Annotated in this window: 53 protein-coding genes, 2 tRNA genes, 4 pseudogenes and 1 riboswitch (2 of these 60 cut by a window edge); of the genes and pseudogenes, 46 read left to right on the top strand and 13 right to left on the bottom strand. The window is 35.7% G+C overall.

Annotation, left to right across the window (positions count from 1 at the left end):
- The 17 genes from IGK81_RS07145 to clpB all read left to right on the top strand — a co-directional run.
- Positions 1-302: the 3' portion of a MaoC/PaaZ C-terminal domain-containing protein gene (locus IGK81_RS07145; protein WP_010737681.1), read on the top strand. The gene continues 184 nt to the left of window position 1, outside the view; 302 of the gene's 486 nt are visible here — the last part of the coding sequence; its start codon lies beyond the left edge, outside the window; its stop codon occupies positions 300-302.
- Positions 295-978, top strand: coding sequence for a Bax inhibitor-1/YccA family protein (locus IGK81_RS07140; protein ID WP_034698179.1), 684 nt, complete (start codon positions 295-297; stop codon positions 976-978). The genes IGK81_RS07145 and IGK81_RS07140 overlap by 8 nt, the downstream gene beginning before the upstream one ends.
- A gap of 166 nt (positions 979-1144) precedes the next feature.
- Positions 1145-3790 carry a DNA polymerase I gene (gene polA, locus IGK81_RS07135; RefSeq protein ID WP_010737679.1) on the top strand — a complete coding sequence of 882 codons (2646 nt, stop codon included), beginning with the start codon at positions 1145-1147 and terminating at the stop codon, positions 3788-3790.
- Between the two features lie 69 nt (positions 3791-3859).
- Entirely contained in the window at positions 3860-4696 is an 837-nt protein-coding gene (gene mutM, locus IGK81_RS07130; RefSeq protein ID WP_010737678.1) for a DNA-formamidopyrimidine glycosylase, read from the top strand.
- A complete protein-coding gene (coaE, locus tag IGK81_RS07125; protein WP_010719037.1) occupies positions 4660-5295 on the top strand; it encodes a dephospho-CoA kinase in 636 nt (211 codons plus the stop codon). Before mutM ends, coaE begins: the two co-directional genes overlap by 37 nt.
- Before the next feature lie 52 nt (positions 5296-5347).
- Positions 5348-5680 (top strand): hypothetical protein, encoded by a 333-nt coding sequence (locus IGK81_RS07120; RefSeq protein ID WP_010737677.1) that lies wholly within the window; start codon positions 5348-5350, stop codon positions 5678-5680.
- 445 nt (positions 5681-6125) lie between these two features.
- Positions 6126-6620: a transcriptional regulator NrdR gene (nrdR, locus tag IGK81_RS07115; protein ID WP_010719039.1), complete on the top strand. Its 495-nt coding sequence runs from the start codon at positions 6126-6128 to the stop codon at positions 6618-6620.
- A 40-nt stretch (positions 6621-6660) separates the two neighbouring features.
- Positions 6661-8049 carry a replication initiation and membrane attachment family protein gene (locus IGK81_RS07110; RefSeq protein ID WP_010737676.1) on the top strand — a complete coding sequence of 463 codons (1389 nt, stop codon included), beginning with the start codon at positions 6661-6663 and terminating at the stop codon, positions 8047-8049.
- A complete protein-coding gene (dnaI, locus tag IGK81_RS07105) occupies positions 8049-8975 on the top strand; it encodes a primosomal protein DnaI (RefSeq protein ID WP_034698177.1) in 927 nt (308 codons plus the stop codon). Before IGK81_RS07110 ends, dnaI begins: the two co-directional genes overlap by 1 nt.
- A 507-nt stretch (positions 8976-9482) precedes the next feature.
- The gene (locus tag IGK81_RS07100) at positions 9483-9917 is read left to right on the top strand and encodes an LptM family lipoprotein (protein WP_010737674.1); all 435 of its coding nucleotides are present in this window, start codon (positions 9483-9485) and stop codon (positions 9915-9917) included.
- Between the two features lie 116 nt (positions 9918-10033).
- Positions 10034-10732: a tRNA (adenine(22)-N(1))-methyltransferase gene (locus IGK81_RS07095; RefSeq protein WP_034698175.1), complete on the top strand. Its 699-nt coding sequence runs from the start codon at positions 10034-10036 to the stop codon at positions 10730-10732.
- Complete coding sequence (locus IGK81_RS07090; protein ID WP_412003851.1) at positions 10732-11853, top strand: Nif3-like dinuclear metal center hexameric protein; 1122 nt, start codon at positions 10732-10734, stop codon at positions 11851-11853. Before IGK81_RS07095 ends, IGK81_RS07090 begins: the two co-directional genes overlap by 1 nt.
- Before the next feature lie 14 nt (positions 11854-11867).
- Positions 11868-13100, top strand: coding sequence for a peptidase T (pepT, locus tag IGK81_RS07085; protein ID WP_010719045.1), 1233 nt, complete (start codon positions 11868-11870; stop codon positions 13098-13100).
- A gap of 132 nt (positions 13101-13232) precedes the next feature.
- The gene (locus IGK81_RS07080) at positions 13233-14138 is read left to right on the top strand and encodes a diacylglycerol/lipid kinase family protein (RefSeq protein ID WP_025480176.1); all 906 of its coding nucleotides are present in this window, start codon (positions 13233-13235) and stop codon (positions 14136-14138) included.
- A 26-nt stretch (positions 14139-14164) separates the two neighbouring features.
- Positions 14165-14437 (top strand): DUF1294 domain-containing protein, encoded by a 273-nt coding sequence (locus tag IGK81_RS07075; RefSeq protein WP_010719047.1) that lies wholly within the window; start codon positions 14165-14167, stop codon positions 14435-14437.
- Positions 14438-14447: 10 nt separating this feature from the next.
- Positions 14448-15482: a lysylphosphatidylglycerol synthase transmembrane domain-containing protein gene (locus IGK81_RS07070; RefSeq protein ID WP_034698169.1), complete on the top strand. Its 1035-nt coding sequence runs from the start codon at positions 14448-14450 to the stop codon at positions 15480-15482.
- A 222-nt stretch (positions 15483-15704) separates the two neighbouring features.
- Entirely contained in the window at positions 15705-18317 is a 2613-nt protein-coding gene (gene clpB, locus IGK81_RS07065) for an ATP-dependent chaperone ClpB (RefSeq protein WP_010737669.1), read from the top strand.
- A 474-nt stretch (positions 18318-18791) separates the two neighbouring features.
- On the opposite strand, the gene IGK81_RS07060 is transcribed toward clpB, so the two are convergent.
- Genes IGK81_RS07060 through IGK81_RS07050 form a run of 3 tightly spaced genes read right to left on the bottom strand, consistent with a single transcriptional unit; the run spans position 18792 to position 21181 of the window.
- Entirely contained in the window at positions 18792-19457 is a 666-nt protein-coding gene (locus IGK81_RS07060; protein WP_034698166.1) for a hypothetical protein, read from the bottom strand.
- Positions 19450-19944, bottom strand: coding sequence for a nucleoside 2-deoxyribosyltransferase (locus IGK81_RS07055; RefSeq protein ID WP_010719051.1), 495 nt, complete (start codon positions 19942-19944; stop codon positions 19450-19452). The genes IGK81_RS07060 and IGK81_RS07055 overlap by 8 nt, the downstream gene beginning before the upstream one ends.
- A 16-nt stretch (positions 19945-19960) precedes the next feature.
- Positions 19961-21181, bottom strand: coding sequence for a GNAT family N-acetyltransferase (locus tag IGK81_RS07050; protein ID WP_010719052.1), 1221 nt, complete (start codon positions 21179-21181; stop codon positions 19961-19963).
- Between the two features lie 146 nt (positions 21182-21327).
- On the opposite strand from IGK81_RS07050, the gene lepA reads away from it, so the two are divergent.
- The 6 genes and pseudogenes from lepA to IGK81_RS07020 all read left to right on the top strand — a co-directional run bounded on the left by lepA (position 21328) and on the right by IGK81_RS07020 (position 27341).
- A complete protein-coding gene (gene lepA / locus IGK81_RS07045; RefSeq protein WP_010719053.1) occupies positions 21328-23163 on the top strand; it encodes a translation elongation factor 4 in 1836 nt (611 codons plus the stop codon).
- Positions 23164-23963: 800 nt separating this feature from the next.
- A pseudogene (locus tag IGK81_RS07040) lies at positions 23964-24747 on the top strand (glycerophosphodiester phosphodiesterase).
- A 64-nt stretch (positions 24748-24811) separates the two neighbouring features.
- Positions 24812-25033, top strand: a complete 222-nt coding sequence (locus IGK81_RS07035; protein ID WP_034698163.1) for a hypothetical protein — start codon at positions 24812-24814, stop codon at positions 25031-25033.
- Positions 25033-25235, top strand: a pseudogene (locus IGK81_RS07030) (phage holin). Before IGK81_RS07035 ends, IGK81_RS07030 begins: the two are co-directional and overlap by 1 nt.
- Positions 25236-26090: pseudogene (locus tag IGK81_RS07025) on the top strand (LysM peptidoglycan-binding domain-containing protein).
- A 255-nt stretch (positions 26091-26345) separates the two neighbouring features.
- Positions 26346-27341: a hypothetical protein gene (locus tag IGK81_RS07020; protein WP_438757774.1), complete on the top strand. Its 996-nt coding sequence runs from the start codon at positions 26346-26348 to the stop codon at positions 27339-27341.
- Here IGK81_RS07020 and IGK81_RS07015 read toward each other — a convergent pair.
- A protein-coding gene (locus IGK81_RS07015; protein ID WP_087043335.1) for an IS3 family transposase occupies positions 27325-28487 on the bottom strand; the annotation gives its coding sequence in 2 pieces (ribosomal slippage) (positions 27325-28211 and positions 28211-28487; 1164 coding nt in all). The genes IGK81_RS07020 and IGK81_RS07015 overlap by 17 nt on opposite strands.
- A gap of 206 nt (positions 28488-28693) precedes the next feature.
- On the opposite strand from IGK81_RS07015, the gene IGK81_RS07010 reads away from it, so the two are divergent.
- The 7 genes from IGK81_RS07010 to IGK81_RS06980 all read left to right on the top strand — a co-directional run bounded on the left by IGK81_RS07010 (position 28694) and on the right by IGK81_RS06980 (position 33107).
- Positions 28694-29074, top strand: a complete 381-nt coding sequence (locus IGK81_RS07010) for a hypothetical protein (protein ID WP_141639395.1) — start codon at positions 28694-28696, stop codon at positions 29072-29074.
- Positions 29064-29729, top strand: a complete 666-nt coding sequence (locus tag IGK81_RS07005; RefSeq protein ID WP_051641757.1) for a hypothetical protein — start codon at positions 29064-29066, stop codon at positions 29727-29729. Before IGK81_RS07010 ends, IGK81_RS07005 begins: the two co-directional genes overlap by 11 nt.
- A gap of 315 nt (positions 29730-30044) precedes the next feature.
- A tRNA-Ile gene (locus IGK81_RS07000) sits at positions 30045-30119 on the top strand.
- 33 nt (positions 30120-30152) lie between these two features.
- Complete coding sequence (locus IGK81_RS06995; protein WP_034698154.1) at positions 30153-30485, top strand: putative quinol monooxygenase; 333 nt, start codon at positions 30153-30155, stop codon at positions 30483-30485.
- 303 nt (positions 30486-30788) lie between these two features.
- Positions 30789-31955, top strand: a complete 1167-nt coding sequence (locus tag IGK81_RS06990) for an IS256 family transposase (protein ID WP_000195404.1) — start codon at positions 30789-30791, stop codon at positions 31953-31955.
- Positions 31956-32421: 466 nt separating this feature from the next.
- The gene (locus tag IGK81_RS06985) at positions 32422-32616 is read left to right on the top strand and encodes a hypothetical protein (protein ID WP_010719054.1); all 195 of its coding nucleotides are present in this window, start codon (positions 32422-32424) and stop codon (positions 32614-32616) included.
- A 293-nt stretch (positions 32617-32909) separates the two neighbouring features.
- Complete coding sequence (locus IGK81_RS06980; RefSeq protein WP_010718754.1) at positions 32910-33107, top strand: cold-shock protein; 198 nt, start codon at positions 32910-32912, stop codon at positions 33105-33107.
- A gap of 488 nt (positions 33108-33595) precedes the next feature.
- Here the strand turns inward: IGK81_RS06980 and IGK81_RS06975 are convergent.
- Positions 33596-33801, bottom strand: a pseudogene (locus tag IGK81_RS06975) (tyrosine-type recombinase/integrase); the annotation flags it as partial.
- An 87-nt stretch (positions 33802-33888) separates the two neighbouring features.
- The gene (locus tag IGK81_RS06970) at positions 33889-34938 is read right to left on the bottom strand and encodes a helix-turn-helix domain-containing protein (RefSeq protein WP_412003850.1); all 1050 of its coding nucleotides are present in this window, start codon (positions 34936-34938) and stop codon (positions 33889-33891) included.
- Between the two features lie 153 nt (positions 34939-35091).
- Between IGK81_RS06970 and IGK81_RS06965 the strand changes: the two genes are divergently transcribed.
- The 10 genes from IGK81_RS06965 (at position 35092) to IGK81_RS06920 (ending at position 48162) form a co-directional block, all read left to right on the top strand.
- Positions 35092-36384, top strand: a complete 1293-nt coding sequence (locus IGK81_RS06965) for a PTS sugar transporter subunit IIC (RefSeq protein WP_010737665.1) — start codon at positions 35092-35094, stop codon at positions 36382-36384.
- 18 nt (positions 36385-36402) lie between these two features.
- Positions 36403-37506, top strand: a complete 1104-nt coding sequence (locus tag IGK81_RS06960) for a DUF871 domain-containing protein (protein ID WP_034698148.1) — start codon at positions 36403-36405, stop codon at positions 37504-37506.
- Positions 37499-38416, top strand: a complete 918-nt coding sequence (locus IGK81_RS06955) for an ROK family protein (protein ID WP_034698145.1) — start codon at positions 37499-37501, stop codon at positions 38414-38416. Before IGK81_RS06960 ends, IGK81_RS06955 begins: the two co-directional genes overlap by 8 nt.
- Complete coding sequence (locus IGK81_RS06950; protein WP_034698142.1) at positions 38413-39252, top strand: alpha/beta hydrolase; 840 nt, start codon at positions 38413-38415, stop codon at positions 39250-39252. Before IGK81_RS06955 ends, IGK81_RS06950 begins: the two co-directional genes overlap by 4 nt.
- The gene (locus IGK81_RS06945) at positions 39230-40675 is read left to right on the top strand and encodes a glycoside hydrolase family 1 protein (RefSeq protein ID WP_010737660.1); all 1446 of its coding nucleotides are present in this window, start codon (positions 39230-39232) and stop codon (positions 40673-40675) included. The genes IGK81_RS06950 and IGK81_RS06945 overlap by 23 nt, the downstream gene beginning before the upstream one ends.
- Positions 40676-40677: 2 nt before the next feature.
- Positions 40678-41547 carry an ROK family protein gene (locus IGK81_RS06940; RefSeq protein WP_034698139.1) on the top strand — a complete coding sequence of 290 codons (870 nt, stop codon included), beginning with the start codon at positions 40678-40680 and terminating at the stop codon, positions 41545-41547.
- A gap of 549 nt (positions 41548-42096) precedes the next feature.
- Positions 42097-43566, top strand: coding sequence for a helix-turn-helix domain-containing protein (locus IGK81_RS06935; RefSeq protein WP_034698135.1), 1470 nt, complete (start codon positions 42097-42099; stop codon positions 43564-43566).
- 463 nt (positions 43567-44029) lie between these two features.
- Positions 44030-44716 (top strand): WxL domain-containing protein, encoded by a 687-nt coding sequence (locus tag IGK81_RS06930; RefSeq protein WP_010719065.1) that lies wholly within the window; start codon positions 44030-44032, stop codon positions 44714-44716.
- Positions 44703-45737 (top strand): DUF916 and DUF3324 domain-containing protein, encoded by a 1035-nt coding sequence (locus IGK81_RS06925; protein ID WP_034698131.1) that lies wholly within the window; start codon positions 44703-44705, stop codon positions 45735-45737. The genes IGK81_RS06930 and IGK81_RS06925 overlap by 14 nt, the downstream gene beginning before the upstream one ends.
- 16 nt (positions 45738-45753) lie before the next feature.
- A complete protein-coding gene (locus IGK81_RS06920; RefSeq protein WP_051641756.1) occupies positions 45754-48162 on the top strand; it encodes a MucBP domain-containing protein in 2409 nt (802 codons plus the stop codon).
- 486 nt (positions 48163-48648) lie between these two features.
- Here IGK81_RS06920 and IGK81_RS06915 read toward each other — a convergent pair whose 3' ends face one another.
- Positions 48649-49251, bottom strand: a complete 603-nt coding sequence (locus IGK81_RS06915) for a DUF4352 domain-containing protein (RefSeq protein WP_010719068.1) — start codon at positions 49249-49251, stop codon at positions 48649-48651.
- Between the two features lie 443 nt (positions 49252-49694).
- Here IGK81_RS06915 and IGK81_RS06910 point away from each other — a divergent pair, with 443 nt between their 5' ends.
- On the top strand, positions 49695-50081 hold the full coding sequence (locus tag IGK81_RS06910) for a DUF1093 domain-containing protein (protein ID WP_034698128.1): 387 nt from the start codon (positions 49695-49697) through the stop codon (positions 50079-50081).
- 367 nt (positions 50082-50448) lie between these two features.
- Positions 50449-50617, top strand: a riboswitch (M-box (ykoK) riboswitch).
- Positions 50618-51420: 803 nt separating this feature from the next.
- On the opposite strand, the gene IGK81_RS06905 is transcribed toward IGK81_RS06910, so the two are convergent.
- A complete protein-coding gene (locus IGK81_RS06905) occupies positions 51421-51570 on the bottom strand; it encodes a hypothetical protein (RefSeq protein WP_010719071.1) in 150 nt (49 codons plus the stop codon).
- Between the two features lie 345 nt (positions 51571-51915).
- Here IGK81_RS06905 and IGK81_RS06900 point away from each other — a divergent pair, with 345 nt between their 5' ends.
- Entirely contained in the window at positions 51916-52116 is a 201-nt protein-coding gene (locus IGK81_RS06900) for a cold-shock protein (RefSeq protein WP_010719072.1), read from the top strand.
- A 276-nt stretch (positions 52117-52392) separates the two neighbouring features.
- On the opposite strand, the gene IGK81_RS06895 is transcribed toward IGK81_RS06900, so the two are convergent.
- Genes IGK81_RS06895 through IGK81_RS06885 form a run of 3 tightly spaced genes read right to left on the bottom strand, consistent with a single transcriptional unit; the run spans position 52393 to position 53349 of the window.
- Positions 52393-52779 carry a TIGR02328 family protein gene (locus IGK81_RS06895; protein WP_034698126.1) on the bottom strand — a complete coding sequence of 129 codons (387 nt, stop codon included), beginning with the start codon at positions 52777-52779 and terminating at the stop codon, positions 52393-52395.
- Positions 52780-52811: 32 nt separating this feature from the next.
- Positions 52812-53057: a helix-turn-helix domain-containing protein gene (locus IGK81_RS06890; RefSeq protein WP_034698123.1), complete on the bottom strand. Its 246-nt coding sequence runs from the start codon at positions 53055-53057 to the stop codon at positions 52812-52814.
- Positions 53058-53094: 37 nt separating this feature from the next.
- On the bottom strand, positions 53095-53349 hold the full coding sequence (locus IGK81_RS06885) for a hypothetical protein (RefSeq protein WP_010719075.1): 255 nt from the start codon (positions 53347-53349) through the stop codon (positions 53095-53097).
- Positions 53350-53756: 407 nt separating this feature from the next.
- On the opposite strand from IGK81_RS06885, the gene IGK81_RS06880 reads away from it, so the two are divergent.
- Positions 53757-53830 (top strand) — tRNA-Ile (locus IGK81_RS06880).
- A gap of 317 nt (positions 53831-54147) precedes the next feature.
- Here the strand turns inward: IGK81_RS06880 and IGK81_RS06875 are convergent.
- Positions 54148-54639: an isochorismatase family protein gene (locus tag IGK81_RS06875; RefSeq protein WP_010719076.1), complete on the bottom strand. Its 492-nt coding sequence runs from the start codon at positions 54637-54639 to the stop codon at positions 54148-54150.
- Positions 54640-54660: 21 nt separating this feature from the next.
- Positions 54661-55470 (bottom strand): Cof-type HAD-IIB family hydrolase, encoded by an 810-nt coding sequence (locus tag IGK81_RS06870; RefSeq protein ID WP_010737655.1) that lies wholly within the window; start codon positions 55468-55470, stop codon positions 54661-54663.
- A gap of 320 nt (positions 55471-55790) precedes the next feature.
- On the opposite strand from IGK81_RS06870, the gene IGK81_RS06865 reads away from it, so the two are divergent.
- The 3 genes in view from IGK81_RS06865 to IGK81_RS06855 are tightly spaced (at most 45 nt apart) and all read left to right on the top strand, a layout consistent with a single transcriptional unit that may run on beyond the window.
- Positions 55791-56648 (top strand): glycosyltransferase family 8 protein, encoded by an 858-nt coding sequence (locus tag IGK81_RS06865; protein WP_010719078.1) that lies wholly within the window; start codon positions 55791-55793, stop codon positions 56646-56648.
- Entirely contained in the window at positions 56641-57543 is a 903-nt protein-coding gene (locus tag IGK81_RS06860; protein ID WP_412003849.1) for a glycosyltransferase family 8 protein, read from the top strand. Before IGK81_RS06865 ends, IGK81_RS06860 begins: the two co-directional genes overlap by 8 nt.
- Positions 57544-57588: 45 nt before the next feature.
- On the top strand, positions 57589-57671 hold the beginning of the coding sequence (locus tag IGK81_RS06855) for an iron-sulfur cluster biosynthesis family protein (RefSeq protein ID WP_010719080.1). 268 nt of this gene lie beyond the right edge of the window; the window shows 83 of its 351 coding nt (coding positions 1-83); the start codon lies at positions 57589-57591; its stop codon lies beyond the right edge, outside the window.

The following is a 57671-nucleotide window of genomic DNA, read 5'->3' as shown; positions in this document are numbered from 1 at the left end:
TTGTGCCTTCTGTCATGTTGATGGGCATCATCACCAGTGCAATTTCAAAACATTTGCCAGGTCCTGGGTCTCATGTAGTCAATTTTTCTGTCAATTTTATTGAGCCAGTTTTCCATTATCAAACATTGACTTTTCAGTTTGATATTATCAAAGTAGACAAAATGAAAAATGTCGTGACAATCTCTGTCGAAGCAAACAATAGCGAAGAAAATCGGGTATTGGATGCAGTAGTGATGGTTCAGCCACCGGTCGAACCAGAATTAGAGATTACTCTTGAAAGTGAAGGTGAAACATATGAATAATCAAGGTACTATTTCAACAGGACTGAATCGCTTCTATGCTAAGGTCTATGGTTATCTAGGAGGAGGTCTAGCATTAAGTGCGATTATCTCTTATCTCGCATTACAAGTATATCCTCAACAAGTTTTCTCGTTCATCAATAATTTCCCTTTAGGCTTTATGGGTCTCTGGATCGTAGAGTTGATTTTAGTAGTTGTATTGGGCGTTAAAGCAGCTAAAAACCCAAGTTTAGCTATTGGTGGTTTTATTGCGTATTCGCTCTTGAATGGAATGACGTTAGCTGTCACATTAGCGATGTATGATATCGGTAGCATTACCAGAGCGTTTATTACAGCAACTGGAATGTTTTTAGGGATGTCCGTTGTAGGCTTGGTTACTAAAAAAGATTTGACAGGTGTCGGCCGTGCCGGAATGGCCGCATTGATCGGTGTCATTATTGCCATGGTCTTAAATGTCTTTATCTTACGAAGCAGCGCAGTAGAGTTGTTTATTTCTCTTCTTTTAGTCGTGATCTTCGCAGGAATTACCGCATATGACAACCAAAAGATCCGGTCAATCTATATAGAATCAAATGGTACAGCACATAGTGGGATTGCCGTTTTCTTGGCATTGCAACTATACCTTGATTTTATCAACTTGTTCTTAGCATTCTTAAGAATTTTCGGACGTAACAATTAAGCGATTGAATGGATCGTTCAGTTGAACAATAATTATGAGAGTGAAAAGCATTGAGTCTTTTCACTCTTTTTTGTCCAGTAAAGTGGCTAATTTGCGTTTTTCTTTTCGCTTTCCTCAGTATTCTTTGTTAGAATAAATAAGAACTTTACAGTAAGGAGTTAGGCAGATGACAAAAAATAAATTATTACTTGTAGATGGAAATAGTGTTGCTTTTCGCGCATTTTTTGCTTTACACAATTCATTAGAACGGTTTAAAAATAGAAATGGGTTGCATACAAATGCGATCTATGCTTTTAACACGATGTTTGAAAATGTGATGCAAAAAGAGCAACCTACTCATGTATTAGTTGCATTCGATGCAGGAAAGACGACGTTTAGAACCGAGATGTATGCAGAATACAAAGGTGGCCGTTCAAAAACTCCTGGAGAATTTAAAGAACAGATGCCTTACATTCGTGAATTACTCACAGGACTAGGTGTCCAATACTATGAATTACCTAATTATGAAGCGGATGACATCATTGGGACATTAGCCGAAAAAGTCAATAAAGAAGAATTTGATGTCGTTGTTTTATCTGGTGATCGAGATCTGACTCAATTAGCTAGTAATGAAATCAAAGTAGACATTACGGTGAAAGGTGTGAGTGATATCGAAAGTTACACACCTGAACATGTGGCTGAAAAATATGATGGATTGACGCCAAATCAAATCATTGATATGAAAGGTTTGGCAGGAGACGCTTCAGACAATATTCCTGGTGTGACGAAAATCGGCGAAAAAACAGCAATCAAATTGTTAAAACAATATGGATCCGTTGAAGGGATCTATGAGCATATTGATGAAATGAAACAAAGTAAAATGAAAGAAAATTTGATCAATGATAAAGAACAAGCTTTCTTATCCAAACAATTAGCGACGATCAATACAGATGCGCCAGTTGAAGTCTCAATTGATTCATTGAAATATGAAGGGAAAAACTTAGAGAAATTGGTGCCATTTTATAAAGAAATGGAATTTAAACAATTCCTGGCAAAGCTGGACCTTGTTGAGGAAGAAGTAGAACTTGAAGATATCCTATTTGAAGTAGTCCATGAATACCATGAGGACATGTTCACGACTGACATGGCTTTATATGTGGAGATGATGGGAGACAATTACCATACAGAAGATATCGTGGGTGTAGCTTGGGGGACGAAACAAAAAATTTATGTTACGAATGATCTAGCGTTATTTGAGAACGAAGCTTTTTGTGCTTGGTTAGCTGATCCAACACGGTTGAAAAAAGTCTATGATGCCAAACGGACCTATGTGGCTTTAAATCGGTATGCCACGAAAACAAAAGGGATCGATTTTGATGTCTTGCTTGGTGCCTACTTGCTTGATACAAATGAGAAAAGTACGGATATTGAAGGAATCGCTGCCCATTATGGCTATCATGAAGTGCAGTCAGATGAAGCAATTTATGGAAAAGGGGCAAAAAAAGGATTACCGGAAGAGGAAGAAGTATTTTTTGCCCACCTTGCCAGAAAAGTATCTGCCATTAATGTTTTAACACCTAAGTTAAGTCAAGAATTAACAGAAAAAAACCAAATGGCCTTGTTCCGTGAGATGGAACTACCCCTTTCAATCATCTTAGCTGAAATGGAAATCACTGGTATCAAAGTTGATGCTTCTCGTTTACAAGAAATGAAAATAGAATTCTCCGATCGATTGAAAGAGATTGAAGAAACCATCTATCAAGAGGCTGGTGAATCCTTCAATTTAAACTCACCAAAACAACTGGGTGTCATTTTATTTGAAAAAATGGGGTTACCGGTGATCAAGAAAACGAAGACGGGCTATTCCACTGCGGTCGATGTTTTAGAACAATTAAGAGAACAAGCCCCAATCGTGGATGACATCTTGACGTATCGCCAAATCGCCAAGATCCAATCAACTTATGTGGAAGGTTTGTTAAAAGTCATTCAATCTGATGGAAAAGTCCATACCAGATATGTTCAAACATTGACACAAACGGGGCGTTTAAGTTCAGTAGACCCTAATTTACAGAATATTCCTATTCGCTTAGATGAAGGGCGAAAGATTCGCCAAGCATTTGTGCCTAGAGAAAAAGACTGGTTGATTTATTCATCTGACTATTCACAAATCGAATTGCGTGTCTTAGCTCATATCTCGAATGATGAACATTTAAAAGCAGCCTTTCTTGAAGGACAAGATATCCATGCAAGTACTGCTATGCGTGTTTTTGGGATTGAAAAAGCAGAAGATGTCACACCAAATATGCGTCGTCAAGCAAAAGCAGTCAATTTTGGGATCGTTTATGGCATTTCTGACTATGGTTTATCACAAAATCTTGGGATTACAAGAAAAGCAGCGCAACAGTACATTGATACGTATTTTGAGAAATATCCTGGAGTCAAAGAATATATGGAACGTATCGTTCGTGAAGCAAAGGAACAAGGATTTGTCGAAACCCTTTACCATCGCAGACGTTATTTACCAGATATCAATTCACGAAATTATAATATACGTTCTTTTGCTGAAAGAACAGCAATCAATACCCCAATCCAAGGAAGTGCCGCTGATATTCTTAAAATCGCGATGATCGAGTTGGATAAACGCTTAAAAGAAGAAAAACTATCAGCAACCATGTTGTTACAAGTACACGATGAATTGGTTTTTGAAGTGCCAGAAACAGAATTAGAACGATTAGACAAATTAGTAAGTGAAGTCATGGAACATGCCGTGTCCTTACACGTACCATTGATTACAGATAGTAGTTGGGGGAAAACGTGGTATGAAGCGAAATAGCTGATTGCCACTATTGAACCGATCTGCTCAATAAATAGATAAAAAAGCAAATAAGTCGAAGGTGAAAACATGCCAGAATTACCAGAAGTAGAAACTGTACGAAAAGGCTTGTCTCGTTTAGTCGTTGGAAAGAAAATCCAAAAAATCCAAGTCTTATGGCCAAGAATCATTGAACAACCAGAAACAGCAATCTTTGAAGCTTCGTTAGTTGGCGAAGAGATTCTGTCTATTGATCGAAGAGGCAAGTTTTTAATTTTTCGTTTGAGTCATTATGAATTGATCTCGCATTTACGTATGGAAGGAAAATACCAATTTGTTGAAAAAAATGAACCGATCGATAAACACACGCATGTCATTTTTTTCTTTGAAGATGGTAGCCAACTCCGATACCATGATGTACGTAAATTTGGACGAATGACATTAGTTGAAAAAGGAACGAGTGATGCCTACAAAGGCATCATGAAATTAGGTCCAGAACCGTTGCCAGATACATTTTTATTAGACGGCTTTCGTTTAGGCTTACAAAAATCTCATAAAGCGATTAAACCATTATTATTAGATCAAAAGTTAGTAACAGGTTTAGGGAATATCTATGTGGATGAAGCGCTTTGGGAAGCAAAGATCCATCCAGAACAGCCAGCGGATACATTGAAGCCCAAAGAAGCAGAGTTGTTACGAAAAGCAATTATTGACGTGTTGTCTCGGGCAATTGAGGCTGGCGGAACGACGATCAGGAGTTATCTCAATGCGTTAGGCGAGTCAGGTAACTTTCAAGTAGCTTTACATGTCTATGGTCAGACTGGTCAACCATGTGTTCGTTGTCATACACCGATCGTCAAAACAAAAGTAGCGCAAAGGGGGACTCACTATTGTCCAAATTGCCAAAGACTAAAAATCAGCAAGTAGGCTATGTCTTAGGCTTAACTGGTGGGATTGCTACTGGGAAAAGCACTGCAGCAGCTGTTTTTAGCCGTCACCAAATCCCGATGATCGATGGAGATATCATCGCCCGTGAAGTCGTCCAACCTCAGACTCCTGGATTGGCGGCAATCGTTCAAGAATTTGGGGAAGAAATCCTTCAAGAAGATGGCTCGCTTGATCGAGTAGCTTTAGCTAAGATTATTTTCGATTCGACAGAACAAAGACAAAAACTTGATCGCTTATTAGACCCCTTTATCCGTCAAGCGATTACGGAACAGATTAAGCAACAAAAAGCAAATTATCCTTTAGTTGTCGTTGATATCCCTTTATTATTTGAAGGTCATTATGAACAGGAAATGGATGCTGTAGCAGTCGTTTACCTTCCAGAAGAAATTCAATTGCAACGTTTGATGAAAAGAAATCAATTGACACTGGACGAAGCAAAGAAAAGAATACAAAGCCAGATGCCGATTGAAGAAAAGAAAAAATTAGCAGATATCGTTTTTGACAATTCCGGTAGTAAGGATGAACTGACTTGTCAAATCGAACGTTGGCTCTCAGACTTCAACAATCGATTTCTTTGAGTATATTTAGATAGTTTGCTATGCTGAATATAAAGAAAAGAGGGGGATTGGTATGGGGACTTTTAAAAATCAAAAAGATAAAGTAGTCGGTTCTGCAAAAGAAAAACTAGGAGAGATCTTGAATAAAGATGAACTGGTAGATGAAGGACGGGCACAATCAGAAGCTGCAAAAGAAAATGATGAACGCTACAAAGCCAGAGTCGATGAATTAGAAGACCAACAAGCAGAAAAAGAAGCCAAGGAGCAAGATCTGACACAAGAACGAAAAAAAGATGATCCAACACACAAAAAAACACCTTTACCAGAATCCGATCATATTCCTGAACAACAAAAAATCGATGAACAACGAATGAAACATTATACAGGGATTGAAGAAAAACTTTAATGGGTATAACTTAGACTGTTGAAACAGAGAGTGAGACAAGTTTTGTCTCACTCTCTGTTTTTTTTGAAGTATGCACCTGAAAGAAGTTTTTAAGAAGCACTGTTTTACATGCGATTTTCTCGAAAGTCAAGCCTAATTGTTTTGCTTTGGAACAATTTCGATCAATCGATTGAAAAAAAGGTTCTTCTAACGAGGTTTTTTATACAGGAGAGTCGCCTGTAAGAATTGTTTCATGTTATAATACAACTAGTTACATGTGTGAAACTTTTTTTATGGAAAAGCAGGAGTGAATCATAAAAATATTGTTTCATACGTAATTATTTACGTAACTATTATCGAGTGAAAATTTATCCTTTGACTGTTCGTTGAATCAATACTATATAAATTGATTCAATATATTAAATGAATGTATATCAGAAAAATTTCAGATTAAGAGGTGAAAATAATGAGATGTCCTAGATGTCAACATAACAATTCCCGAGTGATTGATAGTCGACAAGCGGATGATGGTCGAGCAATTCGTCGAAGACGAGAGTGCGAAAACTGTTCTTTTCGTTTTACAACATTTGAAAGAATTGAAGCAGCACCTTTATTAGTGATCAAAAAAAATGGGGAACGGGAAGAATTTAATCGTGACAAGATTTTAAGAGGATTAATCCGTTCAGCAGAAAAAAGACCAGTTGCGATGGAACAAATGGAGCAAATCGTAAATCATGTTGAAAATCGGGTGCGAAGTCTTGGTGAAAATGAAGTATCGACGACGTTGATCGGAGAATACGTGATGGAAGATCTGGTCAATTTAGATGAGATTGCTTATATCCGTTTTGCCAGTGTTTATCGTCAATTTAAAGATATGTCGGTGTTTTTAAAAGAATTACAAGACATCGTTGATAAAGCAAAAGAAAATAATAAAGAGAATCACAAAGAAAACAACGAATAAATCAGAAATAAAATCAAGTCATAAAAGGAGGCCAAATTCCTTGGATAACGCATGGAAAGAGCTTCAACCTAAAAATATCTACCAAGGAAGAAAAAGCTATCCGCTAAGAGAAGAAGGGAAATCCTCATTACTTTATCTCTACCAGCCATTAATCGGCAGTGAAGCTTTGAGTTTGTATTTTACCTTACTATCAGAAATTCCTTTACAAAAAGGCGTTGGACCGGAAGGATTACATGCTGATCTGTTAAGTAGCTTGAATTGTGGTATTCCTCAGCTTTATGAAGCACGAAAAAAACTAGAAGGGATCGGACTTTTAGAAGTTTTTTTCAAAGAAGACCCTAGCTTAGGGGGATGTTTTATTTATGAGTTACTTGAGCCAATTGAACCGTTAGCATTTTTTAAAGATACATTATTGTCTTTTCTGCTATTAGAAAAAGTCGGTCAACGGCGTTTCGATCAGTTGATCCAACTATTTCAGCCGGAACATTTTTCGACGAATGATTATCAAAAGATCACGAAGAAATTTTTAGAAGTATATCGCTTTAATGAAAAAACATATGCTGCAGATCAAGAGAAACTCGAGGGAAACCAACAGTCATTTACAACCAAATCAACTGATCTGGGGAAGTCCATGGAACAATCCACTCTTGATTGGCGCTTTTTGACAGATTGGTTGGCAAAAAAACATATCATGAATCTAGATGAATCATTGAAGGAACAGTTAACAATGTATCATTTACTTTATGGCGTGGATGAGTTGACATTAGGTGAATGGGTCGTACAAGCGTATGATTTTTCTGAGCAGACAGTATCTGTCAAAGAGCTTCAACGCATCGTATTGGTGAACCAACAGACGAAGCGAACAAATACATTGGCTAATCAAAATGAAGAAGCAACCTCTGCCAATCAGAATGAGACACCTAAGGAAGCAACTGCTCTGACAAATGCGACACTACAGTTAGTGAACGAAGCCAAAAGCATTCCGCCAATGAAATATTTAGAGGCACTGAAACAAGCAAAAGGCGGCTATGTGTCAAAACAAGAAACTTGGCTTTTACAGGATTTAGTTTCACAATCGGGATTGTCGAATAGTTTGATCAATATCCTGATCAATTATGTCTTAGTAATCAAAGATCGTCCTAGCTTAACCGCAAGCTTTGTCAACACGATCGCTAACGAATGGGCACAAAAAAAGATCATGACCCCAGAAGAAGCCATTGAACATATTCGGAAAACCAATAGCAAAGTCAAACAAAATACTAAAAATACGAACCAGAATTATTCAACTAATCGTCGAAACGTTCGTCGTGAGAAATTACCGGATTGGGTCAACCAGCCTAAAGAAGAGAAAAAAATCAGTAGTGAGAAAAAAGCGGAGATCGAACGACGATTCAAAGAATATTTTGCCAAGAAGGAGGGAGATAGCTAATGGAAGATGTAGGAAAAGAATTAAAGCGGATCATCAGCCAGCGAAATTATCAACAAAAATTTGCTGAAATGATCGAAGAAGTCCTCAACGATCCAGATGTGCAAGCCTTTTTGGCGGATCACAAAGATGAATTAACACAAGCAGATATCGAAAAAAGTTATGCAAAACTATATGAATTTGTCCAAGAAAAACGAAAATACCGAAAAAATGACCCTACGATGATCGCTCCTGGCTATGAGCCCAAGCTAACCTTGAATTTTCATTATGTCGATGTGACTTATGTTCCAACAGAAGCCTTATTGGCGAAGAAAAGACAAGAAGAAATCAGGAACCGGATCAAAGCTGTCGATATGCCAAAAGATATCCAAGATGCTTCTTTCAATAATTTTGAGCGTACCGATGGACGGAGCTATGCGAGCTTTGAAGCATTAGACTTTGTGGAAAATTATAGTGCAAGTCCCAAAGACTATCACAAAGGACTCTATTTAGTTGGCAGCTTTGGAATAGGAAAGACCTATCTTTTAGGAGCGACTGCCAGAGAACTAGCCATTAAAGGCTTTACAACTACACTTGTCCATTTTCCAACTTTTGCTGTTGAAATGAAACAAGCGATTGGAAAAGATCAAGTCGCAGAAAAACTAGATGCGGTCAAACGTTCACCCATTTTAATGATGGATGACATTGGCGCTGATGCAATGAGTAGTTGGATCAGAGATGAAGTCTTTGGTGTGATTTTGCAATATCGAATGCAAGAGCAACTGCCAACCTTTTTCTCTTCCAATTTTACAATGAATGAATTGGAACAACATCTTGCTGTGACACAGCGTGGAGATGAAGAACCATTGAAAGCCAAACGAATCATGGAACGGATTCGTTATTTGACAAAAGAAATTGAAATGACTGGACGCAATCGGAGAAATGGCTAGCGAAAAGAGAAAGCATAGAAGTCATAATTGTAGCCTTAGTAGGCTTAGAAGATGTGATCGAGAAAGCCTTTTGCTGAATTAGTTATTGCCCTATTTCCTGCCTATTGCTTTGATGGGTAGGAAAATAAGCAATGCAAACAATTAATTGAGAGAAGTCTGCAAATAATTCTCTTTTCAATGACTCTCGATGTTCACTTAGTTATTCAAGAAACTCATAATTTGAGATGAAAGTGTATCTGAATTCATACTTAACGCCACTTTTTTTGATCGTAACAAGCTACAAAAGTGGTGTCATACTGGATAGAGTGATGATTACTGAGAAGCTTATGCCTGATCAAAAGTTATCATGGTAACGAAAAAAGACAACCATAAATTTCTGATGAACAAGTATCAAAAACAAAATTGAACGACTAAAAACAGAATATATTGATTATCGTCAACTAAATAAAAAGTCAAAGAACGATCATCAATTGAAGTAATGTAAATAATTAGCCGGAGGATAAAGATATGAAAGTGATTTTTTCTTGTTTGTTGGCGACAGGGTTACTTTTTTCGCTAACAGGTTGTGGTAATGGAGATAAAAATGAGGCATCGATCGATTCGATTAGTGCGGAAACAACGACTAAAGCGAAGGATTCTTCTAACGAAGGACAAAGTATTTTTAAGGGTGAAATTGAAAGTATTGATGACTCAGTCGATGATACCATTCAAATCAAAGTGGTCAATGTAGATGAAATCGAAGACCCCGAGAATATTGGAACCTCTTTTGATAATGATGGTGTAACACTAAATGTTTCGAATGATCAATTAGTCGGAGGTAAGGAATCTTTTCAAAAAGGTGACGAGATCAAGTTTACTTTAAAAGAAAAACCAATTATGACAATGTCAATCCCTCCGCAAATTCCTGGTAATTCGATCGTTGAGGTAAGAGTTATTGAATAGTCAGTGTTAAACGTTTCGTAAAAGCAAATAGCTCATCAGGAGATTTGAAATTTTTCTTTTTCAAATCTCCTTCATTTATAGGGAAAATGTTATAATGAGGGGGAAGGAGTGAAGGTATGAACCACTTAGATTTATCGAAACGCTTAGCATTAGTGGGAGAATATGTCCCAACAGGAGCGTTTTTAGCAGATATTGGCTCTGACCACGCTTACTTGCCAGTTGCATTAATGTTAAAGGATAAAATTGAATTTGCTGTAGCTGGCGAAGTGGTGAAAGGCCCTTATGAGTCAGCAAAAAAACAAGTACAGAAAAATGGTTTAGAAAAGCGGATCGTTGTTCGTTTAGCTAACGGATTAGATGCGATTGAGCCAACAGATCAGATCAATGCGATCACGATTGCTGGTATGGGTGGGGCTTTGATTCGAGATATTTTAGAAGCAGGCGCCAAACAACATCGTTTAACAGGGAAGGAGCGTTTGATTCTCCAACCAAATATTGGCGAGCAAGCAGTGAGAAAATGGTTGCAAGACAATCACTATCAAATCATTGCAGAAGAGATTTTAGAGGAAAACAAAAAAATCTATGAAATCATTGTAGCTGAAAAAACACCGACGAAGCATATCTATAATGAGGAAGAGATTCTGTTTGGTCCATTTTTATTGCAAGGAAAAACAGTGGTCTTCCAAAAGAAATGGCAAAGAGAATTAAAACAAAGACAAGCGATTTTAAAACAATTGGCACAAGCACAGAACCAAGAAGAACGTGTTGAAGCGATAAAAAAAGAAATCCAGATGATCGAGGAGGTTTTAGCTTAATGGCGATCAACGGTAATGAATTTATTCGCAAATTTGAAGAATATTGTCCTCAATGGTTGGCTGAAGAAGGAGATCCTGTGGGGCTACACCTCGGAACATTAAATAAACCGATTCAACGCATAATGATGACGTTAGATGTTCGTCCAGAAGTTGTGCAAGAAGCCATCGAAAAAAAGATTGATTTGTTAATTGCTAAACATCCTCCCATTTTTCGACCAATTAAACGATTAACAACGGATCATCCACAAAAAAAAATGTATGCTGATTTATTAAAACATGATATTTCTGTCTATGCAGCACATACCAATATGGATATTATCGAGGATGGATTGAATGATTGGTTTTGTGAAGCATTAGGAATCAATGTCGAAAATTATTTGTTAAAGACACATACAAGGCATTACAAAAAACTAGCTGTTTATGTACCGATCGAAGACGCTGACAAATTACGTAAGGCTTTAGCTGAGGCTGGTGCGGGTGAACAAGGTCATTACGATCATACAAGTTTTACCAGTATTGGCGAAGGTCGTTTTCGACCGAATGAACAGGCACATCCCGCAATTGGTAAAAATGGCCAACTAGAAAAGGTAGAAGAAGCTAAAGTGGAAGTGATTTTTCCTGAAGACCGTGAGGAAAAAGTGTTATCAGCTATGTATCGTGTCCATCCTTATGAAGAAGTAGCATTTGATTTGTTTTCAATTGACGAACCGACTCAAACCTGGGGGATCGGTCGAATCGGAGAATTACCAGAAGCGCTTGATTTAGATACCTTTGTATCTAAAATAAAAGAAGTCTTCCAATTAGAAGGGCTACGAGTTGTTCGTCCAACTCATACAAAGAGCACTGTTCAAAGAATCGCCATTTGTGGTGGTAGTGGCGAAAAGTTCTATCCTTATGCATTAGCTCAAAAAGCGGATGTTTATATTACTGGAGATATCTATTACCACACAGCTCAAGATATGCAAAGTGCAGGCTTGATTGCGATTGATCCAGGTCATTATATTGAATCTTTATGTAAAGAAAAGTTTGTCGAAAAATTTGAGAAATGGAAACAAGAAGAAAATTGGACCGTTGATTTCTTTGTTTCAGAAACGGATACGAACCCATTTCAATTTAACTAAAGGAGAGCTGTTGTATGTACGAAAATCTTTTACCACGTTTTTTACGCTATGTTAAGACTGAAACCAGATCTGATGAAAGTAGTCAAACGACTCCTTCGACACAAACACAAGTCGCTTTTGCGCAAGTCTTAAAAAAGGAATTAGAAGATTTAGGACTAACCAATGTATTTTACAATGAAGAAAATGGATTTGTTATAGGAACATTGCCAAGTAACATTGAAAAGAAAGTTCGCTCGATCGGTTTCATTGCCCACATGGATACCGCAGATTTCAATGCAGTAAATGTTAATCCACAAATCATTGAGAACTACGATGGGGAATCAACGATTGTTCTAGATAGTGAAGAACATTATACATTAAATACCAAAGACTTCCCTAATTTGAAAAACTACGAAGGACACACATTGATCACAACTGATGGCAGTACGTTGTTAGGTGCGGACGATAAAGCTGGGATCGCTGAAATTATGACCGCAATGGAAATTCTGCTGAAAAACCCAACTATCCCTCATGGTGAGATTAAAGTAGCTTTTGGACCAGATGAAGAGATTGGGGTAGGAGCAGATAAATTTGATGTCCAGCAGTTTGATGTTGATTTTGCCTATACCGTGGATGGTGGACCTTTAGGCGAATTGCAATATGAAACATTCAGCGCAGCTCAGGCTAATATTTCAATTCAAGGAAAAAATGTCCATCCTGGTACAGCCAAAGATACGATGATCAATGCATTACAATTAGCGATAGACTTCCATAATCAACTACCAGCAGATGAAGTCCCAGAAAAAACGACAGGTTATGAAGGGTTCTTCCATTTGATGGGATTAAATGGAAATGTCGAAGAAGCAACTATGAGTTATATTATCCGTGACCACGATCGAGAAAAATTTGAAGCACGGAAAGCGAAAATTACTGAAATCCAAGAAAAACTAAATAGTCGCTTCGATCAGACACGTGTGAAAGTTGATATGTATGATCAGTACTATAATATGCGAGAAATTATTGAAAAAGATATGAGCATTGTTGAATTAGCAAAACAAGCGATGATCGATTTAGAAATCGAGCCTGTGATTGAACCAGTACGAGGTGGAACAGATGGATCGAAAATTTCTTATCTAGGCATTCCAACGCCTAATTTGTTCGCAGGTGGCGAAAATATGCACGGCCGATTTGAGTTTGTTTCTCTGCAAGTGATGGAAAAAGCAACAGATGTGATTGTAAAAATTGCAGAATTGAATACAAACGTATAAAATCAAATAGGAACGTGGATGGATCAAGTAAGTGAACGAAGTGGATCTATCCTTTTAGCTGGGGGTGGGCGTATTCCAACAATGGAACGTCTGACCCCTTGGTTTTTGTGTAAAAATGGGAGGAAGAAAGAAATGGAAAAATTGCTAGTTTTTTATAATCAAAGCTCAGGACAAGATGAAGGTGAAAAATTAGCAAGCTGGTTTAAAGAATATGCCTTAAAGAAACGACCAGAACTAATCATCAATCTTACGGAAACAGGTCCTTCGATCAAGCATGAGACATTAGTCAAAAAGGCCGAAGAAACGCACGCAGATACCTTAATCGTAATCGGAGGCGATGGTACGATCCATCATATTGTACAGGCTTTTCAAGATAAACTTGAGCATTATCAAGTAGGACTACTACCAGGAGGAACAGTCAATAATTTAGCTCGTGTTCTCGGTATTCCATTAGAAAAGGAAAAAGCTGCAGACATTATCTTAGAGGGGCAAATCCGTCAAATCGATTATGGAAAAGTCAATGATGAAGTTATTATCTCAACTTTAACGATCGGTATACTGGCAGATACAGCTGTTTGGATCAGTCAAAAAGAAAAGCAAAAATATGGTTCTTGGATTTTTATCAAACGGTTCATCAAGTTATTATTAAAAAAGAGAAAGTATCATTTAGATATCAAAACAGAAAAAGAACATTGGCGAGGAAAAACACAATTATTGACAGTCACAATGTCTAACTCAGTAGGTGGTTATACGAATTTTGATGATTCAGCTTCACCCGATGATGGTATGTTTCATGTCACAATCATCCCATCTTTAGATATTTTTCGATTTGTTTTTTATTTGCCTCGTTTAATCAAAGGAAAAATTTACTCTGTCCCAGGTATCAATTATTTGACTGCTAGTCAAATCAATATCCAAGCACGGGAAAAATCAGTTGGCACTCGTACAGATGGTGATACGACAGATAATCTGCCTATCGAATTAGTCGTAGTCAAAAAAGGGTTGTCGGTCTTTGCTCCTAAAGAAGAGCAAAAATGATGTGCTAGAGGTGGAGGAAAACACGTATGGAAGCTTTACTACACAATCCTTTGTGGTTTTATTTAGTGATTGTCAATTTATATTTATTTTGTTTGATGGGTTACGACAAGTATCAAGCAAAAAAAGGCGGTTGGCGCGTTCCAGAAAATAATTTGATTTTTGTTAGTTTATTAGGCGGTGGAATTGGGGGATTGATTTCTCGTAAAGTATTCCATCATAAAACGAGAAAAAAGAAATTTACAGTAGGATTTGTACTGGGTGTATTGGTGGATTTACTGTTGATTTATTTTTTTCATTAAGGAGTAGTTGATGGCGACAAAAGGTGCAAAAACGAAAATAGCGTTAAATCTATTCTTATTGATTGGAATTTTTGCCATTATTTATTATTTGATCAACCAATCTTTTGCAGATATTTTCGCTGAATTGCTGTCTACAAGTTTTATCGTTCTGGTAGCGGCATTCTTGTTAGGAACGATCTATCAGGTGGCAGAAGGTCGTTCAATCAAAGAGATTGCCAAACCCTTCGAACCAACATTTTCCACTTGGGATGGTTTTTGGACGTCTTGCTATATTGCATTTTATCGAATCGTTTCATTTGGAACAGGAACTTTGATTTCAGAAATTTATTTTTATAATAAAAAAGGAATGAAATACTCACAAGGTGCAGGTGTCACTGCGTTGCATATGATTATGTATAAATTAGCCGTGATTACCTATGCGATCATTGGTTTGATCATCCAGTTCTCTTTATTTTATTCCAAAGGACCAAACATGATTTGGTTCATTATTGCTGGCATTATTTTAACTGGGCTGATCATTGCCTTTTTATTGATGGTCTCAATGAGTCTGAATCTACAAATTTTCTTTGTGAGTATCTCAAACAAACTGTTTCGAAGTGAACGCATCAGAAGTTGGGTAGATACATGTAATACACAAATCTATTCGTTGAGAGAAACTGTCCAGACAATTGTCAAAGATCGAACAGCTCTATTACGCATCTATTTTTGGAATATGGTCAAACTGATTTTTTGGTATATCATGCCCTATCTCTTTTTGGTTGAAAACCATCCCACGATCGACTTTCTCTTGACCTTTTCATTTATCAGTTTTGCGGTAGTTTTATCTGGTGTCATCCCTACACCAGCTGGAATCGGTTCATTTGAATTTGTCTATCTGTTGTTATTCAGACCACTTGTGGGAACCGTAGATGCTGTTTCTTCTTTATTACTGTATCGGTTTAGCTCATTTATCTTACCTTTTATTTATGGGTTATTCTACGTGATTGCTGATCGTCGAAAGGTAATCAAACAAGAGATCCAAGATGTTAAAAACAATAAAAAATAATCAAATTGACCATTACAGCAATTGTATTGAGTCATATTATTAGATCCAAAACACAACAGTAAGTCCATCCAAGAGGCCTCTGTTGTGTTTTTTTTGTCATTTGTTTTCGATAAAATAAGTAAGGTTATCTTTTGACCAAGACTGACCAAAGAGGTATAATGATTATTGGAACGAGATGTATCATATTGAATATTGAAATTTTATATTCAGGAGGTAAGTAAAATGAACATTGAAAAAATGACAACCACGCTTCAAGAAGCGATTGCTGAAGCGCAACAAATCGCTGTCACAAGAAAACATCAAGAAATTGATATTGCGCATTTGTGGAAGATTTTTTTACAACCAAACCATTTTGGGCGCAATCTATACACTGATGCGGGAATGGATGTTGATACGTTTGAAAAGGAAGTAGATCGTGTATTAGATGAATATCCCACAGTTTCAGGGGGAAACGTCCAATATGGTCAGAATCTAAGCCAAAATCTATTCCGTTTATTAAATGAAGCAGACCAGTTAAGAGAAAGTTTTGGCGATGAATTTCTTTCAACAGAGATCGTAATTTTAGCCTTGATGAAATTGAAAAATTATCCATTGACGGTTTATTTGACCAAAAATGGTTTATCAGAAAAAGAGTTACGTAAAAATATCGAAGACATGAGAGGAGGAGAAAAGGTGACATCTAAAAATCAAGAAGAACAATACAAAGCATTAGAAAAATACGGCGTTGATCTTGTTCAACAAGTCAGAAGCGGAAAAATGGATCCAATCATTGGACGTGATGAAGAAATTCGGGATGTTATCCGTATCTTATCTCGTAAAACCAAGAATAATCCAGTATTGATTGGTGAACCTGGTGTCGGTAAAACAGCAATTGTAGAAGGGTTAGCACAACGTATCGTACGAAAAGACGTGCCAGAAAACTTGAAAGATAAAACGATCTTTTCATTGGACATGGGGGCATTGATTGCTGGTGCTAAATTCCGTGGTGAATTTGAGGAACGATTAAAAGCTGTGCTGAAAGAAGTCAAGAAAAGTGATGGACGAATCATCTTATTTATTGATGAAATCCATAATATCGTTGGTGCAGGGAAAACTGAAGGCAGCATGGATGCTGGAAATTTATTGAAACCAATGCTTGCTCGAGGTGAATTGCATTTAATCGGTGCTACTACATTAGATGAATATCGTCAATATATGGAAAAAGATAAAGCATTAGAACGACGTTTCCAAAAAGTCTTAGTCAAAGAACCGACAGTAGAAGATACAATCAGTATCTTACGAGGATTGAAAGAACGTTTTGAGATTCATCATGGAGTCAACATTCATGATAATGCATTAGTCGCTGCTGCAACTTTATCTGACCGTTATATCACAGACCGCTTTTTACCAGATAAAGCAATTGATTTGATCGATGAAGCAAGTGCAACGATCCGAGTAGAAATGAACTCTATGCCGACTGAGCTAGACCAAGTGACTCGTCGCTTGATGCAATTAGAGATCGAAGAAGCAGCATTGAAAAAAGAATCAGACGATGCAAGTAAAAAACGTTTGAAAAATCTACAAGAAGAGTTAGCTGATCTTCGTGAAGAAGCAAACTCGATGAAAATGCAATGGGAAACAGAAAAACAAGAAGTCAATAGCGTTTCTTCTAAACGTGCGGAAATCGATAAAGCCAAACATGAATTAGAAGACGCAGAAAACAACTATGATTTAGAACGGGCTGCCGTCCTAAGACATGGAACGATTCCTCAATTAGAAAAAGAATTAAAGGAATTGGAAGCAAAAGCTAAAGACAGTGAAATCAAAATGGTTCAAGAATCAGTCACTGAAAACGAAATTGCGCAAGTGGTTGGACGTTTAACTGGTATCCCAGTCACGAAATTAGTTGAAGGGGAACGAGAAAAACTAATCAAGCTCAACGAAACATTGCATAAACGTGTGATTGGACAAGATGAAGCAGTAGATGCAGTCAGTGATGCGGTCATTCGCTCTCGAGCAGGATTGCAAGATCCAAACCGCCCACTAGGTTCTTTCTTATTCTTAGGACCAACCGGAGTTGGGAAAACAGAATTAGCGAAAGCTTTAGCAGAAAACTTATTTGATTCTGAAGAGCACATGGTGCGAATCGATATGAGTGAGTATATGGAGAAACATGCCGTATCTCGTTTGGTTGGGGCTCCTCCAGGCTATGTTGGCTATGAAGAAGGCGGACAATTGACGGAAGCCGTTCGCAGAAATCCTTATACGATCGTTTTACTCGATGAAATCGAAAAAGCCCACCCAGATGTCTTTAATATCTTGTTACAAGTATTAGATGATGGACGGTTAACTGATTCTAAAGGACGTGTGGTTGACTTCAAAAATACCGTTCTTATCATGACCAGCAACATTGGTTCTCAACTGTTATTAGAAGGAGTGTCAGCAGATGGCACTATTCCTGAAGAAGTGGAAGAACAAGTAAGAACGATCCTTCGAGGTCATTTCAAACCAGAATTCTTAAATCGAATCGATGATACGATTTTATTCACACCATTAAGTCTTGAAAATGTGAAAGGAATCGTTGATAAAATGGTGGCACAATTGGCAAAACGATTGGATTATCAAGAAATTCATCTAACAATCAGCGACGAAGCCAAAACATGGATCGCTGAAAATGCCTACGAACCAGCATACGGGGCTCGACCATTGAAACGCTTTATTACGAAAGAAGTAGAAACACCATTAGCCAAAGAAATCGTAGCAGGACACATCTTACCAAAATCTAAAGTAACGATTACCTTGCTAGCAGAGAAACTTCATTTCCAAACGGAAGAACTTGAAGACACGGAAGAGTAAAGAAACGGTAAGCTTTCGCAAGAAAACGGGTGTTGACGAGCAGTAGAATCGATCAAATTTCAAGTTGAGTCACACACCATCTCAGCTCTCAAAAAAATAAAACAATAAAGTTAGGTCAACCACCTAGCTTTATTGTTTTTTTGTAATTTAGTCATAAGTCTGAAAAAATCATTCGTAAAATAAGTTGATCTCAATCGTTATCTCCAAGTTCATCTACTCATAAGGTAATGTTTTTATTCCCCATATAAATAGGAGTGGTCAGGTAAATATCTTCTTTGGTTCCCATCATTTCAACCCTTGTCACTAAGTACAATTTTCATTGGGAATGGTAACAAAATCACCGTAAGGGTTGATGATAAGAAATAAGTGGGTGAGACAAAAAGAGATGCTACCTAACCATTGACGTTTTCACGCACCATTTTTAGGAAGCATCTCACTTTTGTCACAATTCTTTAATGTGATATTTTTTTTGCTCTATTTCAAAATTTTCAACCGATAATTTTCAAAATAATCACGATTGTTTCTTCCTTGGATCCAAGCAAAGATTCCCATGACCAATGCACCAATCGTATTTGTGAATAAATCACCCATCGTGTCCATCAAAGCAGCTCGTCCGACAAATAAGGTGCCATCTGAAGCGGCAAACCGTTGGAGATTCATTCCTAAGAATTGATCACAGAGAAATTCCCAAAATTCCCAGAACACGCCACAGAGGCCAGCAAAGGCAAAACCAAACAGTAAAAACAACCATGGACTAGTCTTCGCAATTGGTGCATCTTTCAATAATAAGCCAATCAATCCGTAACCTAGGGCAGTCAATACCATAGGACTAACGGCGTGTAAAATTTTATCCCAGAATGAAATGATACTGATCAAATGCATACCGGTACCTAAGAACACGGAAATAAACAAGAAAAACCAATAAAATAAAACAATGGCATCTGGAACGTATAATTTTGCGATCTTTCTAACGATCTGAGGGAGAAAAATCAATAGAATCCCAGCTAAAGATTCGATGATGAAAGTAACTCCCTGAGTAGTTGAATATTTTTTAGTAATAAATTCATAAAGATTATAACAAACCACAAACACACCAAAAGCAACAAGTGCAAGTTGGATTTTTTTCATTGTCTTATTCATGGCTCAAACCTCCATCTAAGTAAGTCTTTACTTGACTGAGTAACGCTTCTTCACTAGTTACGAGAGCGCCATTTAGCTTGATTAACCCAATCGTATAAAGATTTAAATAATGGAATTGGTTTTCAGCTACTTCTTGTAAAGCAGCAATTTTTTGCGGGTGGGTACCGCCTTGTTGCCGACTATCTGTATACAATCCAATGACAGGAATCCCTTTAGCATAGGCAACACCAATTTCGGATGCAACACCAGGATCAATGGTCAAACCATCTAATAGTGCAATCATCAAATCACTTTCCAACACCTTTTCTGTATCGGCTAAAGCAATCATCTGACTATCAGCATAGGCTGTTTTATCATTGATCGCTTCGTTTTCTTGCGGAAGATAAATGGTTAATTCATTGGAAAGACTCCTGATTTCTTCTACAAGTTTCGCATTATATAATAAGTCACTTTTCGCAAAAAGCGGGGCAGCAAAATAAATATTCATTTTCATCGTCCTTTTCTTAGAAATAGTCACTGAAATAAGCTTCCATATTTGGAAGAATCAATTCAAGCGTTTTAAGTGTTTCATCATCCGTTTTGATTCGTTCGATCCTTGCAAGGTAAGAAGGGCGACGATAATTCATCATCAAACAACTTAATGTTTGAATGGACAACTGGACCGATTGTCCGACAGGTTCGTCCACGACATCCAATTGTCCGTCTTCGTTCCAGACCAACCCAAAAACACCATTGTTCCATGAGGCGATAGGGTCCTCGACAACAAAGTGGAAAGGTTTTGCAGTAGAAACGAAGGGGAATTGCTTCAGAAACTCTTTGACATCTACGATTCTCGCCATGTAATAAGGCTCGATCTGTTCTTTTATTTGACTATCTTCAATCAAGAAAGCCAGTGGCTCATTTTTGTAGATGTCACCGTGAACCCAGTAAACCATTGAAAAGTGTGCTGAAATAAAATTCCATAGACCATTCCGAGCTTCTTGATTCAAGTAAAACATCTCTTTGACATGGAAAATTTCTTCAGCGACCCAATAAAATAAAACACCAATTGGTTCATGCTCTTTCGTATAGTAGATCGCAGCTGTTCGTTCCTCTTTATTTTCAAATCGCCAATATTCTTCCCAATGAAATTGGCTACGAAACAAAGCACCGTGATTTTGAGCCGCAAATTTCTGATACACTCGATAAACATCTGGATGATCTACTGGTAATCGTTCAACCATTCCATCCACAGGAACATTCTTCGGTAATTGGGTATCACGAATTTTAAATGTCAACTTATCAGACATGATTTCCCAACCCTTGCGTCGATAATAAGGCACGCTATAGGGATAAAGATAAGAGATCCATTGTTTGTTTTTGCGCATATTATCTAACGCAACCAAGATCAAATCTTGCATCAATCCATGATTTGCATATTCAGGATACGTTCCGACACCGGTAACGCCACCCATTTTGTATGGTTTACCGTGGATGTTGACTTCACATGGATAGATCGCAATTTGAGAAATCAATTTGTTATGGTGGAACCAGCCAAATACTTCCGATAGTTCCAAAATTGGGCGCTTGGAGCGAATAAATGCCCCTTTGCTTTCAAAACCACTTTCTTCGATGTCTGCTTCTGTTACTTGAAAGACATAAGACAGTAACTCATTGAATTGATCAACATCTTTTTCAGTAACAGGTTTTAATTCAAGATTTTCTCTGAAATCTTTTTCATCCATTCTTTCATCTCCAATTATTTACTTGTTATTAGTATAGCAAATTTTCATAAAAAAAACTTCTAAAGCTGACTAGGTAAAAAGTCTTTAAATTCATGCTTTTCATTGATATAATGAGAGGTGCTGATTAAACGAAAAGAGGAGACGCTATGGATATAAAAAAAATGAAACAACGACAAGAGCAAATTCGAAATTTTTCGATCATTGCTCATATCGACCATGGAAAATCAACGCTGGCCGATCGTATTCTGGAAAAGACGAACACTGTGACGTCTCGTGAAATGCAGGATCAGCTATTAGACTCAATGGATCTAGAGCGTGAACGTGGAATCACGATTAAATTAAATGCTGTCGAATTGAATTATACAGCCAAAAATGGCGAAACCTATATCTTCCATCTAATCGACACCCCTGGGCACGTCGATTTCACTTATGAAGTATCAAGGAGTTTAGCAGCCTGTGAAGGTGCGGTATTAGTAGTTGATGCGGCACAGGGAATCGAGGCTCAAACATTAGCAAATGTTTACTTAGCTTTGGATAATGATCTGGAAATTTTGCCAGTCATCAATAAAATCGATCTTCCAGCTGCTGATCCAGAACGTGTACGACAAGAAATCGAAGATGTTATCGGAATCGATGCCAGTGAGGCAGTCCTGGCTAGTGCCAAAGCAGGAATTGGGATTGAAGAAATACTTGAACAAATCGTTGAATATGTACCAGCCCCATCAGGCGATCTGGATGCCCCTTTGAAAGCATTGATCTTTGATTCCGTGTACGATAGTTATCGAGGAGTCGTTCTGAATGTTCGAATCACAGACGGTATGGTCAAACCAGGGGATAAAATCAAATTGATGAGTAACGGCAAAACATTTGATGTGACAGAAGTGGGAGTCTTTTCACCCAAAGCTGTTGCTAGAGATTTCTTGATGGTCGGTGATGTAGGGTATATCACGGCAAGCATCAAAACGGTCCAAGACACACGAGTAGGGGACACAGTTACGTTGGCAGATAATCCAGCAGAAGAAGCGCTACCTGGATACCGTAAAATGAATCCAATGGTTTACTGTGGATTATATCCAATTGATACTTCCCGTTACAATGATTTGCGTGAAGCACTTGAAAAATTACAACTAAACGACGCAGCATTACAGTTTGAACCTGAAACCTCACAAGCCCTTGGCTTTGGCTTCCGTTGTGGATTCTTAGGTTTATTACACATGGATGTAGTCCAAGAACGTTTGGAACGTGAGTTCAACTTAGAGTTGATCACAACGGCACCTTCTGTAATCTATCATGTGAATAAAACAGATGGGTCTATGACAGTCGTCGATAACCCGGCAGATTTTCCAGAACCAGTAACGATCCAAGATGTTGAAGAACCTTTTGTCAAGGCACAAATCATGGTTCCAAATGACTTCGTTGGTGCAGTGATGGAATTATCTCAAAGAAAACGTGGAGAATTCATCACAATGGATTATTTAGATGATTATCGAGTGAATGTCGTTTATAACATTCCACTTTCTGAAATCGTTTTTGACTTTTTCGATAAACTAAAATCCAGTACGAAAGGTTATGCTTCCTTGGATTATGAAATGTCCGGTTATCAAAAGAGCAAGTTAGTAAAAATGGATATTTTATTAAATGGAGAAAAAGTCGATGCGTTAAGTTTCATCGTTCACCGAGACTTTGCTTACGAACGAGGAAAAGCAATCGTTGAAAAACTGAAAAAACTAATTCCACGTCAACAATTTGAAGTGCCGATCCAAGCAGCTATCGGACAAAAAATCGTTGCTCGTTCAGATATCAAAGCATTACGTAAAAACGTCTTAGCAAAATGTTATGGTGGAGATGTCTCACGTAAACGTAAACTTCTTGAAAAACAAAAAGAAGGAAAGAAACGAATGAAACAAATCGGTAGCGTCGAAGTCCCACAAGAAGCCTTCATGGCTGTTCTGAAAATGGATGAGGATGAACCGAAGAAATAGCAAAGGGTCTAGCCATTGAGCTAGACCTTTTTTATCTGTTTTTCCCACGGTTTTCCCACATGGAAAAGGGAAGGATCAAAAGGCATGATCCTGTAGCATTTTTTCAAAAATGTCAACTGTATCTTTTTCATTTTTTTTGTAACATGGGCATAGGTATCCATTGTTGTAGCTAACCTGTAATGACCTAATCTGGCTTGGATCTCCTTAGGCTTTGCTCCTTGTTCTAATAACATGGTGACGAAAAGGAAGAAATTGGAAGATAGCGAACAGCGACTAAAACGGTACCTACAACAAACACTGACGAGTTCACTGAAGCAAGCAAAGTTATTTTCGAAAGGACAGGAAGACTTGTGATAGCATATATGATGGTCGACAATAAGAATGCAAATTTTGCTGGCTGAAAAACGCTAGTGCAATATCCGGATGGCTTCTATCCTGCTTACTACAACAACTGGGGCGGAGCTCTATCAAACAGAAAGTCTAGAAATCCCATTTTAACGCTATACGCAAACGGAATTCAAATTATGGCGCCGACAACGAATTTCCCTGCAGGACAGGAATGCGTTGGCTCTGTTACATATTCTACAAATGACGATTGGCCTCCATCGGAAATATTAGATACTCCAGAGCAAATTGAGACAATTGCAAGTTACCTCAAATGTAAATTACCTCCTTAAAAAGGAAACATCTATGATAGAAACCGACTTATTATTGCTCTAGTCTTTTTTGTGTCTTTTTAATTTGATATACTTGTTTTTGAGGTGATTCCGAAAGTGAGAAAAATATCAAAGATATTAATTATGTTTTCCATTGTTTTAACCGGATGTGTTTACTCATCCAGTAGCTTATTGAACCATAAAGAAACTTACCTAGTAGCCCATAGAAGTGCACATATAGTTGCTCCTGAGAATACAGTTGAAGCTATGAGATAAGCAAAGTCACTTGGCTATAATGCAGTAGAAATTGATGTAAGAACTAGTAAAGATGGAGTGAATTTCTTGATGCACGATGACACTCTTGATAGGACAACAAACGGAAAAGGACAACCAGAAAGACTTACAATCAAACAGCTTAAAGAATTATCGATAGATACTTCAAATTATCCAAAATATAAAGATAAAAAAGTTAATATACCAACTTTTGACGAAGCAATTAAAGAAATAAGTAAAGACAAATTAATTGTTAATGTGGATGGATCAAAGGGAGACTGGAATGACGATAAATTTGTTACATCAATTGTAAATACATTAAAAAAAATACAATGTATATGATCGTTCTTTTTTTGTCCTGACAAATAAAAAAATTAGAGATAAGGTAGTAAAGGATCATCCTGATTGTACGGTTTCATGGTTATATGATTCAAAAAATAACATTGACGATGATATACAACAAGTTGAGCAATATAATAAAGCTTTGCTATCAGTATCAAATGACTTAGCAACAAACCAAGTAATTGAAAAATTAAATAGATCTGGAATTATGTACCAGATTTATGGTGTTAATGATGCTGAAAGGTTTAAAAAGTTAAAATCATTAGAGGTACCTATAGTAGAGACAGATACAATCAATCCAAATAAAATATAGAATAAATTAGTATAGAAGCGCACTCAGAGGAGTGCGCTCTTTTTGTTTGGAAAGTTAGTGAACTATGAGTATTGATGCGATTATTTCTGTTTTAAGTATTGTAGGAACATTAGTTGGTACATTTGCAGGCATTGTTTTTTCAAACAAACTGACCGTTTATCGAATTGAGCAATTGGAGAAAAAAGTTGAGAAGCATAACCATATTGTTGAACGCACTTTTCTATTAGAAGGACTGATGAATGAAGCAGAACATGATATTCAGGAGATGAAAGGAGGCGAGAAGTAATAATTTTACCCGATAAATATTATCAAATTATTAAATGGACAGTACTTACGGTATTGCCCGCTTTATCTGTATTAGTAGCCACATTAGGCAAAGCATATGGATGGAATGAAACAGATATGACAGTATTAACTATCAATGCCATAGCAACATTTTTAGAGTAATTACAGGAGTATCAGCTTACAATTTAAAAGATAAGGAGTAAATGAATGAAAAAGAAAATTTAGCAGAAGCTCTCGTAGCTCTTTTTTTATTGCCCATCAATATTTTTGCCGCCAAATGCGATCAGGGTGTGGATAGGGCGATTTATCAAGGGGATCAAGGACGTTTTGGTTATGATCATGATAAATTTGCTATTACTTAAATAGGTGGGTATAACGCAAATGGCATTTACGAACAGCGCACATACAAAACGCAATTAGCAAGTGCTATTGCGCAAGGAAATGTCGATCTAACAGGGATCACTGATAATGGTTATACTAACTCAGATAAGCTACAAACAGAAACGCCAACAATTGATGCCGGCGAAGAAACAAGTGAAAAACCAAAATCAGAAATCAAGACTGGCGACACTGTTAAAGTGAATTTTTCGGCTAATCAGTGGGCGACCGGTGAGACTATTCCACAATGGGTGAAAGGTGAAAGCTACAAGGTTCAACAAGTTGATGGTAATAAAATCTTGCTTGCTGATATTCTTTCTTGGATCGATAAATCTAATGTAGAACTTTTACCAGATTTTACAACTGTTGCAGAACAGCCCTCAGCTACAACGCACATTGTACAATACGGAGAAACCTTGTCGTCAATCGCCACTCAATATGGCACAACGTACCAAGCTTTAGCCTCATTGAATGGATTGAGTAATCCAAACATGATCTATGCTGGTCAAGTGTTAAAAGTAAGTAGTGTAGCAAGTGCAACTAGAACGTATACAGTTCAATATGGCGATAATCTTTCGTCAATTGCGACTGAGTTAGGAACAACGCACCAGTCACTAGCACAACAAAATGGATTATCAAATCCTAATCTTATTTATCCAGGACAAGTATTAAGTTATTAAAATAGCTCCTCGTTGAGGAGCAATACTTAAAAATTATATATAACATTTTTATTACAAGTTTAGCGTTATATATTGCATGAAAGATTGTTTTAGTGTCATAAACGTTTAATTTGAACTTATGTTCCCTATGTGTTAAAGTTACTCCATAATCCTCAAAGATTATATCTGCTAAGTAGATGCCCAAAAGCTATTGTCTTTAGGGCTTTCTTTTGGTTTAATTGTCTTAGCAGATATTATGAGAAGAGGTATTTTGACATGAAATATACTAAAGAAATGCTCCAAGTATATCTTAGTGAGCTTACAATTCCTCAACGATTAGAAGTTGAGGGTATATTTAAATCCTTTTGCAAACTTGAAGAAGCTTATTATGAAACTTTAGAGGATGCATTAGAAAGTAAAACCGGAGAAGAACAGGTTCTGAAAGCTATAGATACTTTTGGATACTCTGATAGATACAAATATAGTGCTATATTTAAAGTTGATAATAATAAAGTAACATTAGATGAGTTAATTAAGAAGATGCCTATTGCTGAAGAAATAGATATATATAGTATTGATGAAAATATAAAATTTAGACAATTTGAGAATGAATTCAAATTGGACTATTTAATTAATTTCAGAACATTTGATGGAAATGGAAAAGATATTTCTGTCAAACATTTCAACAGTATTTTAGTGGCCTACTATGAATTGAATAGTCAAATCTTTATTGAAATATCTATTTCTGATATTAGATTATTTTATCGACAGAATGATCCGGATTATTTCAAAAATATGATTCAATTAATTAAGCACAAGTTGGTGTCTATACTTGGGATAACTTTAAATTATGTAGATTTTAGTGGAATTATCTTAGATATTTCTAATAAAGATGATTTAGATTATGTAAGATGTACAGGTACTTCTATGAATACGAAAAACAAAGCTCAAGCTACATTGAATAGTGGTAAATCTACTAATTTAGTTCTTCCTATTTTAGGTGATCTAGAGGTGTTTATAAAAGAACATCACAGTTTATTCAATAAAAATAGATATACAAAAGATATAGAAGATAAATTAATAAACTTCATTGATGATATAAAAGTCAATTCAGAATATCCATGGATTGGAATGGCAACAGTTTTTTTGACAAATTTTATAAGGTGCAGAACTTCTTTCCGTATGCTATTCCGATTGTCCTTGACAATGAGCCTCCTCGGATGTGACGATCTTCGGCAGGAGCTAACAGTTAAAGTTAGACTGCCTCGCTAGCGTTAGCACATCCGAGCTCATTATCAAGGATTCGCTGCGCCAATTTCTGGTTACGGTAACCAACCGGTGTCTCGTAGCCAAGTGTACCGTGCAACCGAAGGTGGTTCCACCAATTGACATAGTCAAATAACTCCAAATCCAATTGTTGTAAGGTTTCAAATGTGTATTGATAGACAAATTCTACTTTCAACGACTTATAAGTTGATTCAGCTACGGCATTATCAAAAGGACAGCCTTTATGACTCAATGATCGATTGATGTCAAAAGTTGTTAATAATTCATCAATAGCTTGGTTATCAAACTCTTTTCCACGATCAGTATGAAAAATCTCAACCTCTGTCAGAGGTTGTTTGATACGGCTAAATGCTTTTTTTACTAGAACGGCATCTTTATGTTCTCCACAAGAATAGCCGAGAATTTCTCGATTGAACAGATCCAAAATGAAACAGACATAATTCCATTTTTTCCCGACTCGTACATAAGTCAAGTCTGTTACGATCGCTTCTAATGGGTTGTCTCTTAAGAATTTACGATTCAATACGTTTGTCGTTTTGGCTTCATTGCAAGTAGAATGATGTACTTTAAAATAAGCAACAGTATAGCTCGATTTTAATCCTCTATTTTTCATGATTCTACTAATTTTTCGTCGGCTGATCTGAATGCCTCGTTTTGATAAGGCTTTTTTTATTTTTCTTGAGCCGTAGGCCTTTCGGCTGCGGATAAATTCTTCAGCGACTACTTCTTCAAGTTCTGATTCGTCTTTCTTTGGTTTTGATTGATAATAATAGGACTGACGTGATAGACCTAATATTCTGCACATCGCTGATATAGGGTAAAGATGCTTATTCGCATCGATTACTTGTCTCTTCGTCCGAATATCAGCGCTGCTTGCTTTAAAATATCATTTTCCATTTCTAATTGCTGGTTTCTTTTACGTAGTTCTAACAATTCTTTTTGTTCAGGCGTAAGATTATCTTTTTCTTTGAATGAACCACTCGTTTTAGATTGCTTTACCCATTTGTCAAATGCTGAAGCTGTTAGTTCATATTCTCGAATGATTTCTACACGTGGCTTTCCAGCTAAGTAAAGATTGACGATTTGTTGCTTGAATTCTTGTGAAAAAGTTCTTCGTGTTCTCTTAGACATAAAAATTCCTCCTGGTATGTTTTCTTCTAGTCTACACACCTTAATTTTTCTGTCTAGTTAATTGTAGCCTATCCAGATTAATTTAACATGGGGAAATAGAAAAGGACCTAAAAACAAAACTTTAGAGGTTAAATATTTATTTCATTATCAAAATTTTATATTATTAAACTATTTTAGTCATTCTTTAGGGAGAGAGGGGATGCGGCGTGCAACCAGAAGATTGCTCGAAGAATTTATTAACTGCCAGACTAGCGAAAGAGTTAGAGAATTGGAATCTATCATGTAAGACAGAAACAATCTTGAATGATCTTTCAACATATAAGGTTGAAGAGTACATTTATATCTCTTCTTTTAAAAGAAAGAATAATTTAACTTATAAACAAGCGGTGAACATTCTTAATATGTTCCTAAAAAAGAATATATTAAAAGAAGTTTTTGTTGTTTCATTTCAAGGTAGATGGATAGGAGAATATTATACTATATCAGAAATACCAAGGGAATTATACGATGAAGAAACCGGTATTGATGTAGAAATAAGTGAAGAGCATATATTTACCTGTTTTGAGGTGGTTAAAAATGTTTACTGAGTTGGATCGAACAGTTGAATATCTTCATGCACTCAATGAAGGCGATGAAAAGGAACGGTTGTTATCTGAATTTTGTTTTAATGAGCAGGAGATACAACAGATTAAATCAGATATTGAACGTATTGAAAATGATAATTTTGAATCAACTACAGAGAAAGGACATGCACTAGAAAATTTAGCAAAGTCTATATTATCCTGCAAAAATTTATTTGAAGTTGATACAAACCTACATAGTTCCACTAATGAAGTAGATTTATCATTAAAACTAAAACCTGGTTCACAAATTTTATTAAATAGTTTTTTTCCTCGACTAAGTAATCTCGTATACATTGGTGAGTGTAAAAATTATAATAAAAAAATTGATGTTACCTGGATAGGTAAAGTTCATTCTTTGATATGTTTGCATAATTTTGATGTTTGTTTACTATTTTCTAAACATGGATTTACTGGACGAAAGTGGAATGCAGGCTCAGGATTGTCTAGAAAAATAGCTTTAAGAGAGAATAGGTATATTATAGATATTAATTTCAAAGATTTGGAAAAATTAAAAGAAATTTCTATTTTAGAATTGATTCATGCTAAATATTCAGAAATAATTCATGATATTGATTATGCTGAGTACTTATCTAAACATCCGGCTGAAGAGATTAAGTGAATGTCTTTCTACACAATCTAAAAAAGCCTTGCTCAATCCTGGGTGAGGTCTTTTTTTCGTTCTGTAATCAATTGTTCTAATTCTTGTAAATCTTCAAGAATAGATTAGTTTCGAATAAATGATCTATATAAAGTATAAAGTATTTAGATAACTGTATTGACAATAGCAAAAAATGTTCGATAAAATAGTGATGTTATTGCATATCTTCTCTATCACCCATAAATAGTCACACTCCAAGATATGTGATAACAGGTTTGTTGCCATGATTTATTTCCAGACGTTTGTATTTTGTATGGCTTTTAGTGGCCACAACCTGTACCCTTAGCTCAGTTGGTTAGAGCAGACGGCTCATAACCGTCCGGTCGTGGGTTTGAGTCCTACAGGGTTACATAAAGATAGATACATATTCAAGGAGGGAAAGAAATGGCTATTACTGTGAACATTTATTATAGTGGTATAAATGGAAATGCGAAAAAATTTGCAAAAGAGATGGTTTCAACTGGAATTGTAGGAGATATACGTGCAGAAAAAGGTAATATTAAATACGAATACTTTTTTCCAATGAATGATGAGAACACAATTCTTCTAATTGATAGTTGGACGGACCAAGATGCTCTAGATAAACATCATGAATCTCCGATGATGGCTCATATTACCAAACTTAGAGAAAAGTATGATTTGCATATGAAAGTCGAAAGATATATAACAGATATAAATAATATTTCTACAAAGGATTCCTCATTTATAAGGAAATAGAGCACGTATTTTATTTAATAGGATAGGGGTTCCTGTAAAATAGGAATATTACTTGTAGTACTCTTTAGCAACAATCTATAATCAAGCTATTCCACGCACTTTCGGGTTGTATTTTTTTGTTTTAAGTGAAAAAAATATAAAGTAAACAATTTTTTTGTTTGATAAAATAAGAGTGTCATCACGTTACACAATCTTAATGCCGGATAAAGTCCATATAATTGTGTAAAAGCAAAAAGGCCATATGAACGCCTCTTTACGGTACAATGTTTTTAACCACTAAAAACATACCCAGGAGGCAATCATATGACCCAAGTACATTTTACACTGGAAACAGAAGATATTCAAAGTTTAATTGACCAGTCGGTCAAAGATAATGCGGCTAAACAAATTTTACAAACTGTATTTAATCAGTTGATGGACGAGCAGCGAACAGATTATATTCAAGCCACAAACTATGAACGATCAGACGATCGAAGAAGCCAACGCAACGGCTATTATGAAAGAGAATTAACGACTCGTATTGGCTCTCTTGAGTTGAAAGTTCCCCGAACACGCGACGGTGAATTTGCACCGACTGTATTTGAGCGGTATCAACGCAATGAGAAGGCTTTGTTAGCCTCTATGTTAGAGATGTATATTTCTGGTGTCTCTACACGTAAAGTCTCTCAAATCGTTGAAGAACTATGCGGTAAATCAGTCTCTAAATCCTTTGTCTCCAGTTTAACTGCCCAGTTAGACCCTATGGTCTCTGAATGGCAAAATCGTTTTCTATCAGACAGGTCTTTCCCTTATGTTATGACAGATGTTATCTACATCAAAATCAGAGAGAATCATCGTGTCGTATCTAAAAGCTGCCATATAGCGATTGGCATATCAGAAGATGGAGAGCGTGAGATTATTGGCTTTATGATTCAAGATGAAGAAAGTGACGAAACTTGGTCTCTCTTCTTCGACTACCTCAAAACCAGAGGGTTAAGTGAAGTGGAAATGGTCATTTCCGATGCCCACAAAGGCTTAGTCAAAGCCATCAAGAAGTCATTTACAAACGCTTCATGGCAACGATGCCAGGTTCACTTTATGCGTAATATCCTCAATTGTATCCCTAAGAAAGATTCAAAACCTTTCAGAGAAGAAGTCAAAGCACTCTTCAAATTTACGGATATTGAAACGGCTCGCAAGGCTAAAAATACTATAGTAAGTGCCTATAGCGAACAATCAAAATACCATAAAGCCTGTGAAAAACTAGATGAAGGATTCGAAGATGCCTTTCAATACGCCGTTGTCGGTAAAGGTCAATCGAGATTAAAAAGCACGAATCTTCTTGAACGGTTAAATGAAGAAGTCAGACGCAGAGAAAAAGTTATCCGAATCTTTCCGAATCACGCCTCTGCCAATCGTTTAATCGGTGCAGTTCTTATTGACCGTCACGAAGACTGGCTAAGCTCTACCAGAAAATATATTCAATTTTAACCTATAGGTTAAAGCTTTAAAACAGTGTACTGTATTTTACACAATTTTATGGACTTGACTTAATGCCGTTTCCTTTTAAGATTGATGACATCTATTCAGAGCTACTTGAAAGAGTAGCTCTTTTTAGTTGCTTTTGATTAATCTATTTTATAAAAAATAGATTGCATTTCTATTCTGCCATTTTTGGTTAAATATAATGTTTTTTATTATTAGGTAATATTTTTTATATTAGATATAACAAAAACAAATAAAAAAACTTAATTTAATAGATTATAATTATAATGTGCTACAAGATATTACATGTTGTATTCGCATTATTCAGGTTAAACTATGTAGCACAAAATAAATTTCGTAGTAACTACGATCAACCTCACAAAGATCTCCTGTATTTTACTGCGATTTATTATCTATGAGACTACTCATAAGAGTAGTCTTTACATAAAAAACTAATAAAGAAGGTATCACTATGTATTATGTAGAAGTACAAACACGAGGAGTAAAAAACAAACAATATGTCAAAAGTGTAATCAATAATTATCCACTATTAGGATCATGGAAAGAGGCTGAACCATTTTCAAAAGAATGTGCATTGCAAATAAAATCAGTTTTAGAACAAGAACTAATTTGTGGAAAAGCAATAGTCAATATAGTAGAAAAGTAAAATTTATTAAAGCTTTAAGTAAATGATGTAATATTGTAATTAGTGGCGTTAGTCGTTTATTTTCAATTTTTTCATCCTTTAATTAATCATTCTAAATATTTACTCCAAATTTTGTATTAAAAAGTGTATCAAGCAGTTATCCTTGTGTTACCATTGCATCCGTGTTATAGTAATTAAGTAATCTAATTTGAAACGTAATCTGAGCGATATATTCACACTATAAAAACTCCTTTTACCAAGTAATATTAATTGCAACAAAACACGTATTATATACGTATTAGGAGGAAATATATATGAATAATGGTACAGTAAAATGGTTTAACTCAGATAAAGGTTTTGGATTTATCACTGGTGAAGATGGAAATGACGTATTTGCACACTTCTCAGCTATCCAAGGCGATGGATTCAAAACATTAGATGAAGGTCAAGCTGTTTCATATGATATTGAAGAAGGACAACGTGGTCCTCAAGCAGTAAATATTGTAAAATAATGTTGAACTTTAACCATCTCAATCGAGATGGTTTTTTTATATTATGGCTCATAAGCATCCGGTCGTATAATCGAGTCTTACAAGGTAAAAAATATTCTGTTAAAGAAATAATTTCGCCATTTTTTCGCCCATTTATAAAACATCAATTATTATTATATGAGTATCAGCAAGTATTAAATAATAGGCTCTTGCTTAATATGAAAGTTGGTATAATAGGATTTATAATGATGTATAGATATTAGAAAAACTTTGTGAATAACACAATCTTATAGGAAGCCTTCATGGCTGTTCTGAAAATGGATGAGGATAAACCGGAAAAATAGCAAAGGGTCTAGCCATTGAGCTAGACCTTTTTTATCTGTTTTTCCCACGGTTTTCCCACATGCGAAGAAATAGCAGCGCTTGCTTGAAAATAGTGTAAAAATTAGACCATGTTTACATGGATTTACCACCGGTTTGCTACCGGTGGTTTTTTTTGGTGGCAAACCTCAAGAGTTCTTTCTAAGCTTCTCCATAATGTCGACCGTTTCATTTTGCATTTTATTCGGCATGTGAGAGTATCCATCGTAATAGAAATTCTGCTATGCCCTAGTCGTACAGGAAATTCCTTCATCTTAGCACCATTTTCAAGAAGAGTAGCGTGAGTATGCCGCAAAGAATGAAAGTTGAATGAGAGGGGGAGTGTATTCGAGATTGAGTATTTCATTTCACTACACTTTGAATGACCGGTTTCATGCTTCCCCTAATCCTTGAACTGAGCGATTACTACTATTATCACTACTCAATAAGAATAATAGACACGATTGCGCTGATATTTATATGGGGTTATGCCTACGATCTTTTTGAATACGGTTGAGAAATGGCTCTGGGTGCTAAACGATAGTTCTTCGGCAATTTGATTGATGGATTTGTTAGAAAATAATAAAAAGTACTTGGCCTTTTCAATTTTCTTCAAATGCATGAAATCTTTAAAATGCATCCCAACTTCTTTATAAAATAACCTCCCCACGTATTTTGAATCCCGATTTAAAACATCGCAGATATCTTTTAAAGAAATAGCTTCATACAGATGATTTTCTACAAAGTTAAGAACACATACGGTAACAGGGCTATAGGTTTTTTTAGGAATATTGGTTGGATGAGCCAAAAAGTCATGAATGGCTTGCTTAGCTAATGTTTCAAACTTATTGATATCACGAATTTCCTGTAAATATTCATAGTACTGAAACTGTCTATTAAAAACTTTGCTTACCGGTACACCTTTTTCAACTTCCACTCGTGTAAGTAATGTAATGAGCGCACAATAAAAACATTTAAGTTGATCGCTTGTAAGGCTCTTATAGTAATATTTGATAAATAATTCAAGTGTTTTTATTGCAGCTAATTTATTGCGATCTTTTACATGAGAAAAGAGCAGCAACTCTAACTTATAGTATTCTTCAATATCGTAAAAAGTATTATAAGAGAATATTTGTGATTGGTAAAATTCTTCTAGATTTAATTGCTTATCGTCGATTTTTTTTGGTGAATGATGATTTGCTAATATAAATAGATTTGTAAGGATTTGTCTGAATTCTTGTGTGGTATCCTCGGCTTCTTTTAAACCAAAATTTACCTCAGCCATGAGTAATGGGCCACAGGTAATCTGCATATAACCTGTCTCCGATGAACTGTCACTATATAAAAAAGTTCCATAGATTTCTCGTTTTATATTATACATTTGAATAGCAGAAAGCTGATTTTCTTCTGTTTTTAGTGTTTTTTCAACCACACTGACGGGAATGCCTAGTTTTTCTGTTATGGATATTAATGAAATAAGGATTGGCGACATACTAACACCTCCATTCAAAATATAAAACACTTTCTTAATAAAAGAAACACTTTTTTGGTATATCTATTCATAATCATTGTTTATACTATGGATGATTAAAGTACTTGATCAAAAAAACATTTATTTAAACATATTAGAATGGAGTATTGAGTAATGAAAAAATTCGAAGCGTTTTTAAACAATAATTTGTTGCCGCTTTCAGCAAAGATGCAAAACAATAATATCTTAGGAGCACTATCTGAAGGATTTATTCGAACAAGTCCAGCGACGATTGGCTCTGCGTTCATTTTAATTTTGGCAAATTTCCCGATTCCTGCTTGGCTTAAATGGTTACAGGATATGAACTTAGCGCCTGGTCTAGCCGCTGTTAGTAATGCCTCTATTGGTCTAATGGGTTTGTTTGCAGTTTATAATATTGCGTATGCATATGCGAATCGCTTAGGTGTCCATTCACAAAATGCAGGTCTAATTTCTCTCGCTTCATATTTTATTTTAATCCCTCAACAAGTTGTTACGCATGTCAACGATGGGGGAAAATGGGTGGAATCAACAGTCAACGCGGTGAAATTTGATTATTTAGGAGGACAAGGTATTTTCGTAGGAATGATCGTTGCAATTGGAATTACCAAATTGTATTCTATCTTGTCAAAGAAAAATTTTACGATCAAATTACCAGCATCAGTGCCACCAATGGTTTCTGATTCCTTAGCACCGACGTTTATTGTGACCACGATTTTCTTATTTGTATGTGCCATTCGGATTGCTTTTTCGTTTACTGATTTTGGAGATATCTTTACTTTTATTACAGAAATGATTAGTGCACCGTTGAATAGTTTGATGGCTAATCCAGTATCAATGATTTTTATTCAAGTATTGATTGCTTTCTTGTGGTTCTTTGGTATCCATAATGCTGTGTTATCTGGACCACTTTCAGCTGTAACCTTAACAATGATGACTGCTAATATCGATGCTTATACCAATGGCAGCACGTTGCCTTTCGCCATGGCTTCTCTCGTGTATGGTGTTTGTGGAGCTGCAGGAAATGCGCTTGGTCTGGTTATTTGTTTATTCTTCTCTAAGTCAGCTCGCTATAAAGAAATGTTTAAGTTAGGTGCGTTGCCAACGATTTTTAATATTACCGAGCCGCTAAACTTTGGGATTCCGACAGTAATGAATCCAATCTTTTTCTTACCATTAGTTTTAAGCCCACTTGTTGCAGGTTTTGTTTCTTGGGGATTAATGAGTACGATTTTGCCAATTCCCTATAATCCTACGGCAGAAGCGATTCCTTGGACAACACCAGGATTTGTTAAGTTTTCATTGATTGGTAACTGGCAATTCCTGTTGATTTACATTATTATCACGGCAATTGTGGCATTGATTTGGTTCCCATTTGTTAAAGTCGCTGATATGAAAGAGCTACAGGAAGAAATGAAAAATAAATAATTGTTAGGAGTAAATCCAGTGTTAGGAATTTCCTTATATCCAGAAAAAGCTTCATTTAATGAAATGAAAAACTATTTAGCTTTAGCAAAATCGTATGGCTTTCAACGTGTATTCTTGAGCTTGCTTCAAATTGATCGGAACAATGTCAGTGAGTCCATGGAAAAATATTTAAAAATAATCAAAGAAGCAAGAGAGCAAGAATTTGAAGTAGCCATTGATTTTATCCCACCAATATTTGATCTTTTAGGAGAGTCCTATAAAGACTTAACATTTTTAGCTGATTGGGGAATTAATTGTATTCGCTTAGATGCTGGTATGACAGGGAAAGAAGAAGCTGAAATGACTAAAAATCCCCATGGTATCAAGATTGAATTAAATATGAGCAATTATTCTCATTATCTTGATCAAATTTTGGATTATGGTCCGAATCGAAAGCAGCTTACTGGTTGCCATAATTTTTTCCCACAGCAATATACAGGGCTATCCAGAGAGCAGTTTAAGCAGTATTCAATAAAATTCTGTCAAAGTTATTTAACGACAGCAGCATTTGTTACTTCTCAATCCGGGGAACATGGTCCTTGGCCATTACAAGAGGGGCTTTGTACCTTAGAGGAACATCGTCACCTACCAATAGGCATACAAGTGAGGGATCTTTTACAAAGTGGTCTAATAGATGATGTCCTGATTGGTACGATGTTTGCCTCAGAAGAAGAATTACGTCAAGTCAGTGAAGCTGCCAAAGATTCAATGAAAAAAATAGATATCACCTTAGTGGAAGATATTACTGCATTCGAACGACAGCTCTTATTTGATTACACGCATAACTATCGAGGAGACTCTTCGGATTATATGATTCGTTCAACTAGGCTTCGCGCTAAGATTGTAGATAAACCATTGCCTAGCAATCACCCAGTTCAGATGATCAAAAAAGGGGATATTCTCATTTTAAATGAGGCTTATGGACAATATAAAGGTGAAGTTCAAATTGCTTTGAAAGATCGCCCTGGTGATAAAAAAATCAATCTTGTGGGGCATATTCCGGAAGATCGGTTATTTGAGATGAAAAACATACAACGCTTTGAAGATTTTAGATTTTGTGAGGTGAACAAACAGTATGACTAGCTATTACTTAGGTGTCGATATCGGGGGGACCTTTATTAAATTAGGGATAGTTGATTCTACAGGACAGATAATAAAAAAAGAAAAAATCACTAGTACAAATGATATGACACAAATTTTGACCGATTTGAAAAATTATTTAAACGAGCAACAACAGTATTTAGATATTTCTGGTGTAGGAATTAGTTTACCAGGAGTGATAAATCATGATGGAACGATGCAAACAGCAGGCTCCTTAAAAAAATTGATTGGCTTGAACGTTAAAGAAATTGCTCAAGACCATTTACAACTACCAGTGGAAATCATTACTGATAGTAAAGCGGTTGCCTTAGCTGAAGGTTGGCTTGGAAATGGGGCGAACTATAGTAATTATGTCTGCGTGACTTTAGGCTCCGCTATTGGAGGGGCGATCGTGATTGATCGTAAGCTTTATTGGGGGCAAGGTGGTTTAGCTGGTGAGTTCGGTGTTTCTTTAATGGGTAGAGAAAATCAGGAATATAAACTGGATTCTACTTCATTACATGCGGGTGTTGTCGGCGGTTTATGTCGCAAATATAGCTTAGCGATTGGAAAAGAAGTGAAGGATGCCAAGTATATCTTTGATTTGGCCGCACAAAAAGATGCATTAGCTAAAAAATATGTAGATGAATTTTTAGATGATGTTGCCCGACTTCTAACCAACATTAGTGTGTATATAGCACCCGAAGCTATTTTGATAGGAGGAGGGGTTAGTGGAAATTCTCAGATTATGGCGGAGATACAAGCAGCTTATACAAGAATTATTCATGAGTACCGAGTATTATCCAGCGTTCAAATGCCCCAAGTCATTCCTTGCAAATTGGCAAATGATGCCGGTGTAATTGGTTCAGTAAAACAAATCATAGATATGCAACAGATAGGTGATAATCAATGACAGCTCTTTTTGATATTAATTTTTTTTCCAAAACATTGAATATGAACACGACAATGAAGGTGATCGTCCCTCAAAGACAGAACCATTCAATCGGTGTGTCACAAGCTCCCGAATCTGAAACTTACAAAATTTTATATTTGCTTCATGGAATGACTGATGATCATACAATTTGGTTAAGGCGCTCTAATATCGAGCGTTATGTCTCAGATAAAAATATGATCGTAGTAATGCCAAATGTACACTTGTCATGGTATACAGATACAAAATACGGGCTGAATTACTGGAAATTCATTTCGGAAGAATTACTACAGATTTGTCATGAATTTTTCCCATATATTTCCTCAAAAAGAACTGATCATCTCGTTGCTGGACTATCAATGGGGGGCTATGGCGCGATCAAACTAGCGATGAAACGTAGTGATTATTTTGCCTATGGAGCTTCATTGTCTGGCGCATTAGATGTGGTTAACGGGTTAAAGAACAATAAGCAGCAGTCTTTGACTGGGCAACCATTGTCTGACCAGGAAAAACTCTATTGGCAAGGGATTTTCGGAAATTTTGCACAAGCGGAATCAGAAAATCTTTTTACAATGTTGGAAGCGGGTCTCGGTAAAGAAGCAACGAACTATTTTGCTTGCTGTGGCTATCAAGATTTTTTATATGACCATACAAAAGCTTTTGAAAAAGAATGTCACAAGAAAAAGTACCAATTGACAACCGATTATTCTAATGGAAGTCACGAATGGGGCTATTGGGATAAACAAATTTTTAAGGTACTAGATTGGTATGAAGAAAATGAAAAGGGTGTAGAAAATGGAACATCAAAAATTAAATGACTTCCCAGAAGACTTCTTGTGGGGCTCTGCTTCAGCTGCCTATCAAGTAGAAGGTGCTTATGATGAAGATGGCAAAGGAGAATCTGTTTGGGATAAATTCGTAAAAATTCCTGGTAAAACATTTAAAGGAACAACAGGAGAAATTGCAGTTGATCACTATCACCGTTTTAAACAAGATATTGCATTAATGAAAGAACAAGGCTTGAAAACTTATCGATTTTCCGTGTCGTGGACTCGGATTTTTCCTAACGGCAGAGGAGCAATCAATCAAGCTGGTTTAGCCTTTTATCAACGTTTAGTGGATGAATTGATCGACAATGACATTGAACCTATGTTGACGTTATATCATTGGGATCTTCCTCAAGCATTACAAGAAGAGTATCAAGGATGGGAATCTCGAAAAATTATCGAAGATTTTACCAACTATGCCCAAGTATTGTTTGAAGCATTTCGTGGAAAAGTTCATTATTGGATAAGCTTGAATGAGCAGAACATATTTATTTCCCATGGGTATTTGTTAGCTGCTCATCCACCAGGAGTTAGTGATCCTAAGCGTATGTATCATGCAAATCATATGGCAAATCTTGCAAATGCAGCAGTAATCAATAAATTTCATGAATTAGAGATGCCAGGTAAGATTGGACCAAGTTTTGCTTATTCTCCAAACTATGCCATTGATAGTAATCCCCAAAACGTTCTTGCTGCAGAAAATGCGGAGGATCTACTTGCAAATTTTTGGATGGATATTTACATGCAGGGGCGTTATCCGCTAGCTGCTTTGCGCTATTTAGAAGAAAAGGGCTGGGCACCTGAAATTGAACCAGGAGATATGGCGTTGTTAGCAAGTGCCAAACCAGACTTTTTAGGGATCAATTATTATCAGTCAACAACCAATGGATTTAATCCGCTAACAGGAGTTGGTTTTGGTGAAATGAATACGACTGGTAAAAAAGGAACTTCTGGAGAAAGTGGTCTACCAGGAGTCTACAAAAAAGTCCCAAATCCTTTTGTTGAACGAACAAATTGGGATTGGGAGATTGATCCAAGTGGGCTGAGAATTGCTTTAAGAAGAATTGCTAGTCGTTATCAAACACCCATCATCATTACTGAAAACGGGCTGGGTGAATACGATAAACTAACTGAAAATAACCAGATTCATGACAGCTATCGAATCACGTATCTCAAAAATCATATTCAAGCGATTCAAGAAGCTTTAACAGACGGTGTCGAAGTTTTAGGTTATTGTACTTGGTCATATACTGATCTACTTAGTTGGTTAAATGGCTATCAAAAGCGCTATGGATTTGTATATGTTGATCAAGATGAGTTGCAAAAAGGAAGCCTTAAGCGTTACAAAAAAGACAGTTATTTTTGGTATCAAAAGGTCATTGCAAGTAATGGCAGCAATTTGGAAGGAGTATAGCCATGGGCATTTTAGCTTTAGATTTTGGGGGTACATCAATCAAATACGGACTTTGGAAAGAGGAATTGATTGAACAAGGTGTGATGCCACTGCCCAAAACTTGGGAGGAAGCTTTAAAAGCAATCGAAAAAATTTTGGAACGTTATCGAAACGATGAGTATCTGATTGATGGGATAGCAACTAGTGTACCTGGAGCTGTGAGTCAAGAAGAAGACAAAATTTATGGATTAACGGCAATTGATTACATTCATCACAGAAGTTTCACTCAGGAGCTATCTGATTATTTTCAATTACCTGTTACTATGGAAAATGATGCGAATTGTGCTGCTTTGTCAGAAATATGGAAAGGGCATGCAGATGATGCTCAAAGTATTTTATATTTTGTTTTTGGTACAGGTGTAGGTGGTGCTATTATCCAAAATAGACAAATTCAGGCAGGAAAACATCAATTTGGGGGAGAATTTGGCTATATGATGCTAAATGAAGAGGGTTCATTTAGTGAATTAGCAAGTATTGTTCGTACAACTGCCTTATACAATCAACGTCAAAACCAGTCGATTGATGGGCAAGAATTGTTCGTACGTGCAACAAATGGGGACGAATTAGCAAAATATTTAATCACACAATTTTGTCGGTATAGTGCTAGAGGTATTTATAATTTGATGATCAGTTTTGACCCAGATAAAATAATTATTGGGGGAGCCATTTCCAGTAACTCATTATTTATCACGAAGATGAAAGAAGAAATAGAATGTTTACGGACGCGGACAGGAGCACAGCGAGTGGAAACTGAGATTCTACCTTCAAAATTTGGAAATAATGCCAATTTAGTTGGTGCTGTGTACAATTTTATGATCAAAAAAGCTAAGTAAAAAATCGTCTATCGTTCACAAGTAATATTTTTTCATAATCAATATATCCGAATATAGAGATGTCAGAGCTTCTTCACTGTAAGCGAAACACGTCTCGCTATTCGGATATTTATTTTGTTTGTGTGAAACGAATAAAAGATAAGAGAGTTAGAAAATCAAAACTTGGCAGCTGGAGTAGTTCGAGTTGTTCATCTAGTCTAAAATTAATTGATCAGATTATAAATGGAATTAGAGCTAAAAGCATGTTTGAACTTTTGTTGACTATTCATAGTTTTGTTTTAGTTAATAAATCGTAGTTTTATAGAAAGAAAAAAATGGCTCTTATCTAGGGCTTTTTATTTTGGACAAAATATTATAAATAATGTTACCCGAATGGTAGATTTTTCTGATTGTCATGGGAGAATGGATTTAGCTTTGTGACTTGAAAAATGACTCGTTAATTTCATATGAATTGATCGTAAACCAGTGTATGCTATAATCCAAAACGTTAACGAACAATGTCTTTTGAATGTTAAGAAAGTTAAAAATATTTAAATTGGTGGTGATTGAATGCAAACTTTTTTGACGAAAGCCTCCCAAAAAAAAGTGAAACTAATTCACTTTTTACTTGAAGCGGACAATGGGTATACGATGGATGAGATACAGCAATATATAGGAGGATCTGTTAAATCAATTTCTCTTTATATGAAGGAATTATCAGAGCTGTTTGAACAGTTTAATGGGAAAATTGTTTTACAAAATGAGAATAATCAGCGCTTTTGTATCCAAAAGGAAGAAGACTTTCCCATATATAGTATTTATCTTCCCTATTATAAAGAATCATATAATTACCAATTAATTGATTTTATGTTCAAATATCCCGAAAAAAGAATCGAAGACTTTGCAGAAAAACAATATACGAGTACATCTACCGTTTTTAGATATGCTAAATTATTAGTTCCTTACTTTAAAAGATACAAGATCGGTTTTCACTCGTTTAAACTGGAAATAGAAGCCGAAGAGATCAATATCAGAAGTTTTTATTACTATTTTTATTGGGAATCAACACGAGATGGTCACTGGCCCTTTTTGATTGATTGTGACAGGATCATGAAGTATGTTCAATGTTTTGAAAAAACCTATGGATTTAAATTAGATGCTTTACAAACGAAAACGCTGAGTTTTTGGTTAGCGATTATACTTGAAAGAACTAAGAAGCAGATTATTTCACTAGATGAAGAGGTGAAATCAACAATCGAGAGTGATCCAAACTTTGAATTGGTCTCGATGTGGTTGAAAGAAAGCCAGTTGCTATTGTCAGACAATGAACGATATTTTCTATATCGGGTAATCTATGCTTTCGGTATTGTTGAGGGAAAGGAGTGCTATGAGCAACAAGCGGTGCGTGCTCATACAAGAAGTCAAAGTTTAGCCTATCGTTTAGTTGAATTGCTCAGTTGTTCGCTAAAAGAAGTCTTTGATTACGACTTTGATCGAAGGAACCAGAATCATTTGTTTAGCTTGATTGCGTTTTATGAAAGAAGCTGTTTTTTCTGGGGGAATCCCGATGTTTTTTTCAATAAATCATATATATCTGAAGTAGAAAAGCTTGATCCTCAAATTTGCCGAATGGTTCAGAAGTTTCATGACTCTATGATACAGATAGCTCCCGCAGAGTTATTACCCCATTTAAAGAACACGCACCAGCTGTTTTTAAATTATTACTATTTGCTGGATTATTATGGATTGTTACTCAAAAGTATTCAACCAATAAAAATTTTGCTCACGGATGATCTACATCGTCCTCATCGATTATGGTTAATGAATAAAATCAAAACATTGTTTAGTAATGTTTATGCTCTTTCTTTTTTTGATTCTGAAACCAAATTTGAAGAGGTTGATTTAGTAATCTCAAATTATTTCTTGGATACGAAAAATACACCGTTACTGTTAATGAAAAATATTCCGACAGAACGTAACTGGCGAAATCTTGAAAAAATCTTATATGAATTGCATAGAGAAAGAGCTACAAACAAATAACTATTTTTTTAAACTTATCAACAATCAAAATTTTCAAGGGTTTATTTGTCAGAGTCTGAGACATAAAACTCACACTTTACTCTAAACGATGTTTAAGCATCAGCTCCTTGAAATAAGCCGAAGAATTCCAAAAATAGGAAAACTGTCTTTGGATTCTCCGGCTTTTTCTCAAATCTGGACATATCACGACCTCTTTTTAATTGAAAAATAGATTGAGTCAATCAGCACTTTTGGATTTGATCGTAAATGGCTTAGCTGAGAATAAGTCGAATTGGCACCTGTTTTCAATCAATTATTGCAGTATCAATAGGAAATCAAATGAGAGATGAAACGTTTTTCAAAAAAGTACTTCTAATTTTTTTCCAGATTCCGGAATTTTTTTACTGTTTTTTTCCTCATCAAGAAATGGAAGAATAGTTGTAGTTGCAATTGCAGACTAATTTTTATTAGGAGGAAGAGAATTATGAAGAAACAAGTTGTTAGTATAGCTGGACTTGCCTTATTGGCATTAGGGACATCTAGTTCCGTGGTTTGTGCAGCTGAAAATGAAGGACTAACAAGTCAAGTCACAAATAAAACAAATGTAACTTTGAAGGAAGGTTCGGGTAGTGATGTTCAGCCAGTGGTACCAGATGATACCCATGATGACGATCCAAGCACAGGAGCGAAAGGCTCATTGTCTATTCCTTTCGCATCAAACATTACTTTTGGTGAACAAGAAATCCAACAAGGAGATGCGGATTATTTTGCATTGAATAAAAAGCCATTTGTCCAAGTGAATGATACTCGTGGGGGAGCGAAAGGCTGGACATTAGGTGTATCTATCTCACCATTTACTTCAACAGATAAAGATCACTCGGAGTTGACAGGCGCACAGCTATCTTTAAGCAATGGTCAAGTAGTAACGAAAAACAACTCATCCAAAGCACCTCATTTGGTAGAGTCAAAAGATCATACATTTGTACTAAACGAAGTCAATCAAACCGTTATGTTGGCTCAACCAGGCGAAGGTGCAGGGGCTTTTGCTGCAGTATTCGAAGGAACAGATGGCAAGAACGAAAATGTGAAATTACATGTTCCCCGGGCAGGTGTGGAAGCAAAAAATTATACAGCTGAGATTACTTGGACGTTAAGCGATGCTCCAGTATAAATTTAGGCCGGGATGGGGCTGGATAGTCTCCATCCTTTTTATGACAAGTTTACTGTTTGCTTGCCACCCTGCCTCAGTTTTTGCTGAAAAAACAGAAGTGAACTTTGAAGCTAAGGCTGTCTTGCCAGAGAATCAACGTTCAGAAGCAAGCTATTATGATCTTAAAGTTGAGCCTAACCAGTCCCAAGAGTTGACGATAAAGCTTAAAAATACCAGCTCTGAAAAGATAAAAGTCAAAGTAGCAGCCAATAATGCGACTACCAATAAAAATGGGGTGCTAGATTATTCACAACATAATCAAAAATTATTAGGTGGTCCTTCTTTAGAAGAACTGATTTCAGGTCCTCAAACAGTTGAACTGAATCCGAATGAAGAAAAAGATGTCGTGTTTCAATTAAAGATTCCGTCAACTGGATTTGAGGGGACGGTTCTGGGTGGTTTTTATTGCTATGAAGAAAAGAATAAGGCAGAGGATCAACCAGCTGGATTTAGCTTAGCAAATAAATTTGCGTATACAATTGGTATCCAACTCCAATGTTCAGACAAAAAAATTGCTCCTGAACTAAAACTCTTGGAGGCAAAGCCAGGATTAGATAATGGTTATTTAACAGTCTATGCAAAATTGGCAAATCCACAACCAATGATTATGAGTCAATTGGATCTTCATGCTTTCATCACAAAAAAGAAACAGAAAGAAGTACTGCACGATGTTAGTAAGCTGGTTTCTTTAGCACCACGAAGTACCTTCAAATTACCGATTAGTTGGGAAAATGAACCTTTAAAAAAAGGAGAGTATACGTTAATTACCGTTTTGAAAGAAAAGTCGGGGAAAGTTTGGACGTTGAAAAAAGACTTTACGGTAAAAGGAAAAGATGAAAGTCTTAACAACAAAACGGTTAAGCTTAAAAAATCGAAGAACAATAACTACCAATACTTATATGGGGGGCTAATTGTTTGCTTACTCATTATTGGCTTGTTACTGTGGCATATTACAAAATTGCGAAGGAATAAAGGAAATTAAAGGAAGTGGCACATTGATGAAAAAGCGATGGCTCAATATACTCTTACTGGCTTTCTTAGTGGTTTTCCCACGAATTGGTTTAGCTGATAGCCAGGTCAATAGTCAGGTAGGGATTCGTTTTTACCAACCAACGAGTGCGCACCAAAGTGTCCCGATGGAAAAAGTTCTTAATCCAAATGAGAGAAATAGACCAGTTACTGATGGACAAGCGAAGTCTGAAGAAGTTGGAAAAATAAAAATGTATCCCAAAACAAACCAATCTAACCATCATTTATATCTCTTTATTGGTGTAGCTCTATTGACTTTAATCATCCTGTATTGGTGTAAAAAGAGGAAGAAATTTGTTCGTAAGTTTAATAAAATTTGGTTACTTCCTTTTTTGTTAGGGTTGATTGGCATATTTCCAAAAGAAGTTCGAGCAGCTGGAAGTATTACAAATCTTCCGTATTTCAGATATGCAAATACGATAGAAACTCCCGCAAATAACACATTTATGATGCATTATGGTAGTTTTACAACTGTGGAACAAGTTAAAGGTCAGTATTCTGGGAATTGGCTGGTTGTCAATCAGGAGAATCCAGAAAGTAGTGCGTTGATCAAAAATGTTGGCTTTTTCAATGGGAAACCAGTAGATGTTAAAATAATAATGAAAAAAAAGGATGGACAAGCAGGAGGAGAGATCGGTATTGGCAATCCAAAGAGTTTTTTAGATATCGATATCTCTGGCGAAGTCTTTCTTACTTATGAATTTTTCGATCAAGCGGGGAATGCCTTTCCAATTGAAACTTCTTTTAATTATTTTGGGATCAATCGAAACAAGTATATCGGCTATAATCATATCGGTAAGGTGGCAAAATATCTTGTTGCGAATAATCCAACAGATATCAGTTACCATACGTGGAGTGATGATCATTCTTTCTGGACGTATTTTGAAAATAATTTTTCGAAACCATGGGGGCATCCTACACAAGAGTTCCAGATTATCACTAAACCAGTAACTAAAATAGAAACGGTTGTTAAAAACTTAGATAATACGCCATCCTCTCTCATGTATGAAACAGATTTTTTGGCTAGTCCAGAGTTTCCTGCTGCTGAAGCAGTGGATAAGCGTTTTGATAAGGAACAACAAAAGGTTACTTTAAATGCGATGCAAACCATACCGAATGTGGGGCATGGGAATAAAATGAAAGATTTATCTGTGGCTTTTTCATTGGATGATGTGACAGCTCACTCACAATATAAGATTAAAGATTTTAATGTAGTGAAGTTTGATGGGACGGACATTAGTGATCTTTTTGTGGGGAATCTAAAAGATGATCATTCCTATCAACTAACGTTAAAAGACCCTAACAACGAAAATCTTTATGATACAGTTTTGAATTATCAACTTAATCTTGAGTGGATTGGGAGTAAGCAAAATCCGGTAGATAAAACGAATTTGAAAGAAGACTATTTAAACATTCCTGTCACTGTTACTACACAGATTAATCACAAACAGAAAGGAACGAGTTCTGCCTATTCTTCTGTATACTACGTGGGGAAGGTCATACTGAATTACTTGGATGAAAATAACCAACAACTTTCTGATCCTAAAATCATTTCAGGAATCATAACAGATTCTTTTGATCTATCACAAGAATATCCAGAATTGAACGGATATTATCCAGTCAAGGAAATAGTGGAAAGGGATCAAGGAATCTTTACTCAAGAAGAACAGCAATTCGTTCATCATTATAAAAAAGGTTCGCCAATTGAATTTACTTTGATGCCTAAAGAAAATCCTTTACTGTTTTCTCGTTTCTCAAAAACAAGAGAGGTGACGGTTCATATTTCTTATGAAGAGAAACAGAATTTATCATTTATGGCGAAATGTGGAGATGAAGTCTTAAGGTTAAAGGACTATCCAAGTTCCGAAAACGAGATCCAAGATAAAGTGAATGTTCAGCTTCCTGAAAATTGGTTGAACAAGGAAGTTGCTTTTTATATGGAAAACGAAAAAGGACAAAAATCAAAGGAAGAGAGCCGTCAGGTTTTAATTGATCACGGGGTTAAGCTTAGATTACCGGAACAGTTGACGTTTGGGGAACAACAGATTCCGGGTCAAGATCAATCGGTACAAGCAACGAATCAAAAAGAAATTCAGCTTATCGATGAAAGTGTGTTGGAGAAGAGTCATTGGCACGTTAAGTTAAAAGAAGAACGACCTTTAACTAACCAAGAGAATGACCAGTTGCATAATGCTCTTCATCTGCAGAGGAGTGGAGTGGATCAAACGATTAATGCAGAAGACCAATTGGTTTGGCAAGGAGAGGGTAGTGCAAGCTTCACTGATCATCATAAGATTCAGTTAAATTTACATCCTTTTTACAAAACTGGGGCATATCAAGGAAGCCTAATTTGGACACTAGAAGATGCGCCTGGATAAGAAGGTTTTGACCAAACGATTCTTTTTTTATAGTCCCTCATAAGAAAAAGGATAAACGCAAAGGACACGAGTCAGAAAATAGTTGATTCGTGTCCTAAGCTTTGGTTATCAAGAGACTTATCAAAGACTTTGTCGTTCGATTACTCCAACTAGAAGAATACAACCGAGGTTTATAAAATGATATGCGGGAACTATGAAATACGATCGAAAAATTAGTTCACTTATGTAGTATAAATTTTATGTAATATATAGAAGTTAGTATTAGGAAGGATGAGATGAAAAAAACTAAACAAAACTAAACAAAACTAAATGAACGCAAAATGCACAAACTGTTCAAAGCAATAACAGATAGTGACTATTTAAAAGAAGGACAGTAGATACTCGCTATTTCTTAACTTGTTTTTCACCAAAAAACGACGGTTAACCATATCAATAGCTCACCGTCGTTTAACTTTTTTCTAAAATGTTCTGATATGAATCTATAAACTAGACTGTTGCTTTAAATTTCGCCGCTTTTTCGATAGAAACTAATGGGCTAAACTGAATTTCGATGTCTCCAGTCTGATTCAGACCAAAATGAGCAGTACAATCCATTACTTTATCAGGAGCAACTGATCCCATTGTATTGTCATTTGGATAAGAAGAAGCTTTTTTATCGTCAGAGCCATAAACTTCTACATCCATTCCTACAGGAAGGTCATTTTGACCATTGTTTTTAATTGTGTAAGTAATCTTGACTACTTGAGCAGGTTGTTCATCTGCAAATTGATTTCTTTCGTCAGTAAGTTCCACACTGTTTAATGTGTACTCAGCATCGCCAACTTTTACAGTATCCCCAACTTGGTAAAAACTTTCTTGCGCTTCTTTTGAAGAAGAGCTTGATGTAGCTTCTTTAGTAGAACTTGTTTTTGTCACTTTTTCTCCGCCGTTATCGCTTGCTTTATTGTCATCTGAGCCACCCAGTGCAGATCCAATTATTGCTACAAGAATGATTGCTAGTACCCAAAACCAAACTTTTTTATAAAATGGCTTTTTCTCCTTTACTACGTAACGTTTGCCATCTTCCCCTACAACACTTTTTTTAACCATTGTTTCCTCCATAATAATTATCTAATTTACTCCCACTTAATGGCAGGTAGTGATAGTCGCCAAAATATAGATATCTTGTGTTTCATTTATTAAGACATCTTTACTACCAAATATTCAGTTTTTCACAAATGAAAAGCTTCAAAAAAACACCTAACAGTTCGCATCAAATAAGAATATTCATTTTTTACTTACATATAGTAACATGATGTGTTTGATTTGGAAATATGTAATTATAAAATTTGTTATTTTTTATTATTCGAAAGATCATGTTAGGTATCGAGAAAGTAATAGAGAAGTAGGATTATCAAAAAAGATGTAGGAGATGATAAGCATCTATTGATAAGTGGTTAATGTCATTTATGTGACAAATTTGAAAGATAAATAAATGGAAAAAAAAGCTCAAAAAAGATAAAATAAGTTAAATTTATTGATGAGGTGAGTTTATGAAAAAGGGAATATTCGGGGTTATTGTATTAATTTTATTAGGAGTTGGAGGATTTTTCGGTTACAAATATTATAGCGAAACATATAAAACAACTACTGCATACACTAAGATTCCAGCAGAAGTGCCAGAAAAAACGAAATCAAAGAACAGCGATGGGAAAATCATTGCGGGTGAATATAGTTACCATTATGACGTGACTTTTGTAAAAGCTGATGGTAAAGCAACCAAACGAACATTTAGTGTGAGTGGAGAAGCACCACAACCATTGAAACCAGGCAGTTACGTTCAAGCTGACATCAGTGACAAAAGAACAAGCTCTCCTAGAGTAATTGCAGAAGAAAAGATTCCTAAAGAAATCAAAAATAAAGTAGACGAATTAAATTAGTTTTCAAAAAAATGAAAGAGACGATAAAAAGTCTGATTCAAAATCAACTATTAAATCTAGCCGGAGCATGTACTGGTTAGATTTTTTTGTTGGTCAGTTATTCCATGTGATGGAGCATTGACTCAATTAGATGGAGAAATAGATTAGCAGGGGATTGTCCAAATACGCATTCTAGGATTCACGAATGAAATTTTGACAAAAAATCATTAATATGGTTTATTAAGAATAGAAAGATGAGGTGAATGAAATGGATAATGACCAGAGGTACTCTAAGCTTGCTAAGGATAAAACCTTTGTAACTTGGGGAATGATTCCGGTAGTCGGCTTTTTTGGACTTTTAGTGTCGTTGATGATTTTCATTTAAATATCTTCAAATAGTTAGGTGAGGCTTCTATGTAAACATAAGCTACTGCCCAAAAATGTCGAGAGACGCCAATGGGTAGAACAGGGATTGTCGATAGCAAGGCTTTTCTTAAGGTAGCTAAGTGCAAACTTTACGTTGCATAGTGCCAAAGCTCAAACGTGACGTAAGTCAAACGAAAACGGTAGCAAAAGCATCAATCAGTTCTGAAGACAGGATAAAAAAATGAAACGTTGGTAGACGTTCAACATTTATCCTGTCTTCAGAATAGATGCTGGAGCACCGTTTATTTGTTATTTTGCAGGTGTTCCAAAAATTTTTTTACTAATTTTGTTTAGGTTAGTTTTTTAGGCTGTAAGATTATTTTTATTACATCGATTGAATATCGCTGGACACCTTGCATAGTTTTCTCTGTTAGAATGCCAGTAGTTACAGATTTTAAAAAGTGAAAAATAATATTCTTGTCATTAAAACAAGTGAGCTATTTCTTCTTTTTGATAATAATGAAAACAAGAATGGAATAGAAGATGGTGGAAAAAGCGAGTCCTTTAAGATAGAAATCGAATAATTGAACAGGTTGACTATAGGAATATTCTAAATTTTGGATCATAAAATAGATAGACGGAAAAGAGGAGAGAAGCATTAGTATGTCATATTTGTTCCATTTTGTATAAAGAGACAAAAAAAGAATAATACCAATAAAAGGGATCCAAAACAGTAATTTACTCATCGTAATCATATGACCCATCCTTATACAGCCTTTGCATAATTTAGATAATAGCACGTAGTATATAACCGACAAAGAGTTTTGTATTACCTTGTCCAATTTTTAATTGTATACTCATTAATGGCGGAATAAGTTAAGGAGAGAACTGAATAAAGTGAGGTAAATAGACGACAAAAAAGCACCTACCATTGAATGAATAGGTGCTTTTAAAGTGAACTAGAACTGTAATCGTTCATTTGGGGTTTTCACTCCTATGCGGATTTTTTCAATTCTTGCACTGCTTGTTCAATCGTCACTCCAGTGGCTACTCGATTTTCATTTGTTTTATCAAATACCACAAATAGATTCAAATCAGTATTTAGAGTTACACGATATTGTAAGTCTTTGTTATAGAATGTCATAATCATTCTCCTTTCTTAAATTCTTGCGAAAGGCAACGAAACGTTGATAACGAAATTCCATTTATTATTATAGCATAAAGAAGAAAACTTTGCTAATTAAGGATTGTTTAACTTTATATAGAAGATAAGATAAACAGGATAGAAATAGCCTATTCGCTTTAATTAAAAAACTATAAAAAAAGTAGAGGTTTATTCTTGTGTTTCTCATTTATCTATGCTATATTAAATAAGTAATCTATTTTGAAACGTAATTTGAGCTAACTATTTTAGTTTATGACTCCTTTTGCCTATCAATAATTTATTGCAATAAAATCGTACGTTGATACGTATTAGGAGGAAATATATATGAATAACGGTACAGTAAAATGGTTTAACGCAGACAAAGGTTTTGGATTTATCACTGCTGAAGATGGAAATGATGTTTTTGCACATTTCTCAGCTATCCAAGGTGACGGTTTCAAAACATTAGACGAAGGTCAAGCAGTGACTTTTGATATTGAAGACGGTCAACGTGGCCCTCAAGCAGTAAACATCGTAAAAGGTTAATACTGTCATAATAAAAACTACTCTTTCATTAGAGTAGTTTTTTTGTTTTTTCTTAGTAAAGAAAAATGCTGCTCTGCCGCTCAAGTGAAGACTATTGAGGAAGGGATACGGACCTCTCCCTATTCAATAGCGAAGAATCGTGATCGACGAATGAATGTGTCAGTCAGACAGTTTAAATGAATCCTAATATAATGAATATGAGAGTGAGAAAAGGTTCATACTCTCATATTCATTGCGTTTATTTGAATCAATAAATGAGGAAAATCTGATGAACTTTTAAGAATCCGCAGCTTTTATATGGATTAAATCAATTCCTTTTTGTTTAAGGTTTGTTAAACAGATCATCAGGTAGTCTTCGTCATGCTCAGGATAAATAGGTGAAGTTTGTTTTTGAGGAGAAAGATAAGTATAAGGATCACAGGCTTTCCCACGGTACTCCGGGACAGACCATTCTGGAGAAGGAAGATAATGGCGCTTTTTCATTTCAGTAAGAATAAGTTGGTGATACTGATAAAGCTTGTAAGGGGAATGTTGGAAGACATAATCAACTGTTGCATGCTTTCTTCCCCAACCATTACCTCTTAATGCACAACATTCTCTATGTTGACCTAATAATTGTTTTCTAGGAAGCAAAGGGATTAATTCTTCATGCCATAAGCGCATTTACTCACTCTCTTTCATTTAGATTAGATGGTTTAATTTACGCGGTCTGGTTTTTCTGATCGTCCGATCAAATAGTCAACAGATACATGATAAAAATCCGCAATAAAAATTAGATCGATAGCGCTCGGACAACGTTTTCCCTGCTCTAATTGTAGATAAGTTTCCAACGGGAGTGAGGTTTGTTCAGCCACTTCATTAACGGTTAAATTCTTTTTTTTTCGGAGATAATCCAGCCGACAGCGTAGTGTATCTAATAAAATCGCTTCTTCAATACTCATAAATTCGCTCCTTTTGTCATTCAAATAAATTCATCGATCAATGCTTTCTATTTAAATAAACCAAATAAGCAATTGGTAATAACAAAGCTAGAATCAAACCAATCAGTTCTGCTACGAATAATTGATCTGGTTCAAAATACTGATAATTTAAGATTTTATATGAAAAAAAGATTGCTGGTAACGTAAAAAACGCTAAAATTAGGCGTTCCTTGTTCCAGTTGATTAAGTAACAAATAATAGGGATAAGAATTAAGGTAGGAATAAAAAAAATAAGTCGACTCAATGTTATCATAGTACTAACTCCTATAGATTTCGTATTTAAATAATCATTGATTTTCAGTCGTAGGTTAACAACGAACAACCACTTATACTAAGAGTTGGAAAACACTTCGAAAAGTGATTACGACTTAAATAATCATAAGAATAAAAAAACAACCCAAATACAAGATAGCACGTTCCGAGTAACAGAACAAATAATATGCTACGTGTTTGAAAAAACAAATGATTCAAGCAATTTATATACCAAGTGATAGAGCATTTGTGGTGAAGAGGGAGGGGGAGAGCTGGAAATCGTCTGATCCAAATAGAATATTTGTTATTTAATGGAATGCTTTTGGATTTTTATTAAATAAGCTTGTTTCGGATTTTTATTCATGCTATAGTAGATATAAGTTATTTTTATATCTTAAAATTTTTACTGCACCCTTAGCTCAGTTGGTTAGAGCTGACGGCTCATAACCGTCCGGTCGTAGGTTCGAGTCCTACAGGGTACATATTAAAGCGCTCGTTTCTTTAAACAATGATTAGATAATCATTGTTTTTTTATTTTGAAAAGTTGCATGCTTTTAGAAATGACTAATAACTGACGTTTCAACTATTGTTTATTGGAGATGGGGAACCTCATTTGATATTTTTTATAAACGCTATAGGAAGTTTAGTAGTAAAAATATCCTAACCGTTACTTTCCACAAAGTGAGGGAACGATCAATACAAATTTTAGGAAATAGATAGTACGAACAAAGAAAAGCCTTTAGTAAATAACGAAATAAAACGCCCACAAAGTTAAATGTTGTGGGCGTTTTATTTTCGGTTACTTCAACTCAACATTAAAATCTTTGAGTAGTTTTAGCGCTTGATCGCCATGCTTATTTTCAGAAACAAAAGCTGTATCCACTAAAAAATCAGCTTCTGGAAATACACTTTGTAAAGCAATGGTATTCGATAAGACACAGAGATTCGTTTCTGTACCAACGACTTCAATGTGCTTTTCTTTTTCATCTTGGTCAAAAGCTTCTTGTTTAATCTCAAGTAAGCTTTCCGGTGGCATCGTGAAGTAGTATTTCTTGACGACTTTTTCATTTTCTTTAGGAGCAAGTGTAGGAATGATTTGCAAATCTTCGCCTTCTTCATCCTGCTCTTTTCGCTCGACTGGTATATCTCTGGTAAAAAGAATATATTCGTTTTTTTTACGTGCAGCTTCTAAACGTGAGTGGATTTGTTTGATTAACTTATCTGCGTGCTGAACATAATATTTACTCTCAGGATCTAGAATATGATTTTGCATATCGACGATTACTAACAATTTTGTCTCCCTCCTTAAACCTTAATAATAATTGTTGATAATATACGCTACACCAGCTTCTTCATTTGTTTTGGTTACTTCATCCGCAATATTTTTTACCTGTTTCTGTGCATTTCCCATCGCAATACTTGTTCCACTGACTTTTAGCATCGCAATATCATTTTCCTGATCACCAAAGGCAACGATCTCATGAGGATCGATTTCCAAGGTCTCAGCTAAAAAGATTAATGAGTGAGCCTTTGTTACATTTTTAGGTGTGATTTCCAAAAAATGGGGGTCTGAAAAGACGGAATCAATCCCTTCACTTTTTAAATCTTGTTGCAGTTTTTGCAATTTTGATTCATCTTTATCTGTTAATGCCAATTTTAAATAGCTGACAGATGGATCTTCTAATAACTTGGTGATTTCAGCAAATGTCTGATTTTGTAAATTGAAATGTTGGTAGTAGGGATCATCTTTCACCAAATTTGACTCATCAAAGGTTAATTGATCATCTTGAGTTTCTCGACTAGCAATAATTGATATTTTTGCCTCTTGTGCTAAGAAAAAGGCCCGTTTAAGGGTAGCAAGCTCAATTTTAGAACGTTTCAATACGTGAAGGATCTCGCCTTTCATCATCTTTGCCACGAAAGAACCATTAGATGAAATCAAATAGCCGCCGATCCCAAGTTCTTCAAATACATCTTTAGCAGAGATGCTATTTCTACCAGTCGCAATCGTGACGATCCCACCATGTCGATCAAAGTTTTGAAGTGCCTCGATGTTTTCTTTTGGTATCTTTCCATTCCGATCGAGTAAAGTACCATCTAAATCAATTGCTGCTAATTTCATATTATTCGCTCCCTTTATCTATTGCTTACTCTAAGGTTAAATGAGAATTTCCTAAAATAAAAATAAAATGCTTTGTGTTTTTGAATTTTTTCAAAAAATATTCTTAGTTTTCATTAGACATATATAGGTAGTATTTCAAATCCTATAATTGAATAAATAGGCAGAAAAACGATTAAGTTAACGTTTTCAATTCGATAAAAAAGGTTTATTTTTATGAATTATTCAATGAAAATGAAGCATATCTTTTGCTTTAAAGTTTATTGAGGCATATTCTGGATATAGAAAAGGTTAGAAAAAGATTAGAAAAAGGAGTGATTTTAATGGAGATGAAACAAGGTATCGTTCCGGTAGTAACTGCTTCAGATGAAAATTACGCTCCTTACTTAAGCGTGATGATTGCCACTGTACTGGAAAACTCCACTAAAACAAGACACATTTATTTTTATGTCATTGACGACGGTATTTCTGAATATAGCAAAGAAGGACTTAGACAAACGGTTAAAAAACATTCAGACAATGCAACGATTCAATTTTTAACAGTTGATAAAGATGTCTACGAAGATTTCCTAGTAAGTGACCATATTACTACTACAGCATACTTAAGAATATCTTTACCTAAGATCTTAGCTAAATACGACTATAAAAAAGTGCTTTATTTAGATTCAGATATTTTAGTACTGGATGACATCGTTCATTTATATGATCAACCATTAAATGGTAAAACGATTGGAGCTGTCATCGATCCAGGTCAAACGAAAGCTTTGAAACGGTTAGGAATTGAATCAGATGCTTATTATTTTAATTCAGGCGTGATGGTTATCGACATTGATCGTTGGAATGAAAAAATGATCACTGAAAAAACAATCAATTATTTAAAAGAAAATGGTGATCGAATTATTTACCATGATCAAGACGCGTTAAATGCAGTTCTGTATGAAGACTGGGAGCAATTAGAACCAAAATGGAATATGCAGACTTCTTTGATCTTTGAACGCCATCCTGCTCCAGATGCTGCGTATGAAAAATTATACAAAGCAGGAAATGAATCGCCGTCGATCGTTCATTTCACAGGGCATGACAAACCATGGAATACGTTAAAAGATCATCCATATACAAATGTTTATTTAAAAAAATTAGCGCATAGCGTATTAAAGAAAGTGGGAGAGGTAAATGAATAGAAGAAAAGAAATCGCAATCGTATCAAGTTGTAATACCAAATTTGTGCCTCATCTAGCGGCGCTGTTCGTTTCAGTATTAGAAAATAGTGATCCAAAAGTTTTTGTACGATTTTATGTTATTGATGACAACATTGATAATGAAAGCAAACAATTATTACGTTTCTCTGTTAAGAATTCTCGTATGAATACAGAGGTTGAATTCTTGAAGATCAACAAAAAATTCTTTGAAAATGTAGTAACAAGTGATCGTATTCCGGAAACTGCTTACTATCGTATTGCTATTCCTGAGTTATTTAGAGGAAAAAATGTCGAACGTCTTTTATATATGGACTGTGACATGATTACCGTAAAAGATGTTACACCATTATGGGATCTTGAATTTAATGGTGCGATCTTGGCCGCTGTAGAAGATGCTGGTTTCCACCAACGATTAGAAAAAATGGAGATTCCAGCAAAATCAACACGCTACTTTAATTCTGGATTGATGCTCATCAATGTTGAAAAATGGTTAGAACAAGACATTACTAAAAAAGTTCTAACATTCATTGAAGAAAATCCTGAAAAATTACGTTTCCACGATCAAGATGCGTTAAATGCAATTTTACATGATCGTTGGATTCCATTACATCCAAAATGGAATGCTCAAGGATATATCATGGCAAAAGCGAAAAAACATCCAACATCACAAGGAGAAAAGGAATACGAAGAAACACGTAAAGATCCATCGATCATCCACTTCTCTGGTCATGTTAAACCATGGAGTAAAGATTTTGAAGGGCCAACTAAAAAATACTACGATAAATATGCAAACATGACAGCTTTCCGTTGTGTTGCAAAATTCCCTAAATATCCACTTTATGCCAGAATCAATCGTAACACAGAAGTGAGCCGCTGAGGAAAAATGTCGTAACTTATATATAATCTGAAGGAGATGATGATGATGGAAATCACGATGACAAAACATGCGATGGAGGCATTGACAAAAAAAGTAGGAAAAGATTCAAAAATTGCTTTGGCATTGAT

Origin of the sequence: Enterococcus sp. DIV0703, from assembly GCF_051711065.1 — a bacterium.
In the GTDB taxonomy this organism is placed as follows: Bacteria; Bacillota; Bacilli; order Lactobacillales; family Enterococcaceae; genus Enterococcus_B; species Enterococcus_B hirae.
Note: the sequence above shows the minus strand (reverse complement) of the source record. Positions and strands in the feature narration are given on the sequence as shown.

Coding starts and splice junctions, on each gene's coding strand:
- IGK81_RS07140 (WP_034698179.1), top strand. CDS start 295: ATGAATAATCAAGGTACTATTTCAACAGGACTGAATCGCTTCTATGCT.
- polA (WP_010737679.1), top strand. CDS start 1,145: ATGACAAAAAATAAATTATTACTTGTAGATGGAAATAGTGTTGCTTTT.
- mutM (WP_010737678.1), top strand. CDS start 3,860: ATGCCAGAATTACCAGAAGTAGAAACTGTACGAAAAGGCTTGTCTCGT.
- IGK81_RS07120 (WP_010737677.1), top strand. CDS start 5,348: ATGGGGACTTTTAAAAATCAAAAAGATAAAGTAGTCGGTTCTGCAAAA.
- nrdR (WP_010719039.1), top strand. CDS start 6,126: ATGAGATGTCCTAGATGTCAACATAACAATTCCCGAGTGATTGATAGT.
- dnaI (WP_034698177.1), top strand. CDS start 8,049: ATGGAAGATGTAGGAAAAGAATTAAAGCGGATCATCAGCCAGCGAAAT.
- IGK81_RS07100 (WP_010737674.1), top strand. CDS start 9,483: ATGAAAGTGATTTTTTCTTGTTTGTTGGCGACAGGGTTACTTTTTTCG.
- IGK81_RS07095 (WP_034698175.1), top strand. CDS start 10,034: ATGAACCACTTAGATTTATCGAAACGCTTAGCATTAGTGGGAGAATAT.
- IGK81_RS07090 (WP_412003851.1), top strand. CDS start 10,732: ATGGCGATCAACGGTAATGAATTTATTCGCAAATTTGAAGAATATTGT.
- pepT (WP_010719045.1), top strand. CDS start 11,868: ATGTACGAAAATCTTTTACCACGTTTTTTACGCTATGTTAAGACTGAA.
- IGK81_RS07080 (WP_025480176.1), top strand. CDS start 13,233: ATGGAAAAATTGCTAGTTTTTTATAATCAAAGCTCAGGACAAGATGAA.
- IGK81_RS07075 (WP_010719047.1), top strand. CDS start 14,165: ATGGAAGCTTTACTACACAATCCTTTGTGGTTTTATTTAGTGATTGTC.
- IGK81_RS07070 (WP_034698169.1), top strand. CDS start 14,448: ATGGCGACAAAAGGTGCAAAAACGAAAATAGCGTTAAATCTATTCTTA.
- clpB (WP_010737669.1), top strand. CDS start 15,705: ATGAACATTGAAAAAATGACAACCACGCTTCAAGAAGCGATTGCTGAA.
- IGK81_RS07060 (WP_034698166.1), bottom strand. CDS start 19,457: ATGAATAAGACAATGAAAAAAATCCAACTTGCACTTGTTGCTTTTGGT.
- IGK81_RS07055 (WP_010719051.1), bottom strand. CDS start 19,944: ATGAATATTTATTTTGCTGCCCCGCTTTTTGCGAAAAGTGACTTATTA.
- IGK81_RS07050 (WP_010719052.1), bottom strand. CDS start 21,181: ATGGATGAAAAAGATTTCAGAGAAAATCTTGAATTAAAACCTGTTACT.
- lepA (WP_010719053.1), top strand. CDS start 21,328: ATGGATATAAAAAAAATGAAACAACGACAAGAGCAAATTCGAAATTTT.
- IGK81_RS07035 (WP_034698163.1), top strand. CDS start 24,812: ATGAGTATTGATGCGATTATTTCTGTTTTAAGTATTGTAGGAACATTA.
- IGK81_RS07020 (WP_438757774.1), top strand. CDS start 26,346: ATGAAATATACTAAAGAAATGCTCCAAGTATATCTTAGTGAGCTTACA.
- IGK81_RS07005 (WP_051641757.1), top strand. CDS start 29,064: ATGTTTACTGAGTTGGATCGAACAGTTGAATATCTTCATGCACTCAAT.
- IGK81_RS06995 (WP_034698154.1), top strand. CDS start 30,153: ATGGCTATTACTGTGAACATTTATTATAGTGGTATAAATGGAAATGCG.
- IGK81_RS06990 (WP_000195404.1), top strand. CDS start 30,789: ATGACCCAAGTACATTTTACACTGGAAACAGAAGATATTCAAAGTTTA.
- IGK81_RS06985 (WP_010719054.1), top strand. CDS start 32,422: ATGTATTATGTAGAAGTACAAACACGAGGAGTAAAAAACAAACAATAT.
- IGK81_RS06980 (WP_010718754.1), top strand. CDS start 32,910: ATGAATAATGGTACAGTAAAATGGTTTAACTCAGATAAAGGTTTTGGA.
- IGK81_RS06970 (WP_412003850.1), bottom strand. CDS start 34,938: ATGTCGCCAATCCTTATTTCATTAATATCCATAACAGAAAAACTAGGC.
- IGK81_RS06965 (WP_010737665.1), top strand. CDS start 35,092: ATGAAAAAATTCGAAGCGTTTTTAAACAATAATTTGTTGCCGCTTTCA.
- IGK81_RS06955 (WP_034698145.1), top strand. CDS start 37,499: ATGACTAGCTATTACTTAGGTGTCGATATCGGGGGGACCTTTATTAAA.
- IGK81_RS06950 (WP_034698142.1), top strand. CDS start 38,413: ATGACAGCTCTTTTTGATATTAATTTTTTTTCCAAAACATTGAATATG.
- IGK81_RS06945 (WP_010737660.1), top strand. CDS start 39,230: ATGGAACATCAAAAATTAAATGACTTCCCAGAAGACTTCTTGTGGGGC.
- IGK81_RS06940 (WP_034698139.1), top strand. CDS start 40,678: ATGGGCATTTTAGCTTTAGATTTTGGGGGTACATCAATCAAATACGGA.
- IGK81_RS06935 (WP_034698135.1), top strand. CDS start 42,097: ATGCAAACTTTTTTGACGAAAGCCTCCCAAAAAAAAGTGAAACTAATT.
- IGK81_RS06930 (WP_010719065.1), top strand. CDS start 44,030: ATGAAGAAACAAGTTGTTAGTATAGCTGGACTTGCCTTATTGGCATTA.
- IGK81_RS06925 (WP_034698131.1), top strand. CDS start 44,703: ATGCTCCAGTATAAATTTAGGCCGGGATGGGGCTGGATAGTCTCCATC.
- IGK81_RS06920 (WP_051641756.1), top strand. CDS start 45,754: ATGAAAAAGCGATGGCTCAATATACTCTTACTGGCTTTCTTAGTGGTT.
- IGK81_RS06915 (WP_010719068.1), bottom strand. CDS start 49,251: ATGGTTAAAAAAAGTGTTGTAGGGGAAGATGGCAAACGTTACGTAGTA.
- IGK81_RS06910 (WP_034698128.1), top strand. CDS start 49,695: ATGAAAAAGGGAATATTCGGGGTTATTGTATTAATTTTATTAGGAGTT.
- IGK81_RS06905 (WP_010719071.1), bottom strand. CDS start 51,570: ATGACATTCTATAACAAAGACTTACAATATCGTGTAACTCTAAATACT.
- IGK81_RS06900 (WP_010719072.1), top strand. CDS start 51,916: ATGAATAACGGTACAGTAAAATGGTTTAACGCAGACAAAGGTTTTGGA.
- IGK81_RS06895 (WP_034698126.1), bottom strand. CDS start 52,779: ATGCGCTTATGGCATGAAGAATTAATCCCTTTGCTTCCTAGAAAACAA.
- IGK81_RS06890 (WP_034698123.1), bottom strand. CDS start 53,057: ATGAGTATTGAAGAAGCGATTTTATTAGATACACTACGCTGTCGGCTG.
- IGK81_RS06885 (WP_010719075.1), bottom strand. CDS start 53,349: ATGATAACATTGAGTCGACTTATTTTTTTTATTCCTACCTTAATTCTT.
- IGK81_RS06870 (WP_010737655.1), bottom strand. CDS start 55,470: ATGAAATTAGCAGCAATTGATTTAGATGGTACTTTACTCGATCGGAAT.
- IGK81_RS06865 (WP_010719078.1), top strand. CDS start 55,791: ATGGAGATGAAACAAGGTATCGTTCCGGTAGTAACTGCTTCAGATGAA.
- IGK81_RS06860 (WP_412003849.1), top strand. CDS start 56,641: ATGAATAGAAGAAAAGAAATCGCAATCGTATCAAGTTGTAATACCAAA.